The sequence below is a fragment of the Segatella paludivivens DSM 17968 = JCM 13650 genome (assembly GCF_000373185.1).
Classification (GTDB): Bacteria; Bacteroidota; Bacteroidia; order Bacteroidales; family Bacteroidaceae; genus Prevotella; species Prevotella paludivivens.
Window position 1 is genome coordinate 57,672 of the sequence record NZ_KB890630.1, and the last position, 52,309, is coordinate 109,980.

Here is a 52,309-nt window from a genome sequence, read left to right on the forward strand (position 1 = left end):
TAAAGATATTAACTCTTATGTACAGTCTATCTTGTTTGTCAACCATACTACGGCATGGGTAGCCACAGACGGCGGAGGAATCTATATCTATGACATGAAGAGACATGTGATAAAGCAAACAATAACAAAAGCCAACGGACTACCGTCTAATACGGTTTACACATTAGAAAAAGACAACCAAAATCGCATATTCGCAAGTACTGACATGGGACTATCCCTCATTCTTCCAGAAAAAGGAAATGACGTTATTGATATAAATTTCGTAAGGGGTCTTGACAGGGAATACAAACGAATGTCGGTATGCAGGCTTTCCGACGGAAAAATGGTATTCGGTAGCAGCAGCGGTGCTGTGGTGATAAATCCAGACAGAATATCACACCTTACTTATAATGCAAGACTTATATTGACAAAAATATCGCTTCTTGGAAGCGACAACACCACGGATAAAGACTCGTATCTTAGCGGTAGACTTTATGATATGCTTGCCTCTGGAGACATAACGCTAGATTACGACAAGAATACATTTGAGATAGATTTTGAAAGCATAAACTACAAATACCAACATGATATAGTCTATCAGTATATGCTTGATGGCTTTGACCGACAATGGAGTGTACCATCCGAAGCACAAAATGTGAAATACACAAATCTTCCTTCTGGTAATTATAAATTGTTGATACGAAGTGTTAGTCGCAATGACGGTAGAGTTCTTGACACAAAGTCGTTGGACATAACCGTAAAACAACCTTGGTGGAATACATTGTTCGCATGGTTTATATATATATGTATAATGTGCGGTTTAGCTTATGCTGCTTGGAGATTTTATTTGGAACGTTTGGAACGTAAGTATTTTAACGAAAAAATAAACTTCTTCGTTAATACAGCCCATGATATACGTACACCTCTTAGCCTCATTTTGGCACCGCTCAACGATATAGCTGCCGATAATTCGCTCAGCGATACAACTAGAAAGTATCTGAATGTAGCAAGGCAAAATGGTGGAAAGTTGTTGAAAATGGTTACAAAACTGCTTGATTTCCAGAAAGCCGACAACGATGAAGTAAACATGTGCGTAAGTCCATTAAATCTTAAACATTTATTACAAACACAAATAGAAAAATTTGTTCCACGAACATCTCAAAAAAATATAATAATCACATTAGAATCATGTCCACAAGAAGAAAATGTGTGGATGGATACAAATATGGCAGACAGTATATTTGAAAACTTGATTTCAAATGCTGTCAAATATACTCCAGAAGGTGGAAATATAACCGTAAACGCTTGGATTAACGAAACCGATATATGTATAGATATAACTGATAACGGAATAGGTATTCCGCAAACGGCACAAAAACACATATTCCAAAATTTCTACCGAGCAGACAATGCCATAAACTCCAATGAAACAGGAAGTGGACTTGGACTAATGCTCACTCATAAACTTATTACACTCCATAAAGGAAGCCTAACTTTTAATAGTTTAGAGAATAATGGAACCGTATTCCATATTAAACTTAAAAGAGGCTTTGAACATCTTATTGATTATATTGTTAAAAAGGAATCTGAGAACAATGAGACTAAAGACATATTGCCGATAGCATCAGTAGATAATAAAAGTGAGCCTGTTGCTGAAAACACAGCAAAAGATATAATGCTTTTTGTTGATGATAATGCCGAGCTGCGTAATTATATAAGTCTTACATTCCGTAATAATTATAATGTTGTTACAGCTGATAGTGCTGAAGAAGCACTAAGATATCTTGATAATAAAGTATGTGACATTATTGTATCAGATGTGATGATGCCTGGAATGGATGGAGACGAATTCTGCAATATCATAAAACAAAATCCTAATACATCTTTTTTACCCGTTATTCTTTTAACAGCTAAGTCTGGAAGAGACTTTGTTATCGGTGGACTGAATGTAGGTGCAGACGACTACATCACCAAACCTTTTGATGTAGCAATTTTAAAGAGCAAGATAGATAGCATGTTAAGGAACAGACGTATACTTAGCAAATATTATATGGGACGCTCTGTTGATATTGCAAGGAATATCGAGTCTGACGATAACACGACAAAACACATGAATCATGAGGATTGTAAGTTTATCGAAAAGGCAACGAAGATCGTGATGGGAAAAATGTCTGATACAGATTTTAAAATAGACGATCTTTGCATTGAAATGGCTATGAGTCGTACACTTTTCTATGGCAAACTAAAAGCACTCACATCTCAAACTCCACAGGATTTTATTAGAATAATACGTCTTGAACGTGCCGCTGCTTTAATTAAAGAAGGTAACTCTGTATTAGATGTCTCTGTTATGACTGGCTTTGCCAACGTAAAACATTTCAGCACCACGTTTAAGAAGTATTTTGGCATTTCACCAAGTAAGTACTTGTAAATAAGCACTTTCCAAAACAACAACAAAGTTTCAATACTGATTTTATGTCAGTATTGAAACTTTTTCTGTCTGTTTTGAAACCTAAGTTTTAACGTATTCAAGTAATTTTGCCACGAATTTGGTAACAAAAATCAATCATGAAAATAAAGTCTATAATCTATTTACTGTTTTTCACTATTCCGTTATCCATTAATGCACAAAACTACAAACTTGTTTGGAGTGATGAATTTAATGAGAACTCTCTTAATAAGAACTGGAATGTTGAAGTATTGGACAAGCCATATAACAACGAACTTCAGTGCTATACAAATCGTAGTTCTAATGTGAATGTTGAAAATGGAAATCTTGTTATTACCGCACGACGGGAATCACTCAACGGGAAGTCATTTACTTCCGGACGAATAAATTCTAGTACAAAGGTAAATTTTAAACATGGAAAGCTTGAAGCCAGAATAAAGATTTCAAAGTTGGCTAATGGATTGTGGCCAGCATTTTGGATGATGGGTGAAGATCCACAGAATATTGGTTGGCCTATTTGTGGCGAAATTGATATCATGGAAGCTGGGAATTCAGAAGGTATTAAAAATAATACTCAGGAACGATTATTCTCTGGTTGCATTCATTGGGGAAGCAGTTTGTCTGATCATCGTATGTGGACGACAGGTGCAGTTACAAGTGAATATGACATAACTGGTGACTATCATATATTTACAGCAGTATGGGATGAAAGTTATCTGCGTTTCTATCTTGATAATTCAACACAACCATATTATGAGGCGACAATAACTAAAGACTATGACTCATATAATTACTTTCATAAACCATTTTATATATTATTTAATCTGGCTGTAGGAGGGGATTATACAAATATTCTTAATCCAGCAGACATAACTGCATTACCATCAGAAGGGTCTGAGGCTAAGATGTATATTGACTATGTTAGGTTATACCAAGAAGAAGGACAAATCAATGTATATTCGCAGGAAACAACTGGATTAGGCAAAGTATCTACCATCAAAAACAAAGACACAGCATATTATTCAATAAATGGAATGAAATTGAATGGCAAACCGTCTTGGAACGGAATATACATCCACGGCGGTAAGAAAATAATAGAATAATGATAACTAATAAATTATAAAACCTAAATTTAAGAAGATGAAGAAAAGTAATCGGAAATTAGTTCACATGCTTGCTATAGGTCTGACTTTGCCTCTAGCGGGAACTATCCAAATGCATGCTGAACCTAGTATAACTATCGTACAGCAGAATCAGAATATTTCTGGGTCTGTTACCGACGGTAGCGAACCTATTATCGGAGCCAGTATTGTTGTAAAAGGTCGAGGCATGGGAACTGTCACTGATGCCGAGGGCCATTTCAGCCTTGATGTTAAACCTGGCACGTTATTGGAAATCAGCTATGTCGGATACAAGACTATTACTGTTAAGGCAGGTGGCAACATGAAAGTTGTACTTGCTGAAGACAAAAAAATGATTGACGAGGTTGTTGTTACAGCTTTAGGAATAAAACGTGACAGGAAGGCTCTTGGTTATGGAATCGGAGAAGTCAAAGGAGAAGAACTTACTAAGGCTAAAGAGACAAACGTTATCAACTCACTAGCTGGTAAAATTCCAGGACTTATTGTCAGTCAGACAGCAGGTGGCGCATCTGGTTCCACAAGAGTAATTCTTCGTGGTAGCACAGAGATGACAGGTAACAACCAACCTTTATATGTAGTAGATGGTGTTCCTTTGGACAATACCAATTATGGTAGTGCCGGTACTGCAGGAGGATTTGACCTTGGCGACGGAATATCAAGCATCAACCCTGACGATATCGAGACTATGTCTGTATTGAAAGGTCCAGCCGCTTCTGCTCTTTATGGTAGCCGTGCCTCTCACGGTGTGATTCTCATCACAACTAAAAAAGCAGGAAAAGATAAATTCAGTGTTGAATACAACGGTTCTGTTACAATGGACACACAGTTGGCAAAATGGAATGATATCCAGCAGACTTATGGTATGGGCAGCAACGGTACATATAGTATTGATGCCGTTTCAAATACCAACAAGAGTTGGGGACCTAAAGCTGACGCTCTTAACAGTCTGAAATATTTTGATGGTGTACAGCGTCCATATATGATTATACCTAACAATACATCAGATTTCTTCCGTCCAGGTTTTACGGCTACCAACACAGCTATTGTTGGAGTTAACAACGGAAAGACTGGTATGCGTTTCACATATACCGACATGCGCAACAAGGATATTGTGCCAAAGACTCACATGAGCCGTGACATTTTCAACTTGCGCGCCAATACATCTGTAGGTAATGTTGACTTTGATTTCAGTGCTAACTACACACGTGAGGATGTTACAAACCGTCCGGCTCTAGGTGATAGCAAATCAAATATCGGCAAGAACCTTATGACTTTGGCTACGACATACAATCAGTCTTGGCTGAAAACTTATCAGGATGCCAACGGAGATTATGCTAACTGGAACGGTATGGACCCATATAATGTGAATCCATATTGGGATGTGTATAAAAACTCTAACGACTCTAAAAAAGACCAATTCCGTCTTACAGGTAAGTTGGTTTGGAACATCGACAAGCACTTGAAATTACAGACAACAATGGGTGCCGATCTCAACTGGTTTACATTCGAGGATTTCAAGGCTCCTACAACACCAGGATTTGAAGCTGGTCGTATGCAAGACAGCAACTTCCGCAACCGCATGTATAACTTCGAGGCTCTTGCCCTTTACAACAACAGCTGGGGCGACTTTGACCTAAACGCCACCCTTGGTGGAAGTATATACAAGGTGAACAATCTCACTACTATCACCACAGCGCAAGATATGCAGATACGTGATGTCAAGGCTTTGATGAGTTTCAACGAAATTAGTTTAGAGCAGAACACATATCGCAAACAGATTAATTCTCTTTATGGTTCTTTAAACCTTGGTTGGAAACACCTTCTATATATGGACGCTACATTACGTGGTGATCAGAGTTCTACCCTACCAACAAACAATAACGTATATGTCTACCCTTCATTCTCAGGAAGTTTCGTCTTCTCGGAATTAACCAAACTGGGCAATCTACTTCCTTACGGTAAATTGCGTATGTCTTGGGCACAGGTAGGTAGTGATACTGATCCATATCAGCTTGGATTAGTATACACAAAGTCTAAGTTTACATATCCGGGATACACTATAGGATACATCAACAATAATACAATTCCAAACAAAGATTTGAAGCCAACAAGAACAAACTCTTTTGAAATTGGTATTGAAACTAAGTTCCTTAACAACAGAATGGGACTTGACATCACTTACTATTCACAGAAGAGTAAGAACCAGATTATGGGTATGGCTTCATCATGGACATCTGGATATACATATAGATTGATTAACGCAGGTGAAATAGACAACAAAGGTCTTGAAATAGCATTAAACACACGCCCCATACAAACAAAAGACTTCTCTTGGGATTTAAATCTCAACTTTTCAAAGAATAGCAATAAGGTAAAAAGATTGGTTGATGATATGGATATGTTTGAACTTGAAAAAGCCTCTTGGCTTGATGTTCAAGTTGCCGCTAAAGTTGGCGAAAACTTTGGTTCTATTGTTGGTCCAGACTTCAAGAGAAACGATGCTGGGCAGATTCTTATTAATCCATCTACAGGTCTACCTGAATACGACAAGAGCAATCACGTATTGGGAAATGCCTCTTGGAAATGGACTGGAGGTATCACGACAACTCTTACATACAAAAACTTATCACTAAATGCTATATTTGATGTAAAGGTTGGTGCTGACTTGTATTCTATGTCAGCACGTGCATCTTACGAATCTGGAAAGGCAAAACAAACTTTAGTCGGTCGTGAAGATTGGTATAAATCTGAAGAACAGCGTCAGGAAGCCGGCATCGCTAAAGGCTCTGAAAGTTGGAAACCGACAGGTGGTTATATAGCTCCTGGTGTTATAGACAATGGTGACGGAACTTATCGCAAGAACGATATCTACGTAAATCCAGAAGATTATTGGATGAACGTATGCCGCAATGCTCCGGCAATGTTCATTTATGACAACTCTTATATAAAGTGCCGTGAGCTCACACTTAGTTACAATGTGCCTCAACAATGGTTGAAGAAAGCTATCAACGGTTTGACGATATCTCTTGTGGCACGTAATCCGTTTATTGTATGGAAGAACATTCCAAATATTGACCCTGATTCAAACTATAACAACACCACTGGTATGGGACTTGAATATGGTTCTATGCCATCACGCAAGAGTTATGGTATCAGCGTTAACGTGAAATTCTAATACAATAGGTCTTTTATAAAATAAAGGAGATAAAGAAATGAAAAATTATAAATCATATTTGATAATATTATTGGCTATCGTAGCTCCACTTATCACTGTCTCTTGTAGTGACAACTACATGAACGATATGAATACTGACCCATCAAAGGCTGCTACAATAGATCCAAATGCACAGCTCACTACTGCAGAATTACAAACTTATGGAGACATGAGCATGGTAGAAATATATCGTAATTATTTCTATGCTTTCTCACAGCAGTTGATGGGATGTTGGAACACCACCAACTATGGAGGACGACATACTGTTGACAATCAGGAAATGAGCCGCATCTGGACTACTATCTATCCTAATGCAATAAAGAATCTTACAGATGGAGAGATTCGTACTAACGGTAATAATGCAAAGTCAAATATTAACGCTGCGATGCGTGTGTATCGAGTTTACCTGATGTCTATAATAACAGATACCTATGGCAACGTACCTTATTCAGAGGCAGGACTTGGATTCTATGGAGGAATAACAAACCCTAAATATGACTTGCAAAAAGATATCTATGCTGATTTTTTCCAACAGCTTGATACAGCCACGACAATGCTTAATGCAGCCGGAGACAAAATTAGCGGTGACGTCATATATAAAGGTGATGTAGCTAAATGGAAGAAACTAGCCAATTCTCTTCGGTTACGTTATGCAATGCGAATTTCTGACGTTGAACCTGACAAGGCTAAAGCTGAATTCGTAAAGGCTCTTAATGCTGACGGTGGTATTATAGACAACTCAGCCGATGACGCATTGATTAATTATATGTCTATCGCATTTAGTTTCGGTCAGGAAAGCTATTCTGATTTCCGCGGAAACGCACTTTCAAAATTGCTTTTCGGTAACGACCCTACAAACAATCCTAGCTATATTTGCTCTACTCTTTTCAATCAATTGAACGATAATAACGACCCAAGAACATTCATGATAGCACGTTGCTATTATGATAAGTTGATGAGCTCTACAGGAACAGAAAACCGTATCGATATCACCGACGAGGTTAAGAGTAATAACAAGTTTACACCTAATATTCCAGGTGCTTTCTCTTGGGAACCTTGGCCTACAGGATTCAAGAGTGATAAGTTGACTGAGATTGCAAAGAATAATCCTTCTGTTGATCCTAATGTGGCACGTGAAGTTGAGCCTAAACTTGCCAACAACTTTCTGAAAAGCGACAATCCTGGTGTTATAATTACTTCAGCCGAAGTAGATTTTCTATTGGCTGAGGCTACACTCAAAGGATGGATAAGCAACAAGGGTACGGTTACCGAACTATACACAAAAGGTGTGCGTGCAGCCATGGATTTTCTTTCAGATAGTTATGGATACGACAAGGTTTCAGATGCAGACTTCAATACATATATTGCCAACAACAGTATCGGCCACACTGCCGAACAGGCTAAGGCTGCTATAAACACACAGGCTTGGATTTTACACTTCACAAATCCTGCCGAATGTTGGGCTAACGTGCGCCGTTCTGGTTATCCTGCAATGAAATCACCTAAGGATTATGGATTCGGACAATACCTTACTGGTGGTGACGATATTCCAGTACGTCTTTGTTATCCTGTTCTTGAATCTTCTTATAACAAGCAGGGCTACGATGATGCTTTGCAGGTAATGGGAGGAAAAGATGATTGGCACACTCACGTATGGTGGGATGTAAAGTAATAGTAAGTTAAACAACGTGTTAAAATTTAGAATAATATGAAAAAGATATATTTTATGTTGTTGGCAGTTCTCACAATGGCGGTTACCATTACTTCGTGCAGTGATGATGATCCTTATGCCACAGCTACATCAAGTGACAATCCACACATTCTGGATCCTTTATTTCCAAACAGGGTTAATGGTGAACTCCCGGTAATTTCAGAATTCAATCGTGACGGTAGTTTCTCTATGACTGTTACCGTAACACCTGCAGAGTTCACTACCGTTAAATGGAACTTTGACGGACAAGAATCCCATACTGGTATGGCTATAGACACAACTCTTCTTGCTGGAACTTACGACGTTAAGGTCATTGCAACTACCGTTGAAGGCAAGTCTACATTCCGTGAGGGATTGGTAAATGTAAAACCACTAGACACCGACCCATATACATCAACCGTTGGTGTAGAACGTATCGTGGCTTCCGGTGGAAGTGCAACCCTTTTCGGAGGAAAGCTTACTGACATCAAGAGTCTTGTAATTGGTGGTGTTACCGTTGACGCACAACCTTCTTCTGACGGAAGTTCATTAAAATACACGGTCCCGACATCTCTTGCCGATAGCAGCTATCGTGTGGCAATGGTGACTTCTGACGGTAAAATGTATGGTGCCAATAAGATAACGATTAGCAAACAGACTATGGTTGTTGACGCAGCTATACGTTCAGGTGTTAAGGCCCCTGTCACTATAAACGGTATCAATATGGAGAATGTGGCTTCTATAACTATAAACGGTAAGGCTATTACTGATTTTGTAGCACAGACTGCGACATCTGTAACATTCACCTGTCCAGACCTTGAAGCTGGAGATTATGTAATGACTGCAAAAACAAAAGCTGGTGATGACGTAAAGTTCTACGTAAACAATACTTTTGTTGCTACTGGCAATCTCACAGTTACCTCAGAAAAGACTTTATGGGAAGGTCACAGTTATGTTTCATGGGAACTTCCAGATGGAGATCCAAACAAAATTTTCCAAAGCACGGTATCTTCTATGTTCAATAATGTAAATGTCGGTACACATGTCAGAGTTTACTATTCTCTTAAGTCGGGCGATTCTTATCATCAGATCCAACTTATGACTCCGTCGTGGACATTATTGTCTGTTGGTGCAAAGAGAGAAATCGCAGCTGATGGTGTTTGGGAATTTGTACTCAACGAAGACGACCGCAACCTTATCATCAATCAGGGTGCGTTGGCTATTGCTGGTCATGGATTTTATGTAGACAGAGTTACTGTAGAATAAACATATAAAGTAAATATGTTATTTAAAAATAAATTAGCAATACTACCGGTAATTTTAATGGCTGCTTGTAAAATACAAGCAGCCGTACCGGTAATAAAAGAAGATGTGAAACTAGAACAAAAAGTCAACAATACACTCTACAAGATGACTATCGACGAAAAGGTAGGACAGATGATGGAAGTAGTTGTCGACCTTTTGGGTAATAATGACAAAAACGGAGTATTCCATATTAACGTAGCCAAGGCTGATAGTATATTCAATCGCTACAAGATAGGATCTATACTGAATGCCCCAAACACGATAGCTCCAACAGCTAAGCTTTGGGAAAAGTATTTGTCTGACATTCAGAAAATATCAGTTAAGCGTATAGGCATACCATGCATTTACGGTCTAGACCAGAATCATGGTTCTACATATACGCAAGATGGAACTCTTTTTCCACAAAACATAAATGTAGCAGCAACATTTAACAGAGATCTTGCACGTCGTTGCGCTGAAGCTACAGCCTATGAAACACGTGCGGTGAGTATTCCATGGAGCTACAGTCCTACTGTCGATTTGGGACGTGATCCGCGTTGGCCTAGAATATGGGAAAACTTTGGAGAAGACTGTTTTCTTAATTCAGAAATGGCGAAGGCTATGGTTTTAGGATTTCAAGGAAATAATCCCAATAATATAGATAACCAACATATTGCGGTATCTCTTAAACATTATCTTGGATATAGCGTTCCTTGGACTGGAAAGGATAGAACACCAGCATACATTTCTCCGGCAGACTTACGCGAGAAATTCTTTGCGCCATTTCTTGCAGGAATTAATAATGGAGCACTCTCAGTAATGGTTAATTCTGCATCTGTTAACGGAATGCCTGTTCATGCCAATCATGAATTGCTTACTACATGGTTGAAAGATCAAACAGGTTGGGATGGTGTACTTGTTACAGACTGGGCGGATATAAATAATCTTTACACTCGCGAAATGGTTGCAAAAGACAAGAAAGATGCATTGCGAATTGCCATAAACGCCGGTATTGATATGATAATGGAACCATACGATCCAACCACATGTGATTTGATTAAACAATTAGTATTGGATGGTAGTATTTCTATGAATAGAATTGACGATGCTGTAAAACGTGTACTTCGCATGAAATATCGTTTAGGACTTTTTGATAATCCAACTCAAAAGCTTTCTGATTATCCTAAATTTGGCGGTAAGGAATTTGCTGAACTTAGTTTAGAAGGAGCTAAAGAGAGTATCATACTTTTGAAAAATGAACAGCATATTCTTCCTCTGAAAGAAGGACTGAAAATTCTGTTGACAGGTCCTAATGCTAATCAAATGAGATGTCTTGATGGTGGATGGAGTTATACATGGCAAGGAAATTTGACAGATAAGTTCGCAGGAAAATATAACACGATATATGAGGCGTTCTGCAATAAATATGGAAAAAGTAATGTAAAACTTTGCCAAGGTGTAACATACAACGAGCAAGGAAAATATTATGAAGAGAATGTATCAGACATTGATGCTGTAGTAAAAGCGGCATCATCTGCTGATGTGATAGTGGCTTGCATTGGTGAAAATTCATATACCGAAACGCCTGGCAATCTCACAGATCTTACATTATCAGTGAATCAAAGGAATCTTGTAAAGAAGCTTTCCCAGACTGGTAAGCCAATACTTCTTATTCTTAACGAAGGTCGCCCACGTATCATCTCAGATATAGTGTCATTGACCGATGGTGTTGTAGACATGCTGCTTCCTGGAAACTATGGAGCCGACGCTCTAGTTAGTTTATTATCTGGAGAAAGCAACTTCTCTGGAAAACTTCCATACACATACCCTAGTGAAATAAATTCATTAGCAAATTATGATTTTAAGAAAAGTCAGGAAGTCTCGACTATGGAAGGTGCATATGATTATAATGCTAAGATTACTCAACAATGGCCATTTGGCTATGGTAAAAGTTATACAGAATATAAATATAGTAACTTACGAATCAATAAAATACATTTTTTGAAAGATGACACACTGGAGGTTTCTGTTGACGTGAAAAATATCGGTAACAAATTAGGAAAAGAAAGTGTTCTTCTTTATAGTTCAGACCTCATTGCATCAATGACTCCTGACGGGAGAAGACTTCGTGGCTTTGAGAAGGTAGAGCTACAACCTGGAGAAACCAAAACAGTAACTATACAGCTTCCTACAAACGATTTAGCATTTGTGGGGTACGACGGCAAATGGATTCTTGAAGAGGGAGATTTTAATCTGATGATTGATAACCTAACAACAAAGATTACATGTGATAGTACGTATAAATGGGACTCGGCTAATAAATAGTTACTATTGGCTAAGTATTTTAGTTTATCTAAAGTTATTTGGCTTATAGAAAATTAGTCCGTTGTTGCATTAAATGCGACAACGGACTTCCTTATATAAATTCTAAAGTTAAAGAGCTTTTATAAATCAGTTGCTAAGACTTTTCTCCAAGTTTTTTCTTATTGCAGCAATAAACTCATCACTGTTAGCTTGCGTTGTCTTTACACCTTCCATAAGGTTTACTAAATCTTTTGTAGCGATACCTGAATTAAGCGTGTCAAGACATGCCTGTTCCAGTTTGTCACCAAACTCTACCAATTCTTTGATATTATCTAGTTCGCCTCTCTTTTTGAGCGCACCGCTCCAAGCAAATATCGTTGCCATAGGATTTGTACTTGTCTCTTCACCTTTCAGGTATTTATAATAGTGCCTTGTAACTGTTCCGTGAGCAGCCTCATATTCATATTTACCATCAGGAGAAACTAATACAGATGTCATCATTGCAAGTGAACCAAACGCCGTTGATAGCATGTCGCTCATCACGTCACCATCATAGTTCTTACAAGCCCATATAAATCCGCCTTTACTACGTATTACTCGTGCAACGGCATCATCAATAAGAGTGTAGAAATATTCAATTCCTAGTTTTTCAAACTCCTGTTTATAATCTTTCTCATACACTTCTTCAAAGATCTGTCGAAACTGCGCATCATAAGTTTTACTAATAGTATCCTTTGTAGCAAACCACAAGTCTTGTTTTGTGTCTATTGCAAATTTAAAACAACTATGAGCAAAAGATGTTATACTCTTATCAGTGTTGTGCATTCCCTGAATAACTCCAGCACCATCAAAGTTATGTATTTCTACTTCTTGCTTTTTTCCGCTTTTACCTTCAAAAACAAGTTTGGCAATTCCTGGCTCATCTGCACGAATTTCCACGCTCTTATAAACGTCACCATAGGCATGACGAGCAATAGTTATTGGCTGTTCCCAATTCTTCACTACTGGACGAATTGATGGGATTGTTATAGGAGCTCTGAATACAGTTCCGTCCATAATGCTTCGTATCGTACCGTTAGGACTTTTCCACATCTTATGCAGATGATATTCATCCATTCGTTGAGCATTTGGAGTTATTGTTGCACATTTCACAGCCACGCCGTATTTGCGTGCCGCATTAGCAGAGTCTATAGTTACTTTATCATTAGTCTTATCACGGTTGGGCAGACCAAGATCGTAGTATTCAGACTTCAGGTCTACAAAAGGAAGTATCAGTTCATCCTTGATCATCTTCCAAAGAATACGTGTCATCTCGTCACCGTCCATCTCCACGAGTGGTGTGGCCATTTTAATCTTTTCCATATAGCTATGCTTAATTATCAATAGTGTTTGCAAATTTAGAAAAAAGATTTCATATTAACGAAAAAAGCTACCGAATTGTTGTTAATTGATAGCTTTTACATAAAATATACTGTCTCAAAGAAATGCAATATGGTTAAAAAAGAATGGCGCAGAACTCATTGTAACTGAGCCCTACGCCATTTATATAACCTTTTTACCTTTTAATATTCTTTATTTATCTTCAGGTGCCTTGTCTATCAAGTCCATAAACTGGTCTAGCTTTGGAGTGATGATAATCTGAGTACGGCGATTACGCTGCTTTCCGATTTCAGTATCATTTGTAGCGATTGGATTAAATTCACCGCGTCCACCAGCTGTAAGACGTTTAGGATCTACACCATAATGACCTTGCAAATACTGAACAACACTAGATGCACGAAGTGCAGAAAGGTCCCAGTTATTACGAATATTCTTCATGCTCGGAGCCGTAGGGTTTACTGCTACGTTATCGGTGTTACCCTCAATCAGTACATCATAGTCCTTATAGTCCATGATGATTTTAGCAATTTTGCTCAATGTCTCAGCAGCACGGTCATTAATTTCATAACTTCCACTCTTATAAAGCATATTGTCAGCAAGTGATATGTAGACAACGCCCTTTAGAACTTGTACATCAACTTCCTTCATCTCGTCCTTGCTTAAAGAACGTGTCAGGTTGTTGGTGAGTACCAAGTTTAGAGAATCACTCTTGCTCTTCACCTCAACCAAATGACGAATGTAGAGATTGCTTTCGTTTATCTGATCAACAAGCTTTGAGATGTTGATATTGTTTGAGTTTGCATTTGTTAAACTCTTATCCAAAGACCCCTGCAAAGAAGCATAGTCTCTTTTCTGCTGTGAAAGTTGGTCTTCAAGGCTAACTACACGAGCCTTGGCTGCAGCAAGCTGCTCTTTTGAATCCTGATAGTTTGAAGACAGTTCTTTGTTTTCTGTCTGGCAATTCAGTAACTCCTTTTTGCTTGCACAACTGCTTATTAGCAATGTTCCAGCTATAAGTGTTAGCATCAAAACTTTTTTCTTCATATCTATAAATTTTAAGTTCATTATGGTTGCAAATATAATTATAAGACGCATAAAACAACAAAATGTTTACTCCGTTTATAATATTTTAAATTATTAGTGATTATTTTAAGACAGCAAAACTATTTATTCTTGCTTTTTCACTTTAAAATATAAGCTTTAAGATTGTTCTGTGATTACATTATATATATTATCCAACAAGTCTAGTCCTGGTTTTGTACGGAATATTTTCATCCTTACATTCTCTATTGCCTGAGGTGTTAGATTGTCTTCATATATATTTACAAGGAAGTCTGCTTCAACAAGAATTTGATAATCAAGACCATCAATATTGTTATATGTATGATGATGGGCTATAAGATAGCATATTCTATCTATTTGTTGATTACTATATCCTCCAAGTGAAGAAAGAAGTTTACGAGCTTCTTCCGGTCCTTCCTTCTCTTGGTATTTACCATTGGATGATCCATATTTTTCTTCACTTATATGTATTCCTATGTCATGCAATATTGCTGCAGACTCAAGAATTGACATCAGGTTTTCGCCTATTCCCTCTAAAGTTCCTATCGTGACGGCATAATCATGCACTTTCATGAAATGCTGAATTCTCATGGCGTCACCTTTGTCATATTCCGTCATAGCGACGATAAGTTTTGCGTGTTGTATATCCATTTTACTTGATATTTTGGCTACAAAGATAAGTCAAACCAGGTCAAAGCGTATAAAATAAGTGAAAAAACAACGATATTTTTTCTTTGATGTGAAAAAATAACTATATTCGCATGCATTTTAAAAAAATATATAATATTAATTGAAATCCGGCAATTGACACAATAGGCAAAAGCCATATCATAACAAGGCAAATATTGGGATGAGAAAAATTGACATGACATCCAAAGAATGGTGTGATATTATCTTTGAAGGAAAAAACAAAGAGTATGGTGCATACAAGTTGCGCATCAATTCGGCACGTCGCAATACGATTGTTATGATTGCATTAGTGACGATTGTTGCGTTGCCTTTTTTATTTATATTACTGACTATACTCTTCACTCCAAAGGAAAAATATGACATGGACCTCGATCAAGTATTGTCTGAAATGAAACCTGCCCAAAATAAATATAAGTTATCTGCGCCTAAGCTGCTTAAAGTTGAGCATAAAAAGGTATCAAAAAAAGAAGGCAAACTCACTGCATTTACAGCTCCAGTCATCATGGCGGACAAAGACGTCACATCTTCAGGACTTGCTAATAACGGTGACGCTGCAAAAGGCACAGTGTCAAATTCAGTAAACATACCGGCTGATACAACTGGTTTTGCTAATAAGACTACGACTCACAATGGTGTTAATGCTAACACAGATAAGATATTATTTAGAGTGATTGAAGAGCTGCCAGAATTTCCTGGAGGTGCCACAGAATATATGAAATGGCTTACTCGTAATCTTCATTATCCTAAATCTGCAGAAGAAAAGAAGATTGACGGAAAGGTTGTCGTAAGTTTCATTATAAACAAAAATGGAACAATTTCTGATATAAAAATTACAAAGTCATTAGATCCTGATTGCGACAACGAAGTACTTCGCGTTATGAAAAAAATGCCTAAATGGAAACCTGGAACAGAAAAGGGACACCCTGTACGTACAGAATATGTAATTCCAGTCGTATTCAAAGGATTGACTACTACTCCATAAGTTTTTTATTTATTAAATAAAAGCAATTACTATTTATTCAGTAAAAAGGTCTACCAGAAACATTTATGTAGCCCCCCCCTTAATTGACAAAGGTTCTCTTTTTATTTTAGTTTCATTATATAATTACATCATTTATTTTTATGATTGACCATAAATGAAGTGATATATTTGAAAAAGTTGAACCAACTTGTTTGCAAGACTGTTAACGTCATTTTTATTATTTTCTTCGTTTTTTATATAGTTTTTTATTAACTTTGCAACAAATTGTACCCGTGCCCGACAAACATGAAAGTAATAGAAATAATAAACCAGAATAAGGGTAAACGAAAATTATCATTTGAAGTGCTGCCTCCATTAAAAGGAAACGGCACGGAAAATCTGTTTGCTACAATTGACAAACTGAAAGTATTCGACCCGCTTTATATAAATATTACCACTCATCATAGCGAATATGTCTACAAGGAACTTCCTAATGGACAGTTTGAACGCAACAGGGTGCGTAGGCGTCCGGGAACAATCGCTATAGCTGCTGCTATAAGAAATAAATACAGCATACCAGTGATTCCACACATAATTTGCAGTGGAGCAAGTGCTGAAGACATTGAATACGAACTACTTGATCTACAATTTCTTGGTATAGAAGACCTATTACTGCTTCGTGGTGACAAGGCAAAAGATGACAGAATATTTACCCCTACAAAAGGTGGGTATACACATACAACAGAACTTATTGAACAGGTTAACAATTTCAACGATGGTTTCTTCAATGATGGGACTCCTATCAAGCATCCTGGTGAGAAATTCACTTTTGGTGTAGCCGCTTATCCAGAACGACATGAAGAAGCTCCTAATTTGGAAATGGACATAAAATACCTGAAAATGAAACAGGATCTTGGTGCGCAGTATGCTGTAACACAACTGTTTTATGACAATAATAAGTTTTTTGATTTCGTAAAACGGGCTAGAGAAATGGGCGTCACCATTCCTATCATACCTGGAATAAAACCTTTGGCAAAACTTTCACAACTAACAGTCGTACCACGAACATTCAGATGCGACTTACCTGAAGCTCTGGCTGAGGAAGTAATAAAATGCAAGACTGATGATGACGCAAAGAAATTAGGTGTAGAATGGGGCATACAACAATGCAAAGAACTCTATGCCGCAGGATTTGAAACTATCCATTTCTACACAGTTTCGGCAGTAGACAGCGTAAAGGAAATAGCTAAGGAAATATTATAGACAGATGAAGTTCAGTGATGTTATAGGTCAGGAAGAGGCAATAGGCAGACTCAGACAACTTGTTGAAGAACAACGAGTACCGAGTACTATGATGCTATGCGGTCCTTTGGGATGCGGTAAAATGGCTCTTGCAATGGCTTTCGCGTCATATCTTTTAGGTGAGCGTGACGGAGATAATTCATTATTGAGTGATCCGATGTCAATAAAGAACGCCGAAGCCATGCTGAAAAATTGGGAACATCCCGACCTTCACTTCACTTATCCTGTTATAAAGCCAGCAGGAATGTCAGCCGATCACAAAATGATTAGTGACGACTTTACCAGAGAATGGCATGAGATGATTTCTGAAAGTCAATATTTCTTGATGGATAACTGGCTCTCTAAAATGGATGCAGCCAACCAGCAAGCTATTATTGGTGCAGGAGAAAGCGACGAACTTACTCGAAAGATGAGTTTGAAATCAAGTCAGGGCGGATATAAGGTCAGCATTATATGGCTTCCGGAAAGGATGAATGCCGAATGTGCAAACAAGTTATTGAAACTATTGGAAGAACCGCCACACAAGACTGTATTCTTAATGGTTTGTGAAGAACCAGAGCTGCTGCTTGACACTATAAAAAGCCGTACACAAAGAATCGACATAAAGAAGATTGATGACGATGCCATAGAAAGAGCTTTGACTGAACGACGTGGACTAGACCAAGACATTGCACACAGAATTGCACGTATAGCTAACGGCAACTGGATGCGCGCATTAGAAAATCTTGATGCCGGAAACGAAAATCGTCAATTCCTCGACATGTTCATAATGTTTATGCGACTTTCATATCAACGCGACATTAAGGAACTAAAGAAATGGAGTGAGATTGTATCTTCAAACTATGGAAGAGAAAAGCAACGTCGCATGCTAAACTATTTCTCTAGAATGGTTAGAGAAAACTTCATGTATAACTTTAAACAAGCCGAGTTGTGCTATATGACTCAAGAGGAGGAGAACTTCTCTAGCAAATTTGCAAGATTCATTAACGAAGCCAATGTGATAGAGATTTCAGAACTATTGCAAAAGGCAAGAAAAGATATAGGGCAGAATGCCAACGGAAAAATAGTATTTTTCGATTTGGCTCTGCAAATGATTGTTTTATTAATTAGAAAATAACAATTCGTATGGATTATAAAAATATGAAATTCAAGGTCTCTAAGGGTTGTGACCATGGACTCTGCTGCCGAGCTTACGGCAGACAGGACAGACAACTCAACACTTGTGACTGGTTGGCTGACGTTCCTGGTAACGCTGAGAGCACAGACCTAGTTGAGGTTCAATTTAAGAACACTCGTAAGGGATATTATCATAACGTTAACGGATTGGAGTTGAAGAAAGGCGACATCGTTGCTGTAGAATCAACTCCAGGACACGATATCGGTATCGTAACTCTTACTGGAAGACTTGTTAAGCTACAAATAAAGAAGGCTAACCTGAAATCAGCCGATGATATAAAGCGTATTTACCGAATTGCAAAACCTGTTGATATTGAGAAATATGAAGAAGCAAAATCGCGTGAACACGACACGATGATCCAAAGTCGCCAGATTGCAAAGAATCTTAATCTGCAAATGAAGATTGGTGACGTAGAATATCAAGGTGACGGAAACAAAGCAATATTTTATTATATCGCTGACGAGAGAGTAGACTTCAGACAACTTATTAAGGATTTAGCTGCTGCTTTCCATGTTAGAATTGAGATGAAGCAGATTGGTGCCAGACAAGAAGCTGGACGAATCGGTGGTACAGGTCCTTGCGGACGTGAACTATGCTGTGCCACATGGATGAAAAACTTTGTGAGCGTTAGTACAAATGCTGCACGTTTTCAAGATATATCATTGAATCCACAGAAACTTGCAGGAATGTGCGCAAAACTGAAATGTTGCCTTAACTATGAGGTTGACGGATATGTTGAAGCAGGAAAGAAGATTCCTAGTAGAGAAATCATACTACAAACAATGGACAACGATTATCACTTGTTCAAGAGTGATATGCTTTCTGGACTCATCACCTACTCTACCGACAAGAACATGGCAGCTAATATGGAGACTATTTCTGCACAGCGTGCGCATGAGATTATTGACATGAACAGACACGGTGAAAAGCCATTATCACTTCTTGAAAACGATAGGGCAAAAGCACCGAAAAAACATAAAGACCTACTTGAAGATGACATCAATCGTTTTGACAGTTCGAAACGAAAGAAGAAAAACAAAAATAAGAACCGTAATGTTCCTAATAACAACATTAGACCTCAAGTAGACAATGCTGAAAATGGCAATGTTGAAGATAGCAATGCAGACAACAACAACTACGACAAGAACAGTCGTCCTCAGCGCAATAACAACAGAAGAAGAAACTATCCGCCTAAGGTTGAGAACAACGGTGAAGAAGGATAATATAAGATGAGAAAGAATATCTTTACGATATTGATTATAACGACAATGACCGTTATGACATCCTGTACTGGAAATAAGGTGTATGACAAATATCAGCATACACCTGTTTCTGGATGGGAAAAGAATGATACTTTGAAATTTGAGATACCTAAAATGAATGTTGGTGGTGTATTTGCTGCTAATCTAGGCTTAAGAATCAATGGCTCTTATCCATTTATGGGACTCACACTTATTGTTGATCAGACAGTATATCCGTCACACCTCACAAAAAGTGACACCATAAACTGTCAGCTTATCGACAAGAATGGTAATAGTAAAGGACTAGGGGTAAGTTACTACCAATACAATTTCGACATAGACAAAGTTAGCCTTAACAAGGGTGACAGTTTGGTTGTGAGCATAAGACACAACATGAAGCGCGAGATACTTCCTGGTATCAGCGATATAGGATACTCACTAAGTGCGCACTAGATTTCTTCCTGCATCTATTCGCAGGAAGATAAACAGTAGCAACGTGAATCCCCACAAGGAGGAACCTCCATAACTGAAGAATGGTAACGGAATTCCGATTACCGGAGTCAATCCTAACACCATACCTACATTTATAAATAGGTGGAACAGGAATATGCCCAACACGCAATAACCATATATTCGCCCAAATGCAAATGGTTGTCTTTCTGCAAGATACATTAACCTTAATACCAAAGCAAGGAACAGGCATAGCACTCCAGCTGAACCAAGAAATCCTTCCTCCTCACCTACCGTACAGAATATAAAGTCTGTATCCTGTTCTGGAACAAATTTTAATTTAGTCTGAGTTCCATTAAGGAATCCCTTTCCTTGCAATCCACCAGAACCTATTGCAATCTCACTTTGATGCACGTTATATCCTGCACCACTTATATCTTCGTCAAGTCCCAACAGCACATTGATACGTACACGCTGATGTGGTTCCATAACATTATTGAGTACATAGTCAGCTGAATAGAAAAACACGATTGAACCAATCGTAAACGCCAATATAAAGAAGTAACTTGATAAGTGGGTACGCAACCAATTATAAAAAAGATATCCAATAAGCACCAAACAAATTATAAGTTGCACCCATACAATATCAAATGAAGGAATTACGTATACAGAGAATAAGAAACATATCAAAGTAACTCCTAGACATGAATATAGCACTATCAGCATCTTCTTCTTGTCCTTGCAATACACATTGATAAGCACTGCTGAAAATATCTGCACAAGTAGCAGGACAATAAACTTACCAACCGACGTCTGGGTATCAAACAGCATTACATTTTCGTATTTTATTCCAAGCACGAAATATATAACCATCGCCAAACCAGTAAACAAAACGCTTCCCGGCATTCCCTCACGATAGAACATAAGGAAGAATGATAAATAAACCAATGCTGAACCGGTCTCCTTCTGGGCTACAATAAACAACAACGGCAAAACAACAACGGCACTTGCCGCAGTAAAATCTTTCCAACGATGAATATTAAAACCATAAGACCCCATGAGCTTGGATATGGCTAAAGCCGTAGCAAACTTAGCAAACTCAGCTGGTTGCAAACGCAACGGGCCTAATACAAGCCATGATCGTGAGCCTTTTATCTCATGCGGATTAAATATAGTCAGAAACAGCAATACTAAGAATATACCATATATGACATAGGAGAACGTATCATAAAACTTATCATCAAGCAACAATATAACCAGTCCAAGGAACAGCGATGTTCCTATCCATACTATCTGCATACCAGATCTTGTGGAAAGACTGAAAATATCAGTATCTCCATATGTATAGCTAGCACCGCACACGCTAATCCATCCAAAGATTAACAATGCGATATATATGCCTATTGTCCACCAGTCAAGTGAACGAAGTACACTAGGTTGTTTATCTGTTACGCGAGCCATAAGCTATTCTACGTTTCTGTAATTCATCCGCCTGTTTCATAGCCGACGGTGATAGTTTACCATTTATATATTGTTCAAACAGAACTCCTGCTATAGGAACTGCAAAATCAGCTCCGAATCCACCATTCTCTACATATACTGCAATAGCTATTTTGGGCTTGTTCATTGGCGCGAAACCCATAAAGACAGAGTGGTCCTGTCCTCTATTCTGTGCCGTTCCTGTCTTTCCGCAGACTGTAAACGGAAGATGTCCCAAAGCTTTACTAGATCCTTTTAGGGCTGATGATCTCATACCTGCTATTACAGCCCTATATGCTCTTTCACTTGCCATTGTGCGATGACGACGCATGTAAGTTGTATCGAGAGGTTCATATTGTACTTTCCTCACTACATGAGGTACATAATAATAACCACGGTTAGCAATCGTGGCTCCCAGATTGGCTATCTGCAACGGTGTAAGGTTTACTTCACCCTGGCCTATTGCTATACTAATAACGGTAAGCCCATTCCATGAACCATGATAAGCCTTATCATAAAAAGACGAATTAGGTATAAGTCCTCGCTTTTCTCCAGGTAAGTCTATACCCAGTTTGTAACCGAATCCCATGCTCACCATATAGTCTCTCCATACATTCATGGCATCCTCCACATTCTTGTATTTGATACGATTGCTCATCATGTAGTAAAGTCCCCAACAGAAATATCCGTTACAAGATGTACTTATTGCATCTATAAGATTTAAAGGTGACGGATGACTGTGACATCCAACATGCAATCCATGATAAGAAAATCCATGATTACATGGGAACATTGTTGACGGTGTAATGATACCTTCTGTTAGATATGTAAGTGCCTGCGTTGTTTTGAATGTAGAACCAGGAGGATACTGTCCCATAATAGCACGGTTCAGAAGAGGCTTCCACACATTTCGTGACAATGCACGATGTGTCTTACTTCTCATTCTTCCAACAAGTGTCCTAGGATCATAAGTTGGAGATGAGACAAGTGCTAGCACTTCACCTGTTGAAGGTTCTATCGCAACAACACTACCTATCTTTCCCTGTAACATTCTTTCGGCAAGAGCCTGTAACTTGACATCAATGCTCAATGTCAGATCCTTACCTGCCACTGGCCTTTTATCAAACTTTCCGTCTTGATAACTACCCTGAATTCGACCATGAGCATCACGAAGAAGAATCTGAACTCCTTTCTCGCCACGTAATTGTTTCTCATAAGCCTTTTCAACACCTAGTTTACCAATATAATCACCAGGCTGATAGTAATCATCTTCTTCTATATCAGCATTAGAAACCTCACCTACATCACCTAAAACATGAGCTGCATAAGGATATTCATACTGTCTGATACTACGTTTTTGCACATAGAATCCAGGAAAACGGAACATCTTTTCACGGAAAACGCTGAATTCTTTATCAGAAAGTAGACTTTTAAAAAGCTGCTGTGTAAAGCGACTATAACCAGGATTCTTATTACGGTCCTTTATATCGCTCATACGCTTTATAAACTCAGCCTTGGTCATTCCCAAAGCAGAACAAAACTCAAGAGTATCTAAATGCCCACGAGCTTCATTCATCACAACCATAATATCATAAGCTGGTTGGTTGTAAACCATCAGTTTACCATTGCGGTCATACACACTACCACGCGAAGGGTATTCTATTTTCTTTAGAAATGCATTACTGTCGGCATTTTTCTTGTAGTCATCACTCAGCAATTGCAGAGTGAACAAACGAATAGTATAAATGAGCACAATAGCTATACCCACTCCGCCAATGACAAAACGTCTGTTTTCAAGATTAAAATCCTTCACCGTACAGTAATTTAATTAAATGGAAGTTCCATAAAACGTCATAAATGACAAAGTCATTTTGAACGGAAATTTTCTATCGCTAATATCAATATGGCTGACAATACTGTGCTTCCGGCAACACATTCTAACCATTGCAGCCAATTGAAGAAATTAAATGTCTCAAGAGTGAAAAATGAGGCACAATATATCAGTACCATTATTATGGCATAATATCCAAACTTGTATGATCCCATGCTGTGTATGGACGGTGCCAAGTCATCAGCACTATCACGTTGCATAAACATTTTCAATACAGTTGGTTGTAAGAGTCCTAGAAAAGTCATTGATGCCATAGAAACACCTGGGGTATCTGAAAATACATCCACAAAAAATCCCATTATAAAGCATAACAGTAGTTCTGCCCAGCGCGGATAATTGCGTGGAAATAGCAATACCATATATACATAAAGCAAAGGTGTGGCACAATTGAACAAATGTATATGATTCAACACCATCGCCTGCACCAATAATAATATGGCAAAGGCAAAAATACCTCTAAGCAACTGAATATTCATAACTTTCCTACTCTGTTATTTTTCTTCTATCGTCTTAATCGAATCCTGCGCAGCACGTAATACCTGAAGGCGCTCAGCCATAACATGGTTGTCTAAAACACATACGTCACGCAATTTTCCAAAATCTGTCGAGAGTTTTATCTTTAGTCTATACGACATTTGATCAGCAGAATTATACACGTGTCTTATTCTTCCTACCAATATTCCTGCTGGGAATACAGAAGAGTATCCACTTGTTACGACATAATCATACAATTTGAAATGAGCATGGCGCGGCACATCATCTATATAAGCTTGTGAAGCATCACCACCTGTCCAGTGAAGATAACCGAAATAGCCACGTCCTTGAATGATACAGCTAATATTTGACTGAGAATTAAGTACCGGAATAACAACAGAATAATGTGCGGAAGTAAGATATACTATACCTACGATACCATTTCCTGAAACAACTCCCATATCTTTTTTCACGCCATCAGCCTCACCTTTATTGATCGTCATTAAATTGTCATGCTTGTCAACAGAATTAGTTATCACCTTTGCAGGAATAAGTCTGAAAGGCTGCAAACTTTTCAGGATTCGGCTATTTTCCATGATTGAATCACTAATGGAATCACCGATCTGCTGATGAAGTTCTTTAAGTCGCTGTTCAAGATACAAGTTACGTTGAGTAAGTTCTTCGTTGACCTTTGACAACTTAAAATACGAACCGATTTCAGATTCTGTCTCATACACCTTTCCCGTAACAGCATTGGCTGAAGAAAACCACACACTGCCCTGATAACTGTTAAACTGAAAGAGAAGAACAAAACTTATCACCTCTAACAGAATAAATATAAACCAGTGATTATATTTTGCCAGAAAATCAAGAAGGTTACGCATATCTGAATTTGGAATTAAATGTTAGGTGTTGACAACTTGAGAATACAAGCCTATCAACACCTTACATCTATATATTATCTCATTAGGAATGAGAAGTTATTTACATTCTTTAGTGCAATGCCTGCACCCTTTGCTACACTGTGCAAAGGATCTTCAGCAATGTGGAATGGAATATTAATTTTGTCTGTGAGTCGCTTGTCCAAGCCACGCAACAAAGCACCACCACCACTAAGATAGATGCCATTCTTTACGATATCGGCATAAAGCTCAGGAGGTGTATTTTCAAGTGCTGAAAGAACAGCATTTTCTATCTTTGCAATAGTCTTATCAAGACAATGAGCTACTTCCTGATAGCAAACAGGAACTTCCATTGGAAGTGCTGTTATACGGTTAGGACCATGTACAACGAAGTCCTCAGGAGCCTCTGCGCCAAGATCTGTAAGAGCAGAACCTACATGAATCTTAATACGTTCAGCCATACGCTCACTTACCTTTACATTATGCTGACGGCTCATATATTCCTGAATATCAGATGTAAGATCATCACCGGCTGTGCGAATAGAGTTATTGCTAACGATACCACCAAGAGATATTACTGCAATTTCAGTACTACCACCACCGATATCAACAATCATGTTACCCTCTGGAGCCTCAACGTCGATACCGATGCCGATAGCGGCTGCCATCGGTTCGAAAATCAAATAGACGTCACGTCCATCAGCATGCTCTGCACTATCACGTACGGCACGCAACTCTACTTCTGTTGAACCAGAAGGTACACCAATAACCATTCTAAGAGAAGGAGACCACAAGCGACTGCCTGAATGAACCATTTTAATAAGTCCACGCATCATCAGTTCACAAGCTGTAAAGTCAGCGATAACACCATCACGCAAAGGGCGTATTGTACGTATGTTATCGTGAGTCTTCTCATACATCATTTTTGCCTTTGCACCTACGGCAATCATCTTGTCCGTGCGACGGTCTAGGGCAACAACAGATGGTTCATCTACAACTATCTTATCATCACTGATGATGATAGTATTAGCTGTACCGAGGTCCATTGCTATTTCCTGAATAAAAGAAAAAAATCCCATATTTATTTTATTATTTAACAAACCAGTTATGGATTGCTGTATCATAATGACTGCTCACTCCAAAAGCACGCTCTGCAAACATCTTGCGATCTTCAATATCAGTATTCGCACCCTTCTTGTTAAGAATATCAAGCAACACAGAGTATTCTGCCTTACTAGGAATGATTACAACATCCTTGAAATTCTTTGCTCCTGCACGAATCAAAGAAATTCCACCTATATCAATTTTTTCAATAATGTCTGCTTCTGAAGCACCACTTGCTACAGTCTGCTCAAAAGGATAAAGATCAACAACAACAAGGTCAATAGAAGGGATATCATATTCCTTCATCTGAGCAATGTCACCTTCATTCTCACGACGTGCAAGAATACCACCAAACACTTTAGGGTGCAATGTCTTGACACGACCTCCGAGTATTGACGGATAAGTAGTTACACTCTCTACTGTCTGACATTCGTAACCCAGTGACTCGATGAACTTCTGAGTACCGCCTGTGGACAGAAATCTAACACCTTCTTCATTAAGTTTAGCTAGCAATTTATCTAAACCATCCTTGTGGAAGACCGAGATCAACGCGGTCTTAATTGTCTTTATTTCAGCCATTATTTGAATATATTAATATATTAGACCGCAAAGTTACTAAAAACTACTGATAGACAACACGAAATTGATAAAAAATTGTGTTTTATTTGTCTGCGTTGTGATCTTCTTCAACTTTTTTAGCAACTTGAAGCAATTTCATGGCATCCACATACTGCGCTATGCCCTGAGCTACGTTCTTTGCGGCTTTCATTGCTAGCACAACCGTCTGCGGACGGTGCACAACATCACCACCAGCAAACACGCCTCTGCGAGTAGTCATTCCGCAAGGTCGATCAACCACTTTCACATATCCTTTTTCATCAACCTCTATCCCAGCAGTCGTACTAACTATTCTATTTGCAGGTCGACTTCCAATAGCAAGATATATTCGGTCAAATTTTTCTATTCGCTCTCCTTGTGGAGTCTTTAATCTGCATTCGGCAAGACGACCATTCTTACCTTCAATAAATTCTTCTACGCTTGTTTCCCATTCAAACTTCACGCCTTCCTTCAAAGCGTCTTCATATTCAGAATTTATAGCCGGCATTTCTTCTTGAGTACGACGATATAGCACTGTAACGTCAGCTCCGAGTCTTATCGCAGTACGAGCTGCGTCCATAGCAACATTTCCACAACCAATAACGCCTACTTTTTCGCCATCTTTTAAAGGTACCATATTCCTACCGATTGCGCCTTCATTGAAACTGCTCACATTATGAAGAAAATAAGTACTTTGGCTCACTCCATGAAGTTTTGCACCTGGCGTACTGTCCATATTCTGTGGAACGGCTGTTCCTGTTCCCATGAATATCGCATCATAACCAAGTCTAAACAAACTATCTACGTTAACTCCGTTCTCGCCGACAAGAGTATTACATTCAAAATATACTCCCAATGCCTCTATCTTTGAAATCTCAGCACGTACCACTTTCTTCGGCAAACGGTATTCTGGTATTCCATACATCAACACACCGCCGGGTTCACTCTGTCCTTCAAAAATTGTTACGTTAAAACCTTGTCTTGCCAAATCTCCAGCCACGGTTAGACCGGCAGGTCCAGAACCAATAATAGCTATTTTTCCACGATCTTTCTGTGGCAGTTTTCTACGAATAAGATTCATATTTGTATCAAAGTCTGCGATAAACTGTTCTAGTTTACCTATTTGTATAGGTTCACCTTTCTTGTTTAAAACGCAATGCCCCTGACATTGTTTTTCATGCGGACATACACGACCACAGATAGCTGGAAGATTACTTTTTTCATTAATGATGCTCATGGCATCCCCCATATTGCCCATACTTAAAGCATGAATAAAATCAGGGATATTGTTTCCTATCGGACACCCTTTTCTACATAGTGGGGTCTTACAGTTTAAACATTTCTTAGCCTCGTTTATTGCTTCTTTCATTGTAAAGCCTTCATCGACTACATGAAATGAATTTGTATCCTCTTTAATCATAATTGTGTCTTAATTAGTTTGTTTTTATATATCAGTTTGTTTTATTCTCTGTTTTTCCGACAACGCTCTATTTATGATTAGCCTCAAAAAAAATAAGAGAAGACTACGCTTCTCTTACCCTTCATATAGTAATTATATTTTATCCTAGATATTTCATCAAGATCTTTGCGTAACCACTATCACGCAACTTAGCAATGCTCTTCTCACGAATCTGCCTTACACGTTCACGAGTGAGCCCTAACTGATCTCCTATTTCCTCAAGTCCTTTTTCGTGGCATGCAATTCCAAAACATTCACGTATAATAGTTATCTCACGTTCTTTAAGAACCTTCTTCAATACAGATTCAAGTTCAAGTGCCATAGATTCATGATCAACCTGACGGTCTGTGCGGCTATCATCGCCACCAGCCATTATATCAACCATACTATTATCCTCGCCATCTTGGAAAGGTGCATCTATACTTACATGATGACTATCAGCCATAAGGCTCTGGTCTATCTTTTCTTCCTCAATTTTTGTTACAGTAGAAAGTTCTGAAAGTGATGGCTTACGCTGGAATTCCTGTTCAAACTTATTGATTTCACGATTGATTTTGTTTAGTGAACCAACCTGATTCAATGGTAAGCGAACAATACGGCTCTGCTCTGCAATAGCCTGAAGTATGCTTTGACGAATCCACCAAACGGCATAAGAGATAAATTTAAATCCACGAGTTTCATCAAACTTCTCGGCGGCCTTCACAAGACCAATATTACCTTCATCAATAAGGTCGGTAAGTGAAAGTCCTTGATGTTGATACTGTTTTGCAACAGAAACAACAAATCGCAAGTTGGCAGTAACAAGTTTCTCTTTAGCGCGGGCTCCTTCAGTACCGCCCTTTCTGATTTTCTGTGCAAGATCTATCTCCTCATCAATAGAGATAAGTGGCGCACGTCCAATCTCAACGAGATACTTATCCAAGGCTTCGCTTGAACGGTTTGTAATACTCTTCTGAATTTTAAGTTGTCTCATCCTTTTACCTATTTCTTTTTCTTAACTTCCTGATTATCAGCAATATCCGTATTCTTACCCCACTAAAAGGCTTGCAAAGGTAATAATTTTATTCGATATTACAACATCTTATATATAAGATTTAATCATAATTAACCTCATTGGAAGTTTTTGTTTGTAGTATATAAATTGAAAATCAATATAATAACGCCATACATAATTTTATATTGCATAAAAGCATTAATTTTAATATTATCATAAATACAATCTGTTGATATCGGGATTTTTTATTAACTTTGCATCGTTTCTTCCGTAAAGACAATAAAAGAAGACAACTATTGATTGAATATGAAAAGAAATATTCTATTCGGTATAATAGCATTACTGAGTCTTTCCATTTTGGGACAGAATATTTGGAAAGATTATCATTCGGTAAGGCTTATGCCGCAACATTATTTTTCAGCCATACCCCCTGGCAACTACAGTGGCATTGCCAATATTGGTAATGACGATTATGCTGTCGTTTCTGACAAAGGCAACCATGAAGGGTATTATATTTTCCATATTGAAATTAATGATGACGGCGAAATAACCAACATAACCAACAAGGATTTTATCAATCTAAATGGCAACAATCTTGATCAGGAAGCGATAACTTTCAATCCTGAGACACATCATATATACATTGGCAACGAAGGAACATCTAATATAATAGAATATGATGTTAAATCAAAAAGTATAGTTCGCACTGCAGAGATTACTGATTATAAAAAATATTATATTCCAAATAGAAGCATCGAAAGTATTACATATGATAAGACTCGTGACAAAATATTTACCATCAATGAGTCGCCGCTTATTGGTGATAGTTGCCGAATGTTACGACTAAAACAGTTGAATACTAATCTGACTGAAGAAAAGGAATTTCCATATTTTATAGAGCAACCTTTAAAGCCTGCCGACACTCCACAAGACCGACATGCCTATGGTGTTTCTGAACTACTTTCACTCAACGACTCTACCTTACTTGTTCTTGAGCGTGAACTGTATATTACTTCTATGAAGTTGGGTAGTTGGGTAATAAACCGCATCTACCGTATCGTTCCAGGCAACCCAACCAAACATCTTGTATGCTCTTGGCGCACATCATTACAGCTGACAAGTTTCAACTTTGCTAATTACGAAGGTATGTGTCTAGGACCTAAGTTATCAGACGGTCGACAAGTTATCATACTTTGCGCCGACAGTCAAAATCGCTACAAGGGTGTACTAAAAGATTATTTCAGGACAATAATATTGCAATAAAAAATATAATAATATATGAATCAACTTGATATCTGGTTTTTAGCATTGGCACTAGCCATGGATTGTTTCGCTGTATCTATAGCAAGTGGCATCATCGTGAAGAAACACATAGGAAAAATGATGATAAGAATGGCTTTTCTATTTGGTTTCTTTCAGGCTGCTATGCCATTAATAGGTTGGTTTGGAGTGAGTACATTTACATCATATATTGAGAATGTAGACCATTGGATAGCATTTGGCTTACTTACTTTTCTAGGTGGCAGAATGATAAGAGAATCTTTTCTCCCAGAAGAAGAAAAGAAAATTAAGCCACGCAAACTTAAAACTCAGGTTGTTCTCGCCATTGCCACAAGTATTGACGCTCTGGCTGTTGGCATATCTTTCGCCTGTACAGGTTTCTCAAATCTTAGAATGCTGATATGTCCGCTGTTGATAATAGGCTTCGTCTCATTTGTAATGTCTATTATAGGCGTATTACTGGGGGTAAGATTTGGTAAACCTATCGCAAAGAAATTAAAACCAGAACTATTGGGAGGTTTTATCCTTATTTTTATAGGTATAAAGGTTCTACTTTCACATCTTTATGGATTGTAACCTCATAAAAAAAACGGTTCTTAGTCACTTTTTGCAATGTCATTTTATTGCTTCTCCACAACATTTATGTGAGAACTTTTTATAAACCAAATTGACATCACCAAAAGTGAATAAGAACCTATAACATTTAATCAAAAGATCTATGCAACTGTCTAGTTTCAATACTAGTATAGCTGTTCGTCTTCTTTCAGTTCATCTTTTGTCAAAGATCTTTTATCGATCGCACGCCACGCATAAATAATGTATGCCAACACGAAAGGTACTAGTAGTGATACCACAGACATCACCTGCAAAGTGAAATAACTAGAACAACTATTTCCTAGATAAAGCGAACTTTGCAAATCTGTATTTGAAGGATAATAAGCAGTATTATTGTAACCTGCAAGCAGGAATAAAGCAATCACGGTCAACGTGGTTCCTATTCCAACAGACCAGATACCACGTATATACTTCTTTGATATAATACTGCGAATCGTACCGTATAGCACCAATAGCACTCCGACAAGGAATATAACAGCTACCACTGGCATGTGCAACAAGTTCAGGGCATACTTATATGGCACCATACTCACCACTCCGGCAGCATTAACACCATAACCGTCTTTAACTAATATATGCGCCAAAAATGCAAGGAATAATATCAAGAAAGGAACTGTGTCGCGTAAGAGTTGCAAACGCAACTTACTATTTATTTCTTTGTCGTTGATATTATTGATCATATATAATGAACCTTCCATACGAGCAAGGAACATCACCGCAAATCCAAATATCAAATTCCAAGGATCAAGCAATGCGTCAAGTCCGTGGGAAGCATTCGCCCAATGGCTAATTGTGTTATTGTCAAGCAGTCCCATTGAAGCCTTGTTTACGATGAAGTTTGATCCTTCAAAGAATGTAGCTACAGCCACACCAATCAGGAACGGTCCGAATATACCATTGAAAACGAGGAAACGACGATATACTTTCGATCCGAAAATGTTGCCTGGTTTGGATTGAAATTCATAGGACACAGCCTGTAATACGAAACTGACCAAGATTAACATCCACACCCAATAAGCACCGCCAAAACTTGTACTATAAAATAATGGGAATGATGCAAAGAAAGCACCACCGAATGTTACCAAGGTGGTAAAAGTAAATTCCCATTTACGACCTGTGGAATTTACGATCAGCTTTTTCTCCTCTTCAGTCCTTCCGACAGCGAAGATTAGAGAGTTTGCACCTTGTACGAACATCAAAAACACGAGCAATCCCGCCAATAGCGAAATTACTAACCACCAATATTGTTGCAGGAATTCATAAGTTATCATAAGGCAACGTTTTTATTTTGATTCAACAATAGGCTCTGGTCCCTTGCGAATAGCTTTCAATAAGATTGTCAATTCCGCAACAAGCAAAGCTGTAAACAGTAACAAAAATAGGAAGAATGTAATGACTACCGAACTGCTTTCTACACCAGAAACAGCAGCTGACAATGGTAGCAGATCCTGAATTGCCCAAGGCTGGCGACCAACTTCCGTCAGAATCCAACCACACTGCCCTGCTATCCACACCAAAGGTATTGAATAAAGTGCAGTATATAGCAACCAGCGATTATTTTCCAATTTGTCTTTGCGACCAAACCATAACATCAATACCATGACCAGTGAAAGGAATACACCTATACCAACCATGAAACGGAAAGCCCAATAAACTAATACTATTTTAGACTTAGGCATCAATTCGTGCTTATCTTTTATATATCCATAACCAAAATACTTCATGTTTTTGTTCAGTACCAACTGAGCTGAATCTTTTTTCGCCTGATCTGTCTTTTCATATTTCTTGAAATCTCTGAAAGCATTCAAGGCTAACCTTCCTTTAACCATTTTTTGATCTGCCGACAAATGTTTCTCGCCTGTTATTGGATCAGTATATCCATTAATCAAATCGTTGATACCTGGCACATAACCGTTTATATCATGTGTAGCAAGAACAGAAAGCATACCGGGAATTTTTATACCTGGCACAACAGAGAAAGGCATATTCTTTCCGCCATCCATCAGTCCCTCAGCACTAGCCAGTTTCATAGGTTGGTTTTTCGCCATCTGTAGTCCTGATTGATCGCCCGTAAACATAATGAACAGGGCTGAAAATAGCCCGATTATCGCAGCCACCTTTATACTTGCTTTTGCCATAGGTTGTTCGCGCCTTTTCAACAGAAACCAACAGCTCACTCCAATCACAAAGACACAACCTGTCAACCAACCGCTGCTTACGGTGTGAAGGAACTTCATTGCCGGTGCAGCAGAAAAAGCGACAGCCGAAAAATCAGTCATTTCATTGCGCACTGTCACTGGATTAAATGCCATTCCCACAGGATGCTGCATCCAAGCATTGGCAACCAATATCCACCAAGCCGACAACGTAGCACCTATACCAGTGAGCCAAGTAGACGTAAGATGAAAACTTTTGCTGACTTTATTCCAACCAAAAAACATCACCGCTATAAACGTCGCCTCCATAAAGAAAGCTAAAATACCCTCTATAGCCAATGGCGCACCAAAGATATCGCCGACAAACCATGAATAGTTACTCCAGTTAGTTCCGAACTCGAACTCCAGAATTATTCCCGTTGCCACGCCGATAGCGAAGTTTATACCAAAAAGTTTCATCCAGAATCGTGCGGCACGTTTCCAGAAATCATCTTTTTTAATAACATAAAGAGTTTCCATTGTTCCCATAATAACCGCTAAACCAAGCGTCAGTGGAACAAATAGCCAATGATAGCATGCCGTTAAAGCAAATTGTGCTCTCGACCAGTCTATTAGTGAAGTGTCTAACATATAGATTATCTTTTATAAGTTTTTCTTTAGGTTTACTTCTATTTTATCTTTTCTATGAGGTTCTCTCCCACTTTATTTTGTTTTTCCTTATCACTCATGCCACTAAGTGCAGGATGAAAGAAGAACAGTCGTAATACAACGAATATGATAAACAATTTGATCATTATCACGAGCCATAGGGTACGGCCCCACGTCATGTTACGGAAGCCGTCGCGATAGAATCGCCAAACTGAAGTCAAGATGTGTATAACTTTCATAGATGCAAATTAAATATTTTTTTTCCACTTTTCCAATTCTATAACTGAAAAATATATCATATTATGTTGCAAAGCAGAAAATAAAGGTTCATAAACAACACGAGAGAGGAAAAACATTAAAGAATAATGATCAACCTCTCTCGTGTTCATTTAAGAACTAACTAATTTTATTTTAAAGCAGCCAAGGCAGCTTCATAGTTAGGTTCGTTTGTTATTTCATCAACCAATTCTTCGTAAGTGATATTACCTTCTTCGTTAACAATCACAACTGCACGAGCCAAAAGACCTTTCAAAGGACCTTCAGTAATGCCTAGACCATAATTATCTTCCAGACAGTTGCAGCGGAATGCAGAAAGTGATACGACATTCTCCAAACCTTCTGTTGTACAGAAACGAGACTGTGCAAATGGTAAGTCCTTACTAACGCACAACACAACTGTGTTAGGTAATGAAGATGCCTCTTTATTGAAACGTCTTACTGAGTTAGCGCAAACAGGTGTATCAAGACTAGGGAAAAAGTTGAGCACAACTTTTTTACCAATGAAATCACCGATATGAGCAACACTTAAATCTGCTTTTACTCCACCAAACTTTGGTGCTTTTTCTCCTACTTTTGGAAGTTCACCAGTTAATTCTACTGGGCTTCCTTGAAAATTTACTTTTGCCATAATTGTATTTTTAATTTAAATAGATCTTCTACGACGATAGTGCAAATGAGTCGAAATACAAAAATAAAACTTGGTTTAATTTTGGTTTTTCCTAATGCAGTCTATGTTAACTGGCGGTAAAGATAGTGCAAGTTAAATACAAATCAAAATATATTTGATTTATTTTATCTATGGTGAATGTTAATCTTATCTATCATGAGTTCGTGATAAACTTAGATCTATAATAAAATATAAATTTCTTGAGAGTTATTTGGAAGTTACATTAAAACAAACTACTTTTGTTCCCGATTGGTAACATAACGATTTATATGAATAAAACAGCAAATACAGAACGTGATAGAGAGGCTACAGAAAACAAATTGATTGTGGCTATCGGACAGATGATTGAAGAAAACGGATTCGAAAAAATCGGTATCAATGCTGTTGCCGCTAAATCTGGAGTATCAAAGATATTGATTTATCGCTACTTTGGTTCTATTGACGGACTCCTTACTGCCTACATACGTAAGAACGATTTTTGGCTTAACTTCCCAAATAAGTTTCCGGAAAAAGAAGGTATACCTGCTTTTCTTAAAAGCGTATTTCATAAAATGGTAATGCAATTAAGAACTAACTCTGTGCTCAGACGCTTATATCGCTGGGAACTATCAAGCAATAATAATATTATTGAAGTGGTGAGACGACAACGCGAAGTAGCTGGTAATGAAATCATTGCTAACATATCTGAAATAATGATGTGCCAACCAAAGAGTCTTGCAGCAATAGCTACGATAATAACATCATCAATAACATATTTAGCTATGCTTGAAAATAATTGCAATGTATATAATGGTATTAGAATTGATCAGGAAACTGGATGGAAACAGATTACAGATGCAATAGACATGATCATTGACAATACTTTTAATTCACTTAAATAAAAATCAAATTCTTTTTTTAGTATTAAAACAGACTTGGGACTTTTGCGTTCGTGGATGTTCCCAAATGGTAACAAAACAAATAACAATTAAACATTGATATGAAAAAGATGGTATTAATTTCTAGTTTACTGCTATTGATAAGCAGTTTCTGGTCGTGCAACAAAGACTTAGTAGAATATAGTCAGGGCGACATTAAGGTAAAGATTGTAGAGGGTGACGAATGGCTTCATGATTTTCCCCTATTTCTTGGCATTAACAAGAAAAATCCACCACAGGTGGCAATATGGCTCGAAGACACTAATGGCAACTACCTCACAACCATATATGCGTCTTACAAGATTGCTCATCAGGCATGGCAAAATGCGAAAGGCAACCGCCGAAAAGAAGCGCTGCCATGTTGGTGTTATGCAAGAGGCGTGAAATATGCCGACGGTTTGTATCTCCCAACAAAAGATCAACCGCTTACGGATGCGATGTCTGGAGCTACACCCCATAAAGGGTTTGACGTGAAGATTACACCAAACAGTAATCTTAAGAAATTCATTGTCAAGGTAGAACTCAACCACTCTATCGACTTTAACGACAGCTATCCAAAGAGTGCTAAAGAGGGTGACGCCAACTATTCTGGAGGAAAAGAAGGCAGCGGACAGCCGGCACTTGTCTATGAGGCAATGGTGGATTTAACCACAGGGCAGAAAACGTTTAATGCACAATTGATTGGGCATAGTAGTCCTGACGGAACTTCAGGAACGATATATAAAGATATGAGCGGAATCACAACAGCGCTTAAAATTGTAAAACAAATAACAGTAACCGTACAATGAAAAAAATAATTCTACTCCTTAGCATCATGCTAACAGGCATTATGACTGTCAATGCCCAAGAAGAATGCAAGATTTCATTCTCTGGATATCTAGGAACAGGACTTGCGATGAGTACTCCCGACCGTACTCCTATCACTATTCATGCAATAGGTTATTATAACATCAGCAACAGATTTTCGGCAGGTGTGGGCACAGGTGTTTCTGTATACGAGAAAACTTTGATTCCTCTATATGCAGATGTGAAATACAAACTTTCATCACCTCGCAAATTTACTCCGTATGCAGAATGTGGATGCGGATATAGTTTTGCACCACAAAAGAATACCAACGGTGGTTTTTATTTCAGTCCAACAATTGGTGTTGAATGGTCGGCCTTCAAAAAGAATAAGGTATTATTTGCTGTTGGTTACGAACTTCAGGAATTTGAAAGACTGAAGCAATTTGAGAATCAATATATGAAGGCTGAATATCAAGAAAGCCTCAGCCATGGTTCCATCGCTTTAAAAGTGGGAATGACATTCTAGGATTGTTTCCCCGCTCAAGATATTGTTCATAATAAGAATTGATAATCATTATCAATAATCTAACCCGTTGACGGAATTAAATGCACATTCATTTAATTACACCAACGGGTTACTTTTATCTCATTGAAAAGATAGACTTACTTCTTGAAAAGATCTTATTCTATTATTTTACAAGAGTAATAGCGCCTTCCGTGTCAAATGTAGTTGAAGAACCTGAGTTGTTCAAATTATAAGATCTGTCAAAGTAAGGTTCTCCACTTTTTTTGTAATGAACAAATGAAGAGAACGTCAGAATGTCTGTACTATTATCTCCCCAATTAATGATTACTTTCTCATTATCCCAGTTATAGTCTCCCATGAATGGACCTATTACAGCATAAGTCTTACCATTGTCAACCGCAATCATCATACCCTTAAAAGGTGCATAATAAGCACGAGTACTTGGTTTAAGTACTGTATTGGCATTCACGCCTAACTTGTAAGTTTTTGACTGGATTGTAATACTAGTGTTGGCAATAAAATCAGGATTATACCCCGGTCCTTTAGAGTCCAGCATGTTATATCCCTCTTTATTAATTACCTCAATATTAAAATAAACAGGTGCGATATCATAAATTATGTCTGAATTACTCTCGTCACTACATGATGATAATACAAGAAGAATTGCCGTTATTACAGGCAAAAAATAGTTTTTTTAGAGTTCATAAATCGTTTTTTTTATGTTATATTTAATTTGTAGTCAATATTGAGAGTTATTACCGTTAGTTAAAATAGATCCTAAAATAGCAACGCCAATAGCTACTATTGCACCTATTATTGATATATACAGTTCCATATTATTATGTAATTAGATTTTTAATAAAATATTTATAAACAACAGTTCATACATTAAAAAGAAATAAACTGTTTTTATCATAGACTACCGTATTTATCCCAATTCTCAGCAGCGAACATTCTCATTCCATCGCCAGGCTGATACAAAGGGTAATAATTTAAATATTCTTTCTCGGCTTCACAAAAATCATTCACTGAAATTATTCCAATATGATGAAGATAAAGTAAACCTATTACGGCAGAACGTGACAGTCCTTGGTTGCAATGCACGAATATTTTAGATTCACTTATATGCTTATCAATAAAGTCAATAGCTTCATCAATAATTTGTTTTGGAATATATTGAGGATTTGGAGCGTCAACTAGATTTAAAATAAGTCTATTTGCCCTATAAGCAAAGAAATACTCAGGACTCTCTTTCGGAGCACCTTTGCCACTATATCCTAACGCCTCTCGGTGATAAGGTTCTTTACAAGCGTGAACAACAAACCATCCATCTTCATATTTAACAATCTGTTCATAATCATCTTGTGAGCCAATATAAAGATTATGTACTATTTCTTTCATCATACCACACTATTATAAGGTCTTTACATCACACTATTATGAATGCACCTCATTATAAGGTCTTTACATCACACTATTATGAATGCACCTCGCAAATATACAAAATATAACAATACGTTGAAACAATTAATTACAGAAATATAGATTTCGGCGACGAGATTCAACAGAAAAGGCGATCTCCAAAGAGTTTATATTCATAACAAAGCAACTTCTTCTTCAAAGAAGTTCTCTCGCCATGGCAAAGTAAACAAGCTTGCTCTGCTCATGACTTAACGAAAACTTTCTTGTAATTTTTTCGGTACACCTTTAGGTGTGTTTTCATTGCAATCTTTTAAAACTTTTGGTCAACATTTTGATAAACATCCTTCTTTTCTGATTTTTTGCCTTTACTAAAGTTAAAGGTGCAGGTTAGCAGGATACGATGAACATCTTCGACCCTCCAGGTTTTTACAGATCCATCCTTATAATAAAGACAAGTTTTATCTTCTCTCCTCTCAAAAGGTTGTACAAATAAGAGGTTTAACTTCAGATAATGATTTACTTTATAAGTCAACTGTGCCAGACTGGTATCGGTAGATTTCGTGAAACCGTTATAGGCAAGACTCTTCCCATTATATACATACTGCACCAAGAAAGCCCATCTTGATGATAAAGTCCAAAAATTCACAATTTGAGCATTGAAACAATACCGGTCCTTACGATAATAAATATTATCAGGAATACTCTGCCTTGATTCGTTAGCGTTCAACTGTATCGTCCACCACCCAAAGAGATCATTAGAATAAGTACACTCTATTCCCTCTTCATGATACTTCTTCAAGTTAAAATAATCTATCAGCGAACCATTCTGATAAGAACTGGCTTCTGATTCGATCATGTTTCTAGACTCTTTATAATAAGGAGAAAATGATAAATAGGAATTTCCTCTGGAATAACTATATTCTAGAGACAATTTACTATTTTTCTCAGGTTTCAATGTTGGTGTTCCCTTGGAATACATATTAGGTCTTTCTTCTCTCAAAAAAGGTAGCAGCTCCCAAAGAGTTGGTTCATAAATGTTTGAAGAATAACCAAGAACGAGATTGTTTTCTTTCCATGAATAAGTCAGCACAGCTTTAGGATACAAGTTAAAGCTTTTTACTTTTATTCCATTCTGAAATAAACGGCGGTAATTATAAAGACTGATACCAGCATTCAGAGAAAGAGCTTCACTAAAATTAATACTCGCTTCACTGTAAGCTGAAAATGAATTGCCATCATATTTATCCGAACTTATGTTATCGCCATATCCATATCTTCCATTATTTCTGACATAGTAATACTTTATGCCAGAATTGAGCTCTAAGTTCTTGTTAAAATGGGTAACACAGTCAAAATTAGACTTGTAAGTTTCCTTCAAAGCTTTCTGATAAATAGTGCTAATCGGCTGAAAATAATGATCCCAATCATCTACATCTTCATTATTATAGCTCACATCAAGTTGCATCGTGTTCACAGAGTCAGTATAGGTTGCATACGCCTTATAATTCTGGGTATTATAATGTTCATGATAAAAATCATAATTTGGCATAGACACATCTTCATATTTTTTATTCTTACTTTCTCTAAAGATATCCCAGTAACCCTCTGCTCCTATTTGAACTTTTGTTGACGGATGATAGGTGTAGCCGGCAAAGAATTCATTATTATTGAATTTATAGGGATCTACCTTAATATGAGAAATTGAATCTGTCGCTCTACCCACTTTTGAAATATCAGTAGTTTCATGTTCTGCAAAATTCCTATAATTAAACTGATAATAAAGAAGAAAGGAACTTTTACCTTTTTCCAGATTCATATTCAGTTTGGAATCATACCATGACTTATCAAAAGATACTTTAGGTTTAAACTGCAATGTTATTCCATCTATTCTCTTGGTAATAAGATTTATAACCGCAGTATAATCTTCACTGGCATACCGACTCGGTACATGATAACTGACAATAACTTTTTGTACAGAGCCAGAAGGTATGAGATCAAGTAGACTCTGATGCGAAATTTTCACGCCATCCTTCAAGATTAAAACATTACTACTTCCTTTGACATAAACATTACTATTTACATCCACAAAAACAGAAGGTATTCTTTCGAGAATTTCGGAAGTCAAATCACACTTTTTCCTCATTTCATCTGTGACCAGATATTCCAGATTCTGACGATTTTTCACTTTGGTTCTCATAGCCCTGACATTAACCTGCGAAAGATTATAGCCATTAGGCTGAAGCATTATACATATATTGTCAGTTGGTCCTGTAGTTAGAATCTGTTTGAAATAGCAAATATGAGTAATTTTCAAGATGTACTTCTCTCCAGATTTATAATTATCCTGTGATAGAGAAAAATTTCCAAGAGAATCTGTCACCACACCTCCCAGAAATGTAGAATCAGGACCTAACAAAGAGACATTCACGAATTCAACAGGACGACGAGTCTCTGCATCCAGAACACGTCCAGAAATTGGTATACTTTGCTGAGCATGCGCATTGATAGCCATTAGCGTCAAAATCATGAATGCAAAATATTTCTTTAATATATTCAATAGCATAATTTAGTTAAATCATTAATTTGAATAGAAGGCACGAAACAATATACCTTTAATTTGTTCCTTCTATCTCAAGTCGTAGAAAATCTAATTGGATTAGATAATATTTGTATATCACAGTCTAGATTTTCATTGCGCTTTTTAATCATTTTTTATGATACCCGCTAAATCAAATGTTTTAAGATTTAACTGTATGCACAAGGCGATGTTACCGTCTTTGACCTTTCTTCTGCAGACAACATTCTTTTCATGCCACTAAGCATACAAAGCTTAGCTTTTAGTGATTTTATTTCCATTGTTTTTAGTTTTAAAATTACGGCGATTTAATTTAATCACCATCATTCTGTGCAATCATTCATAAATGGTATTTAAATGCCCCAATTTAGATTACAGTTTAAGACATACAAATGTATATAAAAATGAATTTAATCTATCTTATCCGCTATCCTTTTAAACTACGATAACACATTTTAAACACGGATAAGACTATTGAGACATTTTTTTATAAACGTTATACGATATTGTCTTTCAATCATAATACAAAAAATCCATTGTATTGTCTCTGCATCAGAATTCTCTACCGATATCCCTTTCAGAGCACCGTTTGCAGCTATTGTTCTAACACCTTTACAAGCATTACAAATTCACCTTTGTTTAATAAATAGATGCCACTCAACTTATATAGCACTAATACTATTTCCTAGTTATAATTTCTTTTCAAATAAATAAAATAATCCTTTTCTCCATTGTGCATTTCCAACTTTCCTATATCCTAGTTTTTCATACATTTTTAATGAAAATGGATTTTCAGAAAATGCGTCTAGTCTTATCGAACAGAACCCCTGTTCTTTTAATAGACTTTCTATCAACATCATAGCATGGTATCCTATTTTTTGATTTTGATATTCATGAGCAACGCACAACCTGTGGACTACAGCATAGTTGTCATCTTCAAAGTGTCCGTTGGCATATTCCTCATCCGTCTCCTGATTAATGACAACTGCGCCAAGTAAATGATCTTCGCTTATTATTTTATGGAGTTCTCGTTTTTCTATATCTTCTTTTAAAGTAAGCTCATTCGGATAAATCTCATCCCACTGATAGATGCCTATACGATTCAGGTTATCTATAGCATCTCTGTACATCTTTGAGATTTGTATCAAATCATTTATTCCTGCTTTTATTATTTCCATAAATAAATATTTTTAGTTTATAACAGTCTTTTCGCATTCAACATTTGGGACTTGAATATCTGACGTCGTTACTTTCTTCTACCAGAAGTGAATATATATCAACCATAAAATACAACTTTAGCTTATTTTGACAATAGCAATATATATGTGCTCATTCTATTCCACAAATTATATTCTGTACTAAGGCTACAAACATGCAGCCTTGACCGAAGCTCCTTGGGAAGGTGTTACTTCTCATCATTAGACAAAGTTATACAACATTTTGTGAACCTCCAAAATATTCCTGAGATAATTTATGATACTTCTTCGTAAGTTTATAAAATTATGTCATTTATTCTTTTCTTGCTATGTTTTGTCTATTATCATATGGACAAATGACAATAGAAGGCAAAGTCGTCAACAAAACAGGACTCCCAATAGCCTATGCAGATATAGGACTAGAAAAAAGGGCAAAAATATTACATAAGTTTACGACTAGTAGATGAAAAAAGTGACGGACATATCTCTTTCCCACTATATATGAAACATAATCTTGTTAGAGACTATACAAATGGTAATAGACATAGTATACCTGTAGGGTTGAGTTTTAGCGTAATCGGAAAAGAAATACTATAAAATGATTTTCTGATATGTTAGCAACTTCTATTCAAAGTATTCATATTGAGTAATAAAGAATTCTTCTATTTGACTTATCAAATCAATATGTGTCTCTCGCTGATCACGCTGATAACCGCCCCCCCATAAATCCAATAATCCAAACGAAATTCTCTGCGAAATAATGCAGCTTGCTGCATTCCTCTGCGTCCTCTGCGGTATCTGCGAGAGAATATTCATGCAAGAGTACTCAAGCTATCACAGGGAAACCACAATGTCTCCCGCTGATCTCGCTGATTTACGCAGACAAAACCCTAATAACTACAACAACTACAAGCTGTCTTTCTCTGCGAAATAATACAGCTAAGCTGTATTCCTCTGCGTGATCTGCGCCATCTGCGGGAGAATATTCACACAAGAGTACTCAAGCTATCACCAAAGAAGCCCCAATGTATCTCGCAAATTTACACAGACAAAACCCCAAAACCACACGAACTACAACATATCTTTCTCTGCGAAATAATACAGCTAAGCTGTATTCCTCTGCGTGATCTGCGTAATCTGCGGGAGAAAATTCACGCAAGAGTACTCAAGCTATCAACAAAGAAGCCCCAATGTATCTCGCAAATTTACGCAGATAAAACCCAAAAACCACACGAACTACAAAATATCTTTCTCTGCGAAATAATGCAGCTTGCTGCATTCCTCTGCGTGATCTGCGTAATCTGCGGGAGAATATTCACGCAAGAGTACTCAATCAATCACCAAAGAAAGTATCCCAATGTATCTCGCTGATTTACGCAGGCGCCCCCCAATAAATCCAATAATCCAAACGAAATTCTCTGCGAAATAATGCAGCTCTGCTGTATTCCTCTGCGTAATCTGCGCTATCTGCGGGAGAATATTCACACAAGAGTACTCAAGCTATCTACAAAGAAACCACTTATGCGACTTATTTGTAATTTTTCAGTACTTATTTATGTGTGTTTTCGAAAGCGTTATAACTTTGTTATTCTGGAAAATTCGACATCTCTGGATTATGACACGATATAAATATCATTCAGTTGCTTCTCAAGTAAATCAGGAATCATTGTATCATCAAAAGTTGCACAATTATAAAATAAATTCTTTATCTTTAACTTGCTTTCAATTATGATTGATGAACAGATAGAATGCATTACACTAGATATCGTTCGATCAAATAAGAAATGTCCCTGCATTAACTTGTAAGCATCTTGATCATTACAATTATATCTACAGAAAACAATATCAGCAGCCTTCATAGCTTTTTCATATTTGTCGAAAAGAGGCTTTAAAGTATTATCATTATGATATTCATCAGAGAATGATGTAAAATCTTCACTATAAGTATTATTGCGGAATTTAAGCGAATTCACGACCCTTTTAAAATCCATGATAGTAAAATCAGAACATGTATTGCTTATAATGGATTCGTTTTTTGCCGCTACAAATAAAAGCAACAAATCATATATCGAAAAAGACAACTGCTCTAAGAAATTCTGATAATCGAAAGAGGAATCATTCTTGGTTAATTCTTTTTCTATTTTTGAAAGATTATCAGGATGACACAATACATTTTCAATAGAGTAATAAACCGTGTTTATAATATATTTATCATCACGTAGTGTATTGGTGTATACATGATAATTATCTATTACCAAATCATAATCAGCATCCACACATATAATAAAATTCTCGCATAATTGAGAAGCCCATTTCATCAAAGCATCCTTCCCATTATGCGTAGTAGTTGCGCCTTTACTATCTATTACTTTGTTAGTTGCAATACTAAAATTATATTTGTTATATTTGGAAAGTATTCTTTTCCAAAATTCGATATCATCATCACCTTCGACAAGGACTTTTACTGGTATTAGAGTATTCTGTTCTCTGAAGTATTTTGTATTATAAATATAATCTTTAGTTATATATTCTTTTAATTCCATCAAAACAGATTATTTACTAGTCGTTATCTTATCCATTTCTGTAACCATTTGTCCCCATCCATTAAGCAATATACCAGGAGAATGAGTAGTCATAATTATCTGACAATTTGGATTAAGTTTTTCTATATTTTCCAAAAGAGTCTCTTGCCACTCAATATTTAAAGAGATCTCTGGTTCATCCATTAATAAGATATATTCCTTATTGACTTCTAACAGTACAGTAAGCATTATAATAAGATATTGCTTTTCTCCAGAAGACAATTGTTTTACACCTATTTTCTTCTCCTTATTTGTAATAAATTCCAACTCATTAGATTTCTCATTTATTTGTTTTCCTGAGAACGAAAAAGCTTCATTTATTATTTTCACAAAAAGATCCTTAGCTTTATTAATTTTACTCAGTCTCTCTAAATCAATTTTATTTTCTTCCTGTATCGTTTTTGTTATTTCTACAGATAGATTATAAAGATAATGTCCATATCCACTTACAAGTTTATCAAGCTTCAGATCAAGCAAATTTCCATTCGCCATTCTGTCAAATGTCGCTATTTTATCTATAAGCACAAGATCTCTGAAATCATCATTACCTAGCTCTATATCATCCTTTGTTGCAACATACTCATGTACAATTATAGGGACAGGCTTATCCTTTTTGGTAACATTATTAGATACTATATAATTTCCATCCTCTCTCGAATATGTATATTTATAGCCATCTGTAAAGTTAATACGAAGGCTTGAAATATGCTTATTTTTATCAATAGATTCTGTTTCTTTTATATGAGTATATATAGTGTCCAATATTGTAGATTTAAAAGAACCATTCCGTCCTGCCAAGATATTCACATCGTGGGCAGTATTAGCATTCAAATTCCAATGAAAATCATATTCATCGAAAAGTCCTTCTATCATAAGTTCTTTTATCTTCATAATTTATAACTCATTATATAGTAATAAATAATTTTATTTTCAGATTACAAATGTAATCAAAAAACTTATCATAATCAATATTTCATTAGAATATTTATTATCCGATTACAAAAAGATGCCTACTCTTCACGATAAATTATCATTAGGAATGTGTGTTTTCATGCACACTTTTAAAACGTTGAGCGTTGTTTATTTCCTTTGTCTCCTTAATTTATTATATGAATATCTAGCTGCACTCAATATAGTTAAAGTAAACTTGACTCTGTATTCGTTTGCAAGATATTTAAATTCTTTCAATATCTAGCTACACTCAACATAGTTCAAGTAAACGTGACTCTGTATTCGTTTGCAAGATATTTAAATTCTTTCAATACCTAGCTGCACTCAACATAGTTCAAGTAAACTTGACTCTGTATTCGTTTGCAAGATATTTAAATTCTTTCAATATCTAGCTGCACTCAACATAGTCCAAGTAAACTTGACTCTGTATTCGTTTGCAAGATATTTTCGTGAGAACGGTCGTTTATTATATAACCAGTCTTGCACGAGCACCATTCATCTGCGTCATCTTCATGCAAGAGTACTCAAGCTATCACAGGGAAACCACAATGTCTCCCGCTGATCTCGCAGATTCACGCAGACGAACCCCCAAACCACACGAACTACAAAATATCTTTCTCTGCGAAATAATGCAGCTTTGCTGCATTCCTCTGCGTAATCTGCGCTATCTGCGGGAAAATAATCACGCAAGAGTACTCAAGCTATCACAGAGAAACCACAATGTCTCTCGCTGATCTCGCAGATTTACGCAGACAAAACCCTAATAACTACAACAACTACAAACTGTCTTTCTCTGCGAAATAATGCAGCTTGCTGTATTCCTCTGCGTAATCTGCGCTATCTGCGGGAGAATATTCACACAAGAGTACTCAAGCTATCAACAAAGAAGCCCCGCTGATCTCGCTGATTTACGCAGACAAAGCCCTAATAACTACAACAACTACAAACTGTCTTTCTCTGCGAAATAATGCAGCTTGCTGCATTCCTCTGCGTGATCTGCGCTATCTGCGGGAGAATATTCACACAAGAGTACTCAAGCTATCACCAAAGAAGCCCCAATGTATCTCGCAAATTTACACAGACAAAACCCCAAAACCACACGAACTACAATATATCTTTCTCTGCGAAATAATGCAGCTCTGCTGTATTCCTCTGCGTAATCTGCGCTATCTGCGGGAGAATAATCACACAAGAGTACTCAAGCTATCTACAAAGAAGCCCCGCTGATCTCGCTGATTTACGCAGACAAAGCCCTAATAACTACAACAACTACAAACTGTCTTTCTCTACGACGTCCGAATCCTGTATTTTTCAACAGAACACTTGCATAGTTATGAAAAATTTATTACCTTTGCGTCACTAACTGGTCTTGGAAAACGAAAAATCTAAAAATGTTTGAAAAAACATACATAACATACATTCTAGGGTTAAATCGTTTATAATCAGCACGTTTACTTATGTATGATATAGGCATATCATACATGTTTCATACATGAATCATACATGGTCCTCAACCGATTTCTACGACAAAACAGAAAACATAATTAATTCACAAAATGAAAACATCAATAACCCGAAAAGAAAAGGGTGAAATATTCTTTACAAGAATAGAACTAAAGACTATCTACGAAAACATTACATCTGGCAAATATGCCGATGAAGTAAACAAGGTAAGAGAGGATTTTCCACTCACATTCCTTCACAATGGACCAAAATTCAACGAACTTGATTCTGTGAAAAAAGCTAGAAACATTTGTTTCACCGCCGAATGGAAAAAGACAGAAGGACAAACCGTCATTGATAACTTCAATGGACTTATTCTCCTTGAGATTAATCGACTTGCTGATGAAGATGAAGCTAAAAAAACACGTGACATGGCGGCACAAATCCCTTACACACTGATGACTTTCGTGGGAATAACAGGTTGCTCTGTGAAAATAGTTTGTCGGGCAACAATGCCTGATGGCAAACTACCCGATGAAGACAAACAGACTTTCATCACCGAAGCCTACCGTAAACTGCATTATATCTATAGCACTCAACTGCAGATGTCAATAGACAAAATTCCACCGACGCTGGAATCCTCATGCTGCGTGTCTGTAGACCCCGAAGCAATTATTCATGAGGATGCAATACCACTGGTGATAACAGGTAATGAACTAACGCCAAATCTCAAACCGCTAGTTATGCCACAAAAAGCTATTGAACTACCGATCTTCAATGAAAGGACAAAGTTGCAGACGAATCAGATGCTTTTTCATTATTGCTTCATGGATGCACTCAATAAGATACGTCTTGATGATGAGGAATACAAAGTTCACAATTTCCTCAACACCCTTGCTAAATACTGTCACGAATCCGGACTTCCAATGGGAATGTGTGTCAAACTCACAAAGTATAACTCTGAGTTCGGTAGTGATGAACTTCTTGTGGAAAACATCTTCATGGAAGCATATCATAAGGAAATAGAAAAATTCTATCCAGAAAAGCATCTTTCAAAAGTTCAACTCATGGCATTTAAGCAAGAGGCATTTATGAATACCTTCTATGAATTCCGCAAAAATATCATTTCTGGGAAAAACGAATTCAGATATAAGGATGGCTACGAATATTCTTTCCGACCAATGGAAAAGGAAGATAGATACACCATGACACTGAAAGCATTGAAAATGGGACTTGAATCATGGGACAAAGACCTTGACCGTTATCTTGACTCTACACTCATACCCTCTTACGACCCTATCAACGACTATCTTGTTAACCTTCCAAAATGGGATGGAAAAGACCGTGTAGATGAGTTTGCAAGAAGAATACCAACTGATAATGCCGATTTTACACATAACTTCCATGTTTGGATGCTTTCAATGGTTGCCCATTGGATGGGACGAACTCAGAAACAGGCAAATGCCATAGTTCCACTATTCATCGGTACTCAGGGATGTGGAAAAAGTTCTTTCTGCTCAATCATTCTGCCGCCTGAACTTCAGGAATTTTACAATGACCGCATCAACTTCAAGAACGACACATCTATGTTTATGGGCCTCACCAATACGGCATTGATAAATATCGACGAGTTTGATTCTGTTAGTTCTGGCAAGCAACCGCTTTTGAAATACCTTATTTCAACTCCTACGGTTAGAATGCGAATGCCATATCAGGCAAGCATCTCCAATCGCCGACGCTATGCCAGTTTCGTGGCAACAACCAACAATGTAAAACCGCTAAAGGATCTAACCGGTAGCCGTCGTTATCTATGTATTGAAGTAAATGGCAACATAGATTTCACCACTCCCGTAGAATACAATCAACTCTATGCTCAACTAGTTGCAGAAATTGCTTCTGGTGAACGATATTTCTTCAACTCCGACGAGAATATGAAGATCATGGAAGATAACAAACCGTTTGTTGAAATAACAGATATCGAACCAATCATTGACAGTTTGTTCCGTGTGCCGAAGCCTGGCGAGACACCACAAGAATTGTCTCTTCCTGAAATTATAAACATCATAAAGACATATTATAAGTTGATAGCTTACGACCGCAAGACACTCGCAAATCTAGGACGCCTGTTGTCTAACCGTGGATTTGAAGCAAGAAGAGTAACTGTTGGTATGAAATACAAAGTTATAGTAACGGTATAATCAACCAGCGCAACGAAAATAGAATCACCTTTTTCGTTGCGCCTTTGAGTGATAAGGCCCATATTACTCAACAGCGTATGTAGGTTTGCAGAGTAATAAGGCCCTTATTACTCTATTTCATGTATGTTTTTAGACTATCATACATAAGCTAACAAACTGAACAACAAATCGTTACTCGAAAACATGTAGGATATTGAATTTTTTAATCTAAAAAAAAATAATTTTATGGCAATACAATGCACATTGGAGAAGTCAAGAACTGACGAAAAATATTTCGCAAGAGCTAGAAAGACTGGTAAAGTCGGTATGAAAGAAATTGCCGAAGAGATACAAAAGAACTGCTCTGCCACATGCAGCGACGTGACTTTGGTATTGACAGAGTTCATGGATGTAATCCGCGACCACCTTCTTAATGGAGAAGAAGTCACAGTAGAGGGTTTCGGCAGTTTTCACATAAGAGTAACAAGTGACTCCGTGGAAAATCCAGCCGACTTCAAAAAATCAAACATCAAAGGTGTCAACCTCAATTTTCGCCAGGAAGCCAAGCGAGATGCAGTTACATGGAAGCTAACACATAGTTTAACAGACAATGCCACTATAGAAATTCGATAAAAGCTTTAGTTCTTCGAGCAGATCTTACGAGAAGCTTACGTACGAAAATAAAAACTATCTTAACTATAATATATCAAAAGCCTATTATAGTATGATGAGTTTATAATTACTTCTTTCTACAGAAACAGCTCCAACAAAAAGAACACGTTACATTTTTTTTATTATATTTGCAACGTACAATATGACTATAGGTATAGAAAAACAATAAATGAGGAAACACCCCATTCGTATAGTAATCTAAAACTTAAAATATGTCTAAGTTTGCATTAAAAGCTCTTGGTGGCGAGAGTGGAAAGTTTTTGAGCCATGCAAAAAATGAAGTTTGGTTACAAACAGGTAATCAAGGTGTTGGTGAAGTTTTCAACATCATAGAATTGCCAAAAGGCAGAGTTGCATTAGAATGTCTTGGGAAAGAAAAAGGTAAATACCTCTCACACACATTAGCAAAACTTTTATTACAAGATGGCATCCAAGGTGAAGGAGAGGAATGGATTTGCGTTGATAAAGGCAATGAAAACGCTACATTTGAATGCGTAGGCAAAGAAACAGGTCTATATTTATCACACGCTCTAGATCAGATGTGGTTACAACGCGGCTGTCAAGGAGAAGGTGAGCTATGGGCTAAAGAAAGACCGTAAGACCTCTAACTAAAAATAATAGCCTTTCATTATTAGTGAAAGGCTATTATTTAAAGAAATTCAGTTTCTTCTTTAAAGAATATCGGCTGTTATATATGGTCTATACAGCACATCCAATTGTTATCAGTTTACAATCAGTGAAAGCCTTAATTCCGTGCTTTATTCCAGCCCCGTGTGATGTCTTCACATCATTAATTTCATTTATGTTTTTGATTATATATCCCATTATGGAATCATATAGCCGACATCATAATCATCTGGTCTATCAAACATTCCATCTTTCATATACTTGTACAATCCGGTCAACTGCCATATATCTCTTTTTCTCAATTCTGCCAACGGAACGATTTTACGTTCAGTCCATTTCGGTTGACATTTCTGCATATAGAATGTAAGTTCTTCTAATTCTATCGAATCTTTGTTTTCCACCATTGTCTTCACGAAATCGTATAGTTCTGGATCAGGAGAATCATAATAATCAGGTTTTTTCACAAGCCAAGCTTCCAACTTAGCAATCGTTGCTTTTTTCATTTTGTATTATTTGTTTTTAATTATACAAAGGTACGGTTTTTTGACCACCTATACAAGCTATATGCTTGTTGAATATTACACAATACCATATTGATATTCATGATTATATTTTACATAATATTGGTAACTTCCTGATGATTAGTCATATATAAGCAAACAAAAAAATATAATTATACTATTTTTTCTCATAAAATAATATATTCAAACTCTGATATAATAAAAACGAAACAGTAATTTTGCACGAATGTTTACTATAAATCTGTGCAGAGAAATATCTACCAACTGTTCTATTTTAGAAGGGTAAAATCTTAACTTTATCTAAATACAAATATTGAATTTTAATTCTTTCAACAAACAGAATTAAAACTGATATTATAAAATACTGCGCACATAAAGAATAACACTGTGACATCCTAAACCTCATCTTAATATTTACTCAGTAAAGTGAAGCATAATAAATTTAATTAGGAGTATTGACAATAAACTTGCTGCTAAGTGCACATTAGAGAAATCTATTGTAAACACTCCTAAAAAAGGGGGTTAGTTAATCAACTTAATTTCAAAACCAAAGGTGACCCCGTAAATTCATAAAGTGCAATTTCACTAGAATTTGGATCATAGATAACATGCTCATCGGCAATTATTGTCTTGCCTAGTATGGCATGGGCTTTAATCCAGACCTCATCACCAGCAGGAATATTAAGAGTATGTAAATCAAATGATTCAGTTTTTGAGATTTGACATAGAGCGCTCCATCCACTTTCACCACCGTTCCAAACCACTTTAAACTCCATAACAAAACCTGCAAGATTTTCGCAGTTAATTTTAGAAACTTTTTTCATAATCTTGAAATTTAGATTAAACCTGTGCACGCGATTTAGATTAATTACGGACTAGGATTCTCCTCTTCCATATTATTTTCTATATTCATTTAGCANTACTAAGTATGTTGCAAATATAATATTTATTTAAAAAATTGTTATTCACGAAAATTAAATATCAAAAGTGGCTCTAGCTATAAGTGTCTCTAATAGATCTATAAGTATATCATTAACAATTAC

The 52,309-nt window shown here is 37.0% G+C and carries 43 protein-coding genes (1 of these 43 running past the window's edge); 19 read left to right on the forward strand and 24 right to left on the reverse strand.

Going from position 1 to position 52,309, the window contains the following annotated elements:
- The 6 genes from B045_RS0102895 to B045_RS0102920 all read left to right on the forward strand — a co-directional run.
- Positions 1-2,410, forward strand: the 3' portion of a protein-coding gene (locus B045_RS0102895; protein WP_018462771.1) for a hybrid sensor histidine kinase/response regulator transcription factor. It extends 1,535 nt beyond the left edge of the window; 2,410 of the gene's 3,945 nt are visible here — the last part of the coding sequence; its start codon lies beyond the left edge, outside the window; the stop codon is at positions 2,408-2,410.
- Positions 2,411-2,547: 137 nt separating this feature from the next.
- Entirely contained in the window at positions 2,548-3,531 is a 984-nt protein-coding gene (locus tag B045_RS14190) for a glycoside hydrolase family 16 protein (RefSeq protein ID WP_018462772.1), read from the forward strand.
- Between the two features lie 37 nt (positions 3,532-3,568).
- Positions 3,569-6,745, forward strand: coding sequence for a SusC/RagA family TonB-linked outer membrane protein (locus B045_RS0102905; RefSeq protein WP_026234314.1), 3,177 nt, complete (start codon positions 3,569-3,571; stop codon positions 6,743-6,745).
- Positions 6,746-6,782: 37 nt separating this feature from the next.
- Positions 6,783-8,456 (forward strand): SusD/RagB family nutrient-binding outer membrane lipoprotein, encoded by a 1,674-nt coding sequence (locus B045_RS0102910; RefSeq protein ID WP_018462774.1) that lies wholly within the window; start codon positions 6,783-6,785, stop codon positions 8,454-8,456.
- Positions 8,457-8,492: 36 nt separating this feature from the next.
- Positions 8,493-9,740, forward strand: a complete 1,248-nt coding sequence (locus tag B045_RS0102915; protein ID WP_025883783.1) for a hypothetical protein — start codon at positions 8,493-8,495, stop codon at positions 9,738-9,740.
- 15 nt (positions 9,741-9,755) lie between these two features.
- Positions 9,756-12,083 (forward strand): glycoside hydrolase family 3 N-terminal domain-containing protein, encoded by a 2,328-nt coding sequence (locus B045_RS0102920; protein WP_025883781.1) that lies wholly within the window; start codon positions 9,756-9,758, stop codon positions 12,081-12,083.
- 126 nt (positions 12,084-12,209) lie between these two features.
- Here B045_RS0102920 and B045_RS0102925 read toward each other — a convergent pair whose 3' ends face one another.
- The 3 genes from B045_RS0102925 to B045_RS0102935 all read right to left on the reverse strand — a co-directional run bounded on the left by B045_RS0102925 (position 12,210) and on the right by B045_RS0102935 (position 15,155).
- On the reverse strand, positions 12,210-13,424 hold the full coding sequence (locus B045_RS0102925; RefSeq protein WP_018462777.1) for an NADP-dependent isocitrate dehydrogenase: 1,215 nt from the start codon (positions 13,422-13,424) through the stop codon (positions 12,210-12,212).
- Between the two features lie 210 nt (positions 13,425-13,634).
- Positions 13,635-14,486 carry an OmpA/MotB family protein gene (locus B045_RS0102930; protein WP_025883779.1) on the reverse strand — a complete coding sequence of 284 codons (852 nt, stop codon included), beginning with the start codon at positions 14,484-14,486 and terminating at the stop codon, positions 13,635-13,637.
- Between the two features lie 156 nt (positions 14,487-14,642).
- Positions 14,643-15,155 (reverse strand): HD domain-containing protein, encoded by a 513-nt coding sequence (locus tag B045_RS0102935; protein ID WP_018462779.1) that lies wholly within the window; start codon positions 15,153-15,155, stop codon positions 14,643-14,645.
- Between the two features lie 199 nt (positions 15,156-15,354).
- Here B045_RS0102935 and B045_RS0102940 point away from each other — a divergent pair, with 199 nt between their 5' ends.
- The 5 genes from B045_RS0102940 (at position 15,355) to B045_RS0102960 (ending at position 20,328) form a co-directional block, all read left to right on the forward strand.
- Entirely contained in the window at positions 15,355-16,176 is an 822-nt protein-coding gene (locus B045_RS0102940; protein WP_018462780.1) for an energy transducer TonB, read from the forward strand.
- A 285-nt stretch (positions 16,177-16,461) separates the two neighbouring features.
- Positions 16,462-17,418, forward strand: coding sequence for a methylenetetrahydrofolate reductase (locus B045_RS0102945; RefSeq protein WP_018462781.1), 957 nt, complete (start codon positions 16,462-16,464; stop codon positions 17,416-17,418).
- A 4-nt stretch (positions 17,419-17,422) separates the two neighbouring features.
- Positions 17,423-18,574: a DNA polymerase III subunit gene (locus B045_RS0102950; protein WP_018462782.1), complete on the forward strand. Its 1,152-nt coding sequence runs from the start codon at positions 17,423-17,425 to the stop codon at positions 18,572-18,574.
- An 8-nt stretch (positions 18,575-18,582) separates the two neighbouring features.
- Positions 18,583-19,857 (forward strand): PSP1 domain-containing protein, encoded by a 1,275-nt coding sequence (locus B045_RS0102955; protein WP_018462783.1) that lies wholly within the window; start codon positions 18,583-18,585, stop codon positions 19,855-19,857.
- Positions 19,858-19,863: 6 nt separating this feature from the next.
- Positions 19,864-20,328: a gliding motility lipoprotein GldH gene (locus B045_RS0102960; protein WP_025883776.1), complete on the forward strand. Its 465-nt coding sequence runs from the start codon at positions 19,864-19,866 to the stop codon at positions 20,326-20,328.
- On the opposite strand, the gene rodA is transcribed toward B045_RS0102960, so the two are convergent.
- The 8 genes from rodA to B045_RS0103000 form a co-directional block, all read right to left on the reverse strand.
- Positions 20,314-21,786: a rod shape-determining protein RodA gene (rodA, locus tag B045_RS0102965; RefSeq protein ID WP_018462785.1), complete on the reverse strand. Its 1,473-nt coding sequence runs from the start codon at positions 21,784-21,786 to the stop codon at positions 20,314-20,316. The genes B045_RS0102960 and rodA overlap by 15 nt on opposite strands.
- Positions 21,767-23,617: a penicillin-binding protein 2 gene (mrdA, locus tag B045_RS0102970; RefSeq protein ID WP_018462786.1), complete on the reverse strand. Its 1,851-nt coding sequence runs from the start codon at positions 23,615-23,617 to the stop codon at positions 21,767-21,769. The genes rodA and mrdA overlap by 20 nt, the downstream gene beginning before the upstream one ends.
- A 53-nt stretch (positions 23,618-23,670) precedes the next feature.
- On the reverse strand, positions 23,671-24,171 hold the full coding sequence (gene mreD, locus B045_RS0102975; RefSeq protein WP_026234315.1) for a rod shape-determining protein MreD: 501 nt from the start codon (positions 24,169-24,171) through the stop codon (positions 23,671-23,673).
- Between the two features lie 15 nt (positions 24,172-24,186).
- Positions 24,187-25,053 carry a rod shape-determining protein MreC gene (gene mreC, locus B045_RS0102980; RefSeq protein ID WP_018462788.1) on the reverse strand — a complete coding sequence of 289 codons (867 nt, stop codon included), beginning with the start codon at positions 25,051-25,053 and terminating at the stop codon, positions 24,187-24,189.
- Between the two features lie 74 nt (positions 25,054-25,127).
- Positions 25,128-26,150, reverse strand: a complete 1,023-nt coding sequence (locus B045_RS0102985) for a rod shape-determining protein (RefSeq protein WP_025883773.1) — start codon at positions 26,148-26,150, stop codon at positions 25,128-25,130.
- Between the two features lie 10 nt (positions 26,151-26,160).
- Positions 26,161-26,754: an IMP cyclohydrolase gene (locus B045_RS0102990; protein ID WP_018462790.1), complete on the reverse strand. Its 594-nt coding sequence runs from the start codon at positions 26,752-26,754 to the stop codon at positions 26,161-26,163.
- Positions 26,755-26,836: 82 nt separating this feature from the next.
- Positions 26,837-28,192: an NAD(P)-dependent oxidoreductase gene (locus tag B045_RS0102995; protein WP_018462791.1), complete on the reverse strand. Its 1,356-nt coding sequence runs from the start codon at positions 28,190-28,192 to the stop codon at positions 26,837-26,839.
- Positions 28,193-28,331: 139 nt separating this feature from the next.
- Positions 28,332-29,204, reverse strand: coding sequence for a sigma-70 family RNA polymerase sigma factor (locus B045_RS0103000; RefSeq protein ID WP_018462792.1), 873 nt, complete (start codon positions 29,202-29,204; stop codon positions 28,332-28,334).
- A gap of 327 nt (positions 29,205-29,531) precedes the next feature.
- Between B045_RS0103000 and B045_RS0103005 the strand changes: the two genes are divergently transcribed.
- A complete protein-coding gene (locus tag B045_RS0103005; protein ID WP_081618585.1) occupies positions 29,532-30,488 on the forward strand; it encodes an esterase-like activity of phytase family protein in 957 nt (318 codons plus the stop codon).
- Between the two features lie 15 nt (positions 30,489-30,503).
- A complete protein-coding gene (locus B045_RS0103010) occupies positions 30,504-31,082 on the forward strand; it encodes a manganese efflux pump MntP (RefSeq protein ID WP_018462794.1) in 579 nt (192 codons plus the stop codon).
- A 164-nt stretch (positions 31,083-31,246) separates the two neighbouring features.
- On the opposite strand, the gene B045_RS0103015 is transcribed toward B045_RS0103010, so the two are convergent.
- The 4 genes from B045_RS0103015 to tpx all read right to left on the reverse strand — a co-directional run bounded on the left by B045_RS0103015 (position 31,247) and on the right by tpx (position 34,832).
- Positions 31,247-32,389: a cytochrome d ubiquinol oxidase subunit II gene (locus B045_RS0103015; RefSeq protein WP_025883770.1), complete on the reverse strand. Its 1,143-nt coding sequence runs from the start codon at positions 32,387-32,389 to the stop codon at positions 31,247-31,249.
- Positions 32,390-32,404: 15 nt separating this feature from the next.
- Entirely contained in the window at positions 32,405-33,907 is a 1,503-nt protein-coding gene (locus B045_RS0103020; RefSeq protein ID WP_044067575.1) for a cytochrome ubiquinol oxidase subunit I, read from the reverse strand.
- A 38-nt stretch (positions 33,908-33,945) separates the two neighbouring features.
- Positions 33,946-34,164 carry a DUF4492 domain-containing protein gene (locus tag B045_RS0103025; RefSeq protein WP_018462797.1) on the reverse strand — a complete coding sequence of 73 codons (219 nt, stop codon included), beginning with the start codon at positions 34,162-34,164 and terminating at the stop codon, positions 33,946-33,948.
- A 167-nt stretch (positions 34,165-34,331) separates the two neighbouring features.
- Positions 34,332-34,832: a thiol peroxidase gene (tpx, locus tag B045_RS0103030; RefSeq protein ID WP_018462798.1), complete on the reverse strand. Its 501-nt coding sequence runs from the start codon at positions 34,830-34,832 to the stop codon at positions 34,332-34,334.
- A gap of 308 nt (positions 34,833-35,140) precedes the next feature.
- On the opposite strand from tpx, the gene B045_RS0103035 reads away from it, so the two are divergent.
- The 3 genes from B045_RS0103035 to B045_RS0103045 all read left to right on the forward strand — a co-directional run bounded on the left by B045_RS0103035 (position 35,141) and on the right by B045_RS0103045 (position 37,100).
- Positions 35,141-35,752 (forward strand): TetR/AcrR family transcriptional regulator, encoded by a 612-nt coding sequence (locus B045_RS0103035; protein ID WP_018462799.1) that lies wholly within the window; start codon positions 35,141-35,143, stop codon positions 35,750-35,752.
- 98 nt (positions 35,753-35,850) lie between these two features.
- A complete protein-coding gene (locus tag B045_RS0103040) occupies positions 35,851-36,576 on the forward strand; it encodes a hypothetical protein (protein WP_018462800.1) in 726 nt (241 codons plus the stop codon).
- Positions 36,573-37,100 (forward strand): hypothetical protein, encoded by a 528-nt coding sequence (locus B045_RS0103045; RefSeq protein ID WP_025883765.1) that lies wholly within the window; start codon positions 36,573-36,575, stop codon positions 37,098-37,100. The genes B045_RS0103040 and B045_RS0103045 overlap by 4 nt, the downstream gene beginning before the upstream one ends.
- Before the next feature lie 163 nt (positions 37,101-37,263).
- Here the strand turns inward: B045_RS0103045 and B045_RS0103050 are convergent, their stop codons facing one another.
- The 6 genes from B045_RS0103050 to B045_RS0103080 all read right to left on the reverse strand — a co-directional run bounded on the left by B045_RS0103050 (position 37,264) and on the right by B045_RS0103080 (position 45,766).
- Positions 37,264-37,782, reverse strand: a complete 519-nt coding sequence (locus B045_RS0103050) for a hypothetical protein (protein WP_018462802.1) — start codon at positions 37,780-37,782, stop codon at positions 37,264-37,266.
- A gap of 230 nt (positions 37,783-38,012) precedes the next feature.
- Positions 38,013-38,504 (reverse strand): dual specificity protein phosphatase family protein, encoded by a 492-nt coding sequence (locus tag B045_RS0103055; protein ID WP_018462803.1) that lies wholly within the window; start codon positions 38,502-38,504, stop codon positions 38,013-38,015.
- Between the two features lie 328 nt (positions 38,505-38,832).
- Positions 38,833-41,049 carry a TonB-dependent receptor gene (locus B045_RS0103060; RefSeq protein WP_154650087.1) on the reverse strand — a complete coding sequence of 739 codons (2,217 nt, stop codon included), beginning with the start codon at positions 41,047-41,049 and terminating at the stop codon, positions 38,833-38,835.
- Positions 41,050-41,786: 737 nt separating this feature from the next.
- Complete coding sequence (locus B045_RS0103065) at positions 41,787-42,275, reverse strand: GNAT family N-acetyltransferase (protein ID WP_018462805.1); 489 nt, start codon at positions 42,273-42,275, stop codon at positions 41,787-41,789.
- A 1,631-nt stretch (positions 42,276-43,906) separates the two neighbouring features.
- A complete protein-coding gene (locus B045_RS0103075; protein WP_018462807.1) occupies positions 43,907-44,836 on the reverse strand; it encodes a DUF4435 domain-containing protein in 930 nt (309 codons plus the stop codon).
- A 9-nt stretch (positions 44,837-44,845) separates the two neighbouring features.
- On the reverse strand, positions 44,846-45,766 hold the full coding sequence (locus B045_RS0103080; RefSeq protein WP_018462808.1) for an AAA family ATPase: 921 nt from the start codon (positions 45,764-45,766) through the stop codon (positions 44,846-44,848).
- Between the two features lie 1,616 nt (positions 45,767-47,382).
- Between B045_RS0103080 and B045_RS0103085 the strand changes: the two genes are divergently transcribed.
- The 3 genes from B045_RS0103085 to B045_RS0103095 all read left to right on the forward strand — a co-directional run bounded on the left by B045_RS0103085 (position 47,383) and on the right by B045_RS0103095 (position 50,717).
- Entirely contained in the window at positions 47,383-49,467 is a 2,085-nt protein-coding gene (locus tag B045_RS0103085) for a VapE domain-containing protein (RefSeq protein ID WP_018462809.1), read from the forward strand.
- Between the two features lie 225 nt (positions 49,468-49,692).
- Positions 49,693-50,079: an HU family DNA-binding protein gene (locus B045_RS14195; protein WP_018462810.1), complete on the forward strand. Its 387-nt coding sequence runs from the start codon at positions 49,693-49,695 to the stop codon at positions 50,077-50,079.
- A gap of 251 nt (positions 50,080-50,330) precedes the next feature.
- A complete protein-coding gene (locus tag B045_RS0103095) occupies positions 50,331-50,717 on the forward strand; it encodes a hypothetical protein (RefSeq protein ID WP_018462811.1) in 387 nt (128 codons plus the stop codon).
- A gap of 100 nt (positions 50,718-50,817) precedes the next feature.
- Here the strand turns inward: B045_RS0103095 and B045_RS15750 are convergent, their stop codons facing one another.
- The 3 genes from B045_RS15750 to B045_RS0103110 form a co-directional block, all read right to left on the reverse strand.
- Positions 50,818-50,943: a hypothetical protein gene (locus B045_RS15750; protein WP_018462812.1), complete on the reverse strand. Its 126-nt coding sequence runs from the start codon at positions 50,941-50,943 to the stop codon at positions 50,818-50,820.
- Complete coding sequence (locus B045_RS0103105; RefSeq protein ID WP_018462813.1) at positions 50,943-51,248, reverse strand: hypothetical protein; 306 nt, start codon at positions 51,246-51,248, stop codon at positions 50,943-50,945. Before B045_RS0103105 ends, B045_RS15750 begins: the two co-directional genes overlap by 1 nt.
- 548 nt (positions 51,249-51,796) lie before the next feature.
- Positions 51,797-52,090 (reverse strand): hypothetical protein, encoded by a 294-nt coding sequence (locus tag B045_RS0103110; RefSeq protein ID WP_018462814.1) that lies wholly within the window; start codon positions 52,088-52,090, stop codon positions 51,797-51,799.
- Between the last annotated feature and the right edge of the window lie 219 nt (positions 52,091-52,309).

Coding starts and splice junctions, on each gene's coding strand:
- B045_RS14190 (WP_018462772.1), top strand. CDS start 2,548: ATGAAAATAAAGTCTATAATCTATTTACTGTTTTTCACTATTCCGTTA.
- B045_RS0102905 (WP_026234314.1), top strand. CDS start 3,569: ATGAAGAAAAGTAATCGGAAATTAGTTCACATGCTTGCTATAGGTCTG.
- B045_RS0102910 (WP_018462774.1), top strand. CDS start 6,783: ATGAAAAATTATAAATCATATTTGATAATATTATTGGCTATCGTAGCT.
- B045_RS0102915 (WP_025883783.1), top strand. CDS start 8,493: ATGAAAAAGATATATTTTATGTTGTTGGCAGTTCTCACAATGGCGGTT.
- B045_RS0102920 (WP_025883781.1), top strand. CDS start 9,756: ATGTTATTTAAAAATAAATTAGCAATACTACCGGTAATTTTAATGGCT.
- B045_RS0102925 (WP_018462777.1), bottom strand. CDS start 13,424: ATGGAAAAGATTAAAATGGCCACACCACTCGTGGAGATGGACGGTGAC.
- B045_RS0102930 (WP_025883779.1), bottom strand. CDS start 14,486: ATGAAGAAAAAAGTTTTGATGCTAACACTTATAGCTGGAACATTGCTA.
- B045_RS0102935 (WP_018462779.1), bottom strand. CDS start 15,155: ATGGATATACAACACGCAAAACTTATCGTCGCTATGACGGAATATGAC.
- B045_RS0102940 (WP_018462780.1), top strand. CDS start 15,355: ATGAGAAAAATTGACATGACATCCAAAGAATGGTGTGATATTATCTTT.
- B045_RS0102945 (WP_018462781.1), top strand. CDS start 16,462: ATGAAAGTAATAGAAATAATAAACCAGAATAAGGGTAAACGAAAATTA.
- B045_RS0102950 (WP_018462782.1), top strand. CDS start 17,423: ATGAAGTTCAGTGATGTTATAGGTCAGGAAGAGGCAATAGGCAGACTC.
- B045_RS0102955 (WP_018462783.1), top strand. CDS start 18,583: ATGGATTATAAAAATATGAAATTCAAGGTCTCTAAGGGTTGTGACCAT.
- B045_RS0102960 (WP_025883776.1), top strand. CDS start 19,864: ATGAGAAAGAATATCTTTACGATATTGATTATAACGACAATGACCGTT.
- rodA (WP_018462785.1), bottom strand. CDS start 21,786: ATGGCTCGCGTAACAGATAAACAACCTAGTGTACTTCGTTCACTTGAC.
- mreD (WP_026234315.1), bottom strand. CDS start 24,171: ATGAATATTCAGTTGCTTAGAGGTATTTTTGCCTTTGCCATATTATTA.
- mreC (WP_018462788.1), bottom strand. CDS start 25,053: ATGCGTAACCTTCTTGATTTTCTGGCAAAATATAATCACTGGTTTATA.
- B045_RS0102985 (WP_025883773.1), bottom strand. CDS start 26,150: ATGGGATTTTTTTCTTTTATTCAGGAAATAGCAATGGACCTCGGTACA.
- B045_RS0102990 (WP_018462790.1), bottom strand. CDS start 26,754: ATGGCTGAAATAAAGACAATTAAGACCGCGTTGATCTCGGTCTTCCAC.
- B045_RS0102995 (WP_018462791.1), bottom strand. CDS start 28,192: ATGATTAAAGAGGATACAAATTCATTTCATGTAGTCGATGAAGGCTTT.
- B045_RS0103000 (WP_018462792.1), bottom strand. CDS start 29,204: ATGAGACAACTTAAAATTCAGAAGAGTATTACAAACCGTTCAAGCGAA.
- B045_RS0103005 (WP_081618585.1), top strand. CDS start 29,532: ATGAAAAGAAATATTCTATTCGGTATAATAGCATTACTGAGTCTTTCC.
- B045_RS0103010 (WP_018462794.1), top strand. CDS start 30,504: ATGAATCAACTTGATATCTGGTTTTTAGCATTGGCACTAGCCATGGAT.
- B045_RS0103020 (WP_044067575.1), bottom strand. CDS start 33,907: ATGTTAGACACTTCACTAATAGACTGGTCGAGAGCACAATTTGCTTTA.
- B045_RS0103025 (WP_018462797.1), bottom strand. CDS start 34,164: ATGAAAGTTATACACATCTTGACTTCAGTTTGGCGATTCTATCGCGAC.
- tpx (WP_018462798.1), bottom strand. CDS start 34,832: ATGGCAAAAGTAAATTTTCAAGGAAGCCCAGTAGAATTAACTGGTGAA.
- B045_RS0103035 (WP_018462799.1), top strand. CDS start 35,141: ATGAATAAAACAGCAAATACAGAACGTGATAGAGAGGCTACAGAAAAC.
- B045_RS0103040 (WP_018462800.1), top strand. CDS start 35,851: ATGAAAAAGATGGTATTAATTTCTAGTTTACTGCTATTGATAAGCAGT.
- B045_RS0103045 (WP_025883765.1), top strand. CDS start 36,573: ATGAAAAAAATAATTCTACTCCTTAGCATCATGCTAACAGGCATTATG.
- B045_RS0103055 (WP_018462803.1), bottom strand. CDS start 38,504: ATGATGAAAGAAATAGTACATAATCTTTATATTGGCTCACAAGATGAT.
- B045_RS0103060 (WP_154650087.1), bottom strand. CDS start 41,049: ATGATTTTGACGCTAATGGCTATCAATGCGCATGCTCAGCAAAGTATA.
- B045_RS0103065 (WP_018462805.1), bottom strand. CDS start 42,275: ATGGAAATAATAAAAGCAGGAATAAATGATTTGATACAAATCTCAAAG.
- B045_RS0103075 (WP_018462807.1), bottom strand. CDS start 44,836: ATGGAATTAAAAGAATATATAACTAAAGATTATATTTATAATACAAAA.
- B045_RS0103080 (WP_018462808.1), bottom strand. CDS start 45,766: ATGAAGATAAAAGAACTTATGATAGAAGGACTTTTCGATGAATATGAT.
- B045_RS0103085 (WP_018462809.1), top strand. CDS start 47,383: ATGAAAACATCAATAACCCGAAAAGAAAAGGGTGAAATATTCTTTACA.
- B045_RS14195 (WP_018462810.1), top strand. CDS start 49,693: ATGGCAATACAATGCACATTGGAGAAGTCAAGAACTGACGAAAAATAT.
- B045_RS0103095 (WP_018462811.1), top strand. CDS start 50,331: ATGTCTAAGTTTGCATTAAAAGCTCTTGGTGGCGAGAGTGGAAAGTTT.
- B045_RS15750 (WP_018462812.1), bottom strand. CDS start 50,943: ATGGGATATATAATCAAAAACATAAATGAAATTAATGATGTGAAGACA.
- B045_RS0103105 (WP_018462813.1), bottom strand. CDS start 51,248: ATGAAAAAAGCAACGATTGCTAAGTTGGAAGCTTGGCTTGTGAAAAAA.
- B045_RS0103110 (WP_018462814.1), bottom strand. CDS start 52,090: ATGAAAAAAGTTTCTAAAATTAACTGCGAAAATCTTGCAGGTTTTGTT.